The organism is Nocardia sp. NPDC087230 (assembly GCF_044744725.1).
GTDB classification, from domain to species: Bacteria; Actinomycetota; Actinomycetes; order Mycobacteriales; family Mycobacteriaceae; genus Nocardia; species Nocardia canadensis.
Genome location: NZ_JBIUYV010000007.1, coordinates 55,818 through 111,936, shown reverse-complemented (window position 1 = coordinate 111,936; position 56,119 = coordinate 55,818). Strand labels below are relative to the sequence as shown.

Sequence of the window (56,119 nt, the reverse complement as noted above, 5' to 3'; positions counted from 1 at the left end):
CCGTCGCACTCGGCGAGATGGGCGAGGAAACGCAGCTCGGTCTCGCTGTCGAGAGCGCCGTCGAGGAACCCGGTGACCAGCTCGACGAATTCGTCGCAGTCCATGCGTCCTGGCTCCTCTCGCTCGCTCGGCACAGCATAGTCATCGCCGCACCGGTTCAGAGCCCGGCGCGGGCCCGGCGTTACAGCGGGGGTGGCCGCCGTCACCGGCTCAGGCGAGCAGCCGCTTCTCCGTCGCCACCGCGACGGCCGCCGCCCTGGTGTCGACGCCGAGCTTGTCGTAGATGCGACCCAGGTGCGTCTTCACCGTCGCCTCGCTGATGTGCAGCGCGCGGGCGATCTCGCGATTGCCGAGGCCCCGCGCGAGCTGGCCGAGGATGTCGCGCTCGCGGGCGGTGAGGGTCGGGCCGGGATTGCGCATCTTGGCCATCACCTTCGCCGCGACCGGCGCGGACAGCGCGGTCTGCCCGCTCGCGGCGGCATGGATGGCGGCGAACAGTTCCTCGGGCCGTTCGGCCTTGAGCAGGTAGCCGGTGGCGCCCGCCTCGATCGCGCGGGTGATGTCGGCGTCGGTGTCGTAGGTGGTGAGGACCAGGACGTGCGGGGTCGGTGCGGCTTGCGCGGTGATCCGGCGGGTCGCTTCGACGCCGTCCATGTCGCTGCCGAGTTGCAGGTCCATCAGCACCACGTCGGGGTGCAGGCTCGCCGCCAGCGCGACCGCGGCCGGGCCGTCGGCGGCCTCGCCGATCACCTCGATATCGGGAGCGCTCGACAGCAGTGCGTGCAGTCCGGCGCGGACGACCGCGTGATCGTCGCAGATCAACAGGCGCACGGCGGGATTCACAAGTGCCGATGCTAGCGCGCGGCCCCGGCCGGAACAGCGTTCCCCGTTGCGCACACTGTTCGTCAGACGTACAGTGTTCGGCATGACGAACAACGTGCGTACGGCGCGGAGTGGGGACACCACACCCGGCCCGATCGCGGCGTTCGCACGCTTCGTGGCGTGCGGCGGCGGGCTGGGACTGGTCTCGAGCGCGGCGGTCGGGCAGCTGGCCTGCGTGCTGCCGTGGGCCGTCGCGAACGCGGTGGTCACGATCGTCTCGACGCTGCTCGGCACGGTGCTGCACGCGCTGATCACCTTCGGCGGGCGCGCGCTGCCGGGGTGGCGGGAGCACTGGCAATCGGCGGGCTCGGCCGCGGCGGCCTACGCGGTGACGAGCGCGGCGATGTTCGCACTGTTCGCCGTCCAGCCGTCGCCGGGCGTATCGACCGTGCAGGTCGTCTATCTGTCGGCGTCGGGGCTGGCCGGGATCGGACGGTTCCTGGTGCTGCGGATGGTCGTCTTCGCGGGCCCGGAGCCGGCCGCGCCGTCCATCGCCGCACGTGGGCCGGTCACGAATACCGGCGCACCGGTCGAGGTCGTCGGCGCCGGGCGGCCCGCGGCCGGGACCCAGGCCCCGGTCCGGATGCGACCGAGCACCACCCGACTGGTCCTACCGGCGCCCCGGTCGCACCGGCACTGGATGCCCGCGGCGGCGTAGCGAATTCAGCCCACGGCCAGCGGAATCGCGACCGAGAGCACCGTGCCGTCCCCCGGCGCCGACTCGATCGCGCAGGTCCCGCCCAGCTGACGCACCCGCGCCCGGATCGCGGGCAGGCCGTGCCCGCGATGCTCGTCCGGATCGGCCAGGTCGGTGGGATCGAAGCCGCGCCCGTCGTCGGCCACGTCGAGGACGATCTGGTCGTCGAGGCTGGTCAATGTGATGGTCGCGGTCGTGGCCGCCGCGTGCTCGCGCACATTGGCCAGCGCCCCCTGCGCGACCCGCAGCAGCGTCGCCTCCACCCGCTGGGGCAGCGGGCCCGGCGTCCCCTCCAGATGACACCGCACCGTGAGCGTGTCGGTGGACTCCCGCGCGGCGAGCGCGGTGAGCGCGGCGGCGAGCGACCCACCGGCGGCCAGGTCGGCGGGCGCGAGGTCGTGGACGAAGCGACGGGCCTCGGCGAGGTCGCGTTCGGCGATCTCGGCAGCCGAGCGCAGATGGTCGCGCGCCAGCCCGGGATCGCTGTCCCACACCAGATCCGCCGCCTGCAGCAGCATCCGCTGGCTCGACAACCCCTGCGCGAGAGTGTCGTGGATCTCCATGGCGAGCCGTTCGCGTTCGGCGAGGGTGCCCTCGCGGCGTTCGGTCTCGGCCAGCTCCCGCCGGGTGCGGACGAGGTCGTCGATGAGCGCCGCCTGCTGTTCGGTCTGGCGGCGCATACCGACGAACAGCACGGTGGTCACCGCCGCGACCGCGGGCGGCGCGAGCACCAGGTTCGGGTCAAGCCAGCCCGCGATCCGCACCTGACTGAACACCACCAGCGCGGTCAAGGCGCAGACGAGCGTCACCGCGACCCGTACCGACAGGATCCGTAAACCGGTGTACACCAACGGAACCGCGCACCAGGCGAAGCTCGGCGCCAGCACCACCAGCACCGCCCAGGTCGCGACCAGCAGCGCGAACCACATCACCCGATACGAATGCCGCAGCTCGCTCATCGCGTAGAGGACCGCGAGCAGCAGGGCGAGGGCGACGACCAGCGGGGTCGATCGCGTGTCGGAATGCCGGATCAACCAGCGCATGAGCGAGGCCGCCAGCAGCACGTAGAACGCGCTGTACACGATCACCGTGAGCAGTCGCGTATCGTCGTTCCGGTCGCCGAGTGTGCTCCGCATCGGTACCTCCCGTCCACATCAGCTGGGCAAACTCCCCCATTCTCTCCCGCCTGCCGCCGTGCCCGGGTCATCCGATCGGTTGACCCGGGTGTCGCCCGATCCGGCCGCGCAAGTGCAGCCACATCGCCGATCCGCGCGGGCCGCCGAGCGAACAGGATGGATATCACCAGGCCACGGCACCACCGCCGGACGGCCGAGAATCCGATCAGGAGCAGCCATGAGCACCCAGTTCAGCACCCGCAACCGTCTCATCGTCGCCGGCGCCTCGGCGGCCGTCGTCGCCGCGGGCGTGGTGGGCGCGGTGACGGTGCAGGCCCAGAACCCCGACCCGGCGACCCGCACCCCTGTCGTCGCCGATGCCGCCGACACCAACCTGACCCAGAGCACCCACCTCTCGATCGCCGCCGCCACCAAGGCCGCGCAGACCGCGCTCGACGCCGCGGCCAAGGAGAACCAGCGGGTCAGCGTGGCGGTCGTCGACCGCAACGGCAATGTCATCGTCACCCTGCGCGGCGACGGCGCGGGCCCGCAGTCCTACGACGCCGCCCAGCAGAAGGCTTTCACCGCCGTCTCCTGGAACGCCCCCACCACCGAGCTGAGCAAGCGCCTCGAGTCCGCCCCGCACCTGGCCGACATCGACGGCACCCTGTTCCTCGGCGGCGGCGCCCCGGTCAAGGCCAACGGCGCCCCGATCGCGGGCATCGGCGTGGCCGGCGCCCCCAGCGGCGACCTGGACGAGAAGTTCGCCCAGGCCGGGGTCGCCGCGATCGGCGAGTAGTCCCGAACACCGGCCGCGCTGTCTCAGTTCTCCCTGCGCGCCCTGGCCCGGCGTTTGCCCTCGTGCATGGCCTGCACCCTGGCGATCGGGATGGTGTGCCCCTCGGCGATCAGGTCGGCCGGAAGTTCCTGCGGTGCGGGCATTTCCGCGGTCCACGGGTCGGTGTCGCCGAGGAGGTTCGGCGCGCTGCGCAGGGTGAAGTCGGCCGGGACCACGTCGTCGATAGCGCTCCAGCGCAAGGGGAACGAGACCGGGACGCCGGGGCGGATGCGCGGACTGTAGGCCGCGATGACGGTGGCGCCGCCGGCCCGCGTCGAATCGAGGAAGACCTTGCCGTGGCGGTCTTCCCTGATGAACGCGGTGGTGCCGACGGTGGGGTCGATCCGTTCGGCGCGGGCGGCGATCGCGCGGGTCGCGGCGGCCGCGTCCTCGATCGCGATGCCCGGCACGACCGGAACGAACACGTGCAATCCCTTGGCCCCACTGGTTTTCACCGCGCCGTCGAGTCCGTCCGCGGTGAGGGCGGCCCGGATCAGCCGGGCGCCCGCCGCGGCATCACGAAAGGTCTGTCCCGGCGACGGATCGAGATCGAGCACCAGATGCGTGGGTCCGGCGCTGTGGTCGACCGGCAGCAGGGTCGGGTGATACTCCACCGCCCGCTGATTGCCGAACCACAGCAGCGTCCGCTCGTCGTTGCCGAGCGCGTAGGTGACTTCCCGATGCGAACTCTCCGCCCACACCGTCACCCGCGGCACCCACTCCGGCGTGTACTTCGGCAGGTTCTTCTGCATGAACGGTTCCTGCCCGGGCCGCACCCGCACCACCGACAGCGGGCGGTCGCGCAGCACGCGCACCAACCGCTCCCCGGCGAACTCCAGGTAGTCCACCAGGTCCCGCTTGGTCGCCTCGGCACCGTCGAACAGTGGTTGGTCGAGATTGGACATCTCGACCCCGCCCCGCACTTCCTTGCTGGCCATCGCCCCACCCTCCCCCGTCCGTCCCCCGAGGTCAACCAGCCGTTTTGGTCGATTGCCCGGTCGTCGGCTATCGTATGTTCCGCGCGGTTCACGCAGCTGAATCGTGGTTCTGGCCCCGTCGTCTAGCGGCCTAGGACGCCGCCCTCTCAAGGCGGTAGCGCGGGTTCAAATCCCGTCGGGGCTACAACGAACTCCCCGGTCATCGCGACCGGGGAGTTTTTTCATGCCCGGCCTCGTGCAACACATTGACAGACGTTGCACTGTCCATACACTGTGGGAGATGTTGCACCAGGAGGTGACGTGACCGAACAGACCGCACTGGGCAGGCGGCTCGACGACCTCGCCGCCCGGCCCGACGCCATCACCGCGTTCAAGGCGGCCCGATCCGGCTTCCTCGCCGGCCGCAGGCTCGAGATGAAGGAGCTCGCCGACGAGCTCGGCGTCAACCGGGCCACCCTGTTCCGCTGGGTCGGCGGCCGCGACGAGCTGCTGGCCGAGGTGATCTGGTCGGTGGCCGATCCGACCCTGCGCCGCGCCGCGGCCGCCAACACCGAGCGGGGTGCGCGCCGGATCGCCGGTGTACTGGGCGATTTCGCCGAGGCGGTCAACACCTCCGACGCCTTCCGCCAGTTCCTGCGCCGCGAACCCGAACGCGCGCTGCGCCTGCTCACCACCCGGGCCGGTTCCGTGCAGCGCCGCTTCGTCGACGTCATCGCCGGCCTGCTCACCGAGGCGATCTCGGCGGGCGAGCTCGATCCGCCGCTGCCGGTGCCGGAACTGGCCCTGCTGCTGGCGCGGATCACCGAGACCTTCATCTACGCCGACGTGATCAGCGGCGAGGAACCCGACGCGGCCAAGGTGGTCCAGGCGTCGCTGGTTCTGCTGGGCGAACGGCCCGAACAGTAGGAACCCGAAAGGAAAACCATGCAGCGCACCATCTACTCCGAGGACCACGAGGCGTTTCGCGCGTCCGTCGCCGAATTCGTCAAGCGGTCGATCGAGCCCAACGCCGAACGCTTCGCCGAGGAACGCGCGATCGACCGCGACACCTGGCTGGCCGCCGGTGAACTCGGCTACCTCGGACTCGGCGTGCCGGAGGAGTTCGGCGGCAGCGACGCAGGCGACTACCGGTTCGCCGCGGTGCTCGGCGAGGAACTGGCCAAAGCCGGTGCGGCGCTGTCGTCCTCGTTCGGCATCCACTACGACGTGTGCGCGCCCTACCTGGTGGAACTGACCACCGACGAGCAGAAGCGGCGCTGGCTGCCCAAGTTCTGCACCGGCGAGATCATCACCGCGATCGGCATGACCGAGCCCTCGGGCGGCTCGGACCTGGCCGCGCTCAAGACCACCGCCGTACGCGACGGCGACGACTGGATCATCAACGGCTCGAAGACGTTCATCACCAACGGTTTCAACGCCGACCTGGTCATCGTTGCCGCCCGCACCAGCCCGGAGAAGAAGGCCAAGGGCATCACGCTGTTCGTGGTGGAGAACGGTATGGCGGGCTTCACCCGGGGCCGCAAGCTCGACAAGGTGGGCCAGCCCGAATCCGACACCGCCGAGCTGTTCTTCGACAACGTGCGGGTGCCCGACGCCAACCGGCTCGGGGAGACCGACCGCGGCTTCATCTCGATGATGGAACGGCTGCCGCAGGAACGCATCGGCGCCGCGATCTCCAATATCGCCCACGCCGCGGCGATCCTGGACGAGACGCTGGCCTACGCCAAGGAGCGCAAGGCGTTCGGGCAGCAGATCGGCAGCTTCCAGTACAACAAGTTCCTCTTCGCCGAACTGGTCACCAAAGTCGAAGTGACGCAGGCGTTCGTCGACCAGGGCATCGCCGCGCACGCCGCGGGCGCGCTGTCCGCGGTCGACGCCGCGAAGGCGAAGTGGTGGTCGGCCCAGGTGCAGAACGAGGTGCTCGACGCCTGCGTGCAGCTGCACGGCGGCTACGGCTACATGCGCGAGTACCGGGTCGCGCGGGCATGGATGGACGCCAGGGTCACCAAGATCTGGGCGGGCTCCAACGAGATCATGAAGGAACTCATCGGCCGCGATCTCGGCCTGTAGGTCGGCGCCATGAGATAGTGCGTCGCGCCCGGCGCAAGTCCACCGGGCGCGACGCGACGCCGGTCAGTTCAGGATGATCGGCAACGCGGCCAGATCGTTCTGCGTGAGCACCGGCAGATTGCCGAGCTCGCTGTCGGGCACGGCCAGCCGCAGCTGCGGGAAGCGGGCGAACAACGCGGGCAGCGCGATCGCGGCCTCCAGCCGCGACAGCGCGGCGCCCGGGCAGATGTGCGGGCCGTAGCCGAAGGCCAGGTGGCGGTTGGCGGTCGGGCGGGTCACGTCGAACTCGTCGGCGGTCTCGCCGTGCACCGCGGTGTCGCGGCCGATGGCGCGGTAGGACATCACCACGCCCTCGCCCTTGGCGATCACGGTGTCGCCGACGGTGATGTCCTCGGTGGCGAAGCGCATCAGCAGGTGCGAGACCGGCCCGTCCCAGCGCAGCGACTCCTCGATGACCTGCTTCCACTCCACGTCGCCTGCCAGGACTTTCGCCAACTGCTCGGGCTCGTTGAGCAGCGCGCGCACGGTGTTGACGATCAGGCTGACGGTGGTCTCGTGCCCGGCGGCGACGAGCGCCTTGATGTTGCCGATCGCCTCCTCCTCGGTGAGCGGCTCGCCGCCCTCCTCGTCGGCGACGACGAACGCCGAGGTCAGATCGTCGCCCGGGTTCGCGATCTTCTGGCGCACCTGATCGGTGAAGTACACGTCGAGCTCGCCGATCACGCGCAGGCGCTCGTCCTGCGGGGTCATCACCGAGAAGAACTTCTTGTACCAGTCGAGCAGCTGCGCGTGGTCCTCGCGCGCGACGCCCATCAGGTCGCCGACCACGCGCATCGGCAGCGGGTAGGCGAAGACCGACTTGAGGTCCACCGGCGCGCCGTCGGCGCCCGCGGCCGCGAGGTCGTCGAGCAGTTCGAGGGTGAGCCGCTCGATCACCGGCCGCAGTTCCTCGAGCCGACGCGGCGCCAGCGCCTGCGCGGTCTTGAGCCGCAGCCTGCGGTGCTCGGCGCCGTCGACATTGAACATCGACCGGTCGACATCGACCATGCCGATCAGTGGCCACTGGTCGGTCACCACGCCGTCGGTCCACAGCTTCCACGCGTGGATGTCCTTGACCAGGCGGCTGTCGGTGGTCAGCTGACGGGCGACCGCGTGGTCGGTGACGGTCCAGGCGGGCACACCGAGCAGGTCGATCCGGGCGAGCGGACCTTCGGCGCGCAGTCGGGCGGTCTCGCCGTTGAGGTCACCGACCATGGGGTCGATGGCAAAGGGGCACTGGGAACTCACGACGAACCTCCGACGGGTCTAACTGGTGTGAAACGAACGGGCAGTGCGGTCATGCCCCGAAGGAAAGCCGAAGGTCGCCGGGTGAGTTGCTCGGCGGGAACCGCCAGGTCGACATCGGGGAGCCGGTCGAGCAGCACCTCGATCCCGGTCCTGGCGATGATCTCGGCGATCTGCTGCGCTGGGAAGGGGCAGCGGTATTCGCCGTAGCTGAACGCGAAGTGCGCGTTGTTGCCGGTCGGCACCGTGTCACCGTCGGTGAACGACTGGCGGATGTGCGGGTCGAGATTGGCCGCGGCCAGCCCGAGCAACAGCATGTCGCCCGCCCGGATGGTCTGGTCGGCCAGGCGGGTGTCGCGCGCGGCCCAGCGCCCGGCCAGGATCGAGGTGGGGCCCTCTTCCCAGAGCACCTCGTTCATGGCCTGGCCGACACTGCGCCTGCCGCCGCCGAGCGCCGCGGCGAACCGGTCGTCGACGAGCATCAGGCGCATGGAGCTGCCCAGCCAGTCGGCCGTGGTGAGGTGACCGGCGGCGGTGATCGCCATCAGGTCGTTGATGTACTCCTCGTCGGTGAACGGCTCCGGATCGGCCAGCATCAGCGACACCAGATCGCCGGCGGGCCGCGCGCGCTTGGCCGCGACCAGCCGGGCCATGTGCTCGCCGAAGCGGGCGTGCCCGGCCTGGGCGTCCGCGCCACCGTCGGCGAGCAGTTTCATCGTCAGGGCGAGGTCGGCGGCGTCGCTGTCGGGCAGGCCGAGGATGCGGCCCAGCGCCAGCACCGGCAGCGGCTCGGCGAACTCGGCCACCAGGTCCGCGCTGCCACGACCGCAGAACCCGTCGACCAGGCGATCGGCGAGTTCCTCACAGGCCCGGCGCAATTCGAAGTGGTCGACCGCGTCGAGCGCGGGCTCCACCATCGCCAGATGCCGGCGATGCTCGGCGCCCGCGGTGAAGTAGATCGAGGGCATCGGCCGACCGACCATCGGCAGCAGCGGCCAGTCCTCGGGCACCCGGCCCCACTGGTTCCACAGCGAGACATCGCGCGGGAACAGCAGCGGATCGCTGGTCACCTGGTGCAGTTCGCGATAGCCGATGACCAGCCAGGCCGGGAACCCGCCGGGCAGCTCGACCGAGACCACCGGACCGTGGTCGCGCCGCATCCGGCGGTAGACCTCGTGCGGTTCGATGTGGAATTCGGGGCCGCTCAACGGCACCGCGCCGGTGATCGGGCAGGCACCGGTGCCGGTGGGTGTGCTCATCAGACGGTCTCCCCCTGCGGGACAGCGGAATACAGGTGCTCGACCAGGGCGATCAGCACCTGTTTGCTCGATTCGCGCGAGCGCGCGTCACACATCAGCAGCGGCACCGCGGGATCGAGGTCGAGCGCGTCGCGCACCTCCTGCGGCTCGTGCGCGTCACCGAAGTCGTTGCAGGCCACCACGAACGGGGTGCCCTGATGCTCGAGCCGGTCGATCGCGTACCAGGAGTCGGCGATCCGGCGCTGATCGACCAGCACGATCGCGCCGAGCGCGCCGGTGAACAGCCGATCCCACAGGAACCAGAACCGCTGCTGGCCGGGCGCGCCGAACAGATACAGCACGTGCTCGTCGTCGAGGGTGATCCGGCCGAAGTCGAAGGCCACCGTGGTGGTCGACTTGCCGGGAACCCCGGTGGCGTCGTCGATTCCGACACCGACGTCGGTCATCGTCGCCTCGGTGTCGAGCGGCCTGATCTCGCTCACCGACCGCACCAGGGTCGTCTTACCGACGCCGAATCCGCCGATGACGACGATCTTCAACCCGTGTTTGGCCGTGCTGTGCAGCGGCGCCATGGCCCGCTCCGGCGCGGATTCAGAGCTTGCGAAGTCCAACGAGCACCTTCTCGAGGGTGGAAGCATCCAGCGACATCGCCACCGACAACGGTGGCCGAACGGTGATCTTCCCCGCGTGCAACAGGTCCCCCAGCAGCACCGTGGCGACGCCGACGGGCAGGCGCAGTTCCGCCGCGATCTCCACGACCGCGGTCGGCGCCCGGCACATGTCCAGGATCGCGACCTGCTCGGAGGTCATCCCCGCCGACGGCGCCGATTCGCTGACCACCAGGGTGACCAGGTCGAAGTCCTCGGTGGCCGGGGCCCGACCGCCGGTCAGGGTGTAGAACCGGTCCGGATCCTCGTCGCGGACCGACCTGCTCAATTCGGCGCTCCGCGTCTGGGCTGGGCGGCCATATGCTCGCCGAGCTGTTCGACCAGCTCGTGCATGGTGTGCCCGACCAGCCCCGCGTCGGCGTCCTCGGCGGCCACCACCGCTAAGTGCGCGCCGCGCCCCGCCTCGACCACGAACAGGATGCCGCCGTAGAACTCGGTCATCGACTGGCGAACACCGCCACGCCCGTCACCGAACTCGACGGAAGCCCCGTGCGACAGGCTCTGGAACCCGGCGGCGATCGCGGCCAGCTGATCGGCGCGGTCGACGTCGAGTTCCGGTGTGTGGCAGATCTTCAGGCCGTCCCCGGACAGCAGCAGCGCGTGCCGGGTGCGTGGGGTGCGGGCGAGCAGTTTCTCGAGCAGCCAGCCGAGATTCGTCGGGGCGGTGGTGGTCATCGGTCCTCCATGGGGTCGGGAGCAGTGGCGGCGCTGCCTGGGTGCTGGCCTGACTGATCCGCCCCGCGACCGGGCGCGGACCGCTGGAACGCGCCGAGCGCGGCCGGTTTGGCCGGTGCGGTGTCGGCGACCGGGGTCCCGGCCAGGCCGTCGGGATGGACTTTGGCCAGGGTGTCGCCCCTGCGTCGCTTGGGCAGGGCGGGTGAGGTGGACACCGTGGGCGTCGGCGCCTCGGCCGGGGCCTGGCGGGTCTGCTGGCCGACGGTCTCGGCCCAGCCCGATTCGTCGGTGGTCCTGGCGTGCTGGGCTCGCGGGGTGGGTGCGTCGAACTGGCCGAGGGTGGTGAGCTGGGGTTCGGTGCGACGCGGGGTCGGCGCGGCGAGCGGGGCGCGACCGCGGCGTTCGGCGCGGGCGGTGAGCTCACGCGGGACGACCACGACCACCGCGGTGCCGCCGATCGCCGACGGCCGATACGACACGGTGAGTTCGTGTTTGCGGGCCAGATGGCCGACCACGGCCAGACCGAGCCGGGTGCCCGACAGCGAGGCCAGGTCGGCACCCTTGCCCTTGTGGTCGCGCCCGCTGACCGCGGCCTCGGCCCGGCGCAGCGCCGAGTCGCTCATCACCAGGCCGCTGTCCTCGATCGTGATCACCACGCCCGCGGGCACTTCCGCGGCGTAGACGTGCACCTCGGTGGTCGGCGGGGAGAAGTTGCAGGCGTTGTCGAGCAGTTCGGCGAGGGTGTGCATCACGCCCTCGGCGGCGTGTCCGGCGATACCGACGTCGGCGACGGCGCGCAGCCGCACGCGCTGGTACCCGGCGACGCGACCCATCGCGCCACGCAGGATCGATTCCATCGCAATCGGTTTGGCCCACCGGCGACCGGTGCGAGCACCGCTGAGCACCGCGATGCTGTCGGCGAGGCGTCCGGTCTGCGCGGTGCGGTGGTCGATGTGGAGCAGATCGGTGAGCACGCGCGGGTCGGCGTGGCGGTGTTCCATCTCGCGCAGCTCGGCCAGCATCGAGGTGGTCATCGCCTGGATGCGGCCCGCGGCGCCGGCGAAGGCGGCCAGCGCGGCGGCGCCACGGCGACCGTTCTCCTGTGCCTCCCAGGCGTAGTGCGTCGCGTGGTCCTCGGCGGTGGTGATCCGCTGGGTCGCCTCGGCGACGGCCGCGGCCAGCTGCTGTTCGGCCCGGGCGGCGGCGGCCGTCGCGGCCCGGGCCCGCGCGCGCTGGCGCAGGGCGACGAACACCGCGGGGCAGGCGATCAGGGCGACGGCCAGGGTCGCGGCGAGAACCGGAATCCCGAGGGCGGGCGGTGTGAACACGGCGACCACCACGGCGATCGCGGCCAGCACCACCCCGGCCCCGAGGACGACGTAACCGGCGGCTCCCGCGGCCTCCCCGCGAGCGGTACGCTCCCCCGGCGACACAGCCGTCGACTGCGCCATCGGCCCGACTTCCGCAGTACTCACAGGCCCCCAACCACCAATCGGCACACCGAACACGCAGCACGACAGCCCGTTTCGATAACGCAGGCGAGCATATCGAGCCCTCGCCCCGCCTGCCACTCGAGCGGCGAGGGTTCATCACGAGTTCGACTGCGATTCGTTACCGAATCGGGATGTCCCCCACCCTCCGACCTGCGGTCATGCCGGGATCGCCGCACCGATCGTGGCGGCCGTCACGCCGTAACCGGAATCGTTGGGATGCAGGTGATCACCGCTGTCGAGCGCGTCGGCGAGCCGGGTCGGGTCGCCGGGCGCGGCCATCGCCCGGTCGAGATCGGCCACCGCGTCGAAGGCGCCGGGTGATCTGATCCAGCTGTTCACCTCGGACCGGAGACGGTCGCGGTCGGCCGAGTAGTACGGCGACCCGGCGAACGGCAGCAGCGTGGCGCCGACGACGCGCACCCCCGCCGCCCTGGCCGCGGCGACCAGTTCGCGATACCCCGCGACGAGCTGCTCGACCGAAACCTGTGGGGACACCTGACCGTCCGGACCCGTCGATCCGGCCAGGCCGATGTCGTTGATGCCGATCAGCACCACGACCGTGCCGACGCCCGGCTGGTCGAGCACGTCCCGGCGGAACCGGGTGAGCCCGCTGTCGCCCAGCACGGTCGAATCGGTGAGCAACCGGTTGCCGCTGATCCCCGCGTTCACGACGGGCCGCCGGCGGCCCTCGGCGGCGAGGTAGCGGGCGAGGTGGTCGGGATAGCGCTGATCGGCGTCGACACCGGAGCGGTAGCCGTCGGTGATCGAATCGCCGAAGGCCACCGTGACATCGCGAGGCCGGTCGCTCCGAACGGTGTCGACGCCGACCAGGAAGTACCAGGACTGGGACGTCTCGGTGAACGCCGCGGCGGTCGGGTCGGCGGTGTGCTCACCCGTCGCGCGGTAACTCGTCGCGGCCGCCTGGGCGTGTTGGGTGGCGGGGCCGGTGGGCGTGGCGAAGTACAGCGTCACCGCGAGCGCCTCGCCCGCCGCGACCGAGGTGGTCACGGCATCGCTGGAGACCTCGGCGCCCGGCGCGATCTCGAACGACCCCGCGCCGGTGACCGTCAGCGGTCGCACCGTCTCCGGGTGCACGGCGGCACCGCCCGCGCTGCGGGCGACCGTCGCGCCCGCGACAGCCAGCGGTGCCGTGCCGTATCTGTTCGACAGCCGGACCCGCACCCGCGGACCACCGTCGGTGAGCCGAACCACCTGGCGGACGGTCTGATCGGCGAAGCCCGCCGCCGACCAGTTCGGCGTCACCGCGGTGGCCGGATGCTGGGCGGCGGCCGCCCACGCGCCCGACCAGTCCGGCGGGGTCGCCTCGACACCGCACGCCACCAGGGTCAGCGTGGTCAGCGCGGTGACGAGCAGCCCGAGGCGGCGGGCGAGCCAGGTCATCCGAGGGTCCAGCTCATGCCGAAGGCCGACAGCGCGTCGAGGAATTCGGCCGGCTCGAACAGCTCGGCGGGCGCCAGCGCGCCCGGCGTGCCCGCGCCCGCGGCGAGCCGGGTGGCGACCTCGACCGCGAGCTGAGCGCTGTTGCGGTAGGCGTCGGGTCCGCTGCCGATGCCGCGCAGGGTGCGCCCGGCGTGGTGGACGTCGACGACCACCGAGTACGCGGCGGGCGCCGACGGCGTTTCCGGCGCGGCCGCCAGATCGTCCTCGGTGACGGTGCCGATGATCTCGAAGATCGACGTCGCCAGCACGCCCTCCACCGATCCCGCCGTCGTGTGCCGCGGGATCGTCACCACCGACGGCTGCGGGAACTTCCGCACCGCAATGGGTTCGGTGGCGCCGGGCAGCAGGAAGGTGGCGCGGCGCGCCTGGGAGCCGGTGCGGAACTCGCCGTCGGACCACGACAGCCCACCGCTGGTGAAGACGTCCAGATTCCGCAGCACCGTGCGCATGCTGCCGCGCGAGCCCTCCCCGCCCGGCAGCGCGACATGACTCAGCACGATCTCGTCGGCCCCGCCGAGCCGCTGCGCTCCGAGGTGGGCGAGCAGATCGCCGAAGATGCCGGCCTCGGTGGTCGCGGTGGCGAGGGTGACTCCGGCCGCGGCCGCGAGCGGGCCGTACTCGGTGAACACCCGCTCGACGAAGAGCTGTTCGCCCGCGACGTCGACGTAGTGGGCACCCGCCGAGATGGCGGCGCGCAGCACGCCGGCTCCGTTCCCGGTGTAGTCGGGCAGGGTACTGATCACGACGTCGATCCCGGTGAACGCCTCGACCAGGGCGGTGTGATCGTCGGCGGCGGCCACCCGGATCACCCCGCCGACCTCGGCGAGCCGCCCGGCGTCGCGACCGACCACCACCGGGTCGATGCCACGCCCGCGCAGCTCGTCCACCGCGAATCGGCCGACGTGTCCGGTGGCTCCGTAGACGGCGATCTTCATGTCGTTCTCCTTGTTCATCGGGATGATGAACTCAGACTATGCAGCGATGGTGAGACAGAAAATCATCCAGGATCTTCAGGAGATATCCAATCGTCTCGCAGCGTAGGGTTTACGACATGGATCTGCTCAGCGACGTCCTCGCCACCGCGCGGACCGGCACCCCCGCCTCCGGCATGTTCGTGCGGAACGCGCCATGGGGCCGTCGGTATCCGCACATCGACGGCGCCGGCTTCCACGTCGTCCTGCAGGGCTCGTGCTGGTTGACCCGGCCCGGCGTGGAACCGATCGCGCTCGGCACCGGCGACGCGGTGTTCCTGCCGCGCGGCATCGCCCACGATCTGCTCGACCAGCTCGACAGCCCGATCACCGAGACGGCCGGACCGGGCGATGTCCGGTTCGTCGACGGACCGGGCGCGCCCGCGACGCTGCTGTGCGGTTCATATCACCTCGCCGTCGACCGCACCCATCCGCTGCTGACCGAGCTGCCCGAGGTGGTGCACGCCCCGGCGCGGCTGGGCACGCACCCGGCGCTGCGGTCGGCCGTCGAACTGCTCGCCGCCGAACTCACCGACGCGGGCCCCGGCTCCGACGCGGCGATTCCCCCGCTGCTGGATCTGCTGCTGCTGTATCTGCTGCGTGCCCATCTCGCCGAGGCCGCGACGTCCTCGGGCTGGGCCGCGGCCGTCGCCGACGCCGACATCTCCCGATCCCTGCGCGCCATCCACGACGACCCGGCGCACGGCTGGACCGTCGAATCCCTCGGCGCCACCGCGGGTCTGAGCCGGGCCGCCTTCGCCCGCCGGTTCGCCGAGCTGGTCGGCGAGCCACCGCTGACCTACCTCACCCGCTGGCGGATGCTCACCGCCGCCCGGCTGCTGCGCGACACCGACCATCCACTGGCCACGGTGGCCCGGCGCAGCGGCTACGGCTCCGAGTACGCCTTCGGCAAGGCGTTCAAACGCGCGTTCGGCACCGCCCCCGGCCGCTATCGCGCGGCCGGGACACCGGTGCTCGTCGCGGGCGCGAGCTGAACCGTCAGGCGCGGACGGCAGGTGCCTCGACCTCGACGAGCAGGCCCGGTTCACTCGGCGCCGCGACGCCGAGCCGGCTCCCGGCATCGCGGCGCCATCGGCCGCGCTCGACACCGGAATCCCGGTACTCACCGCGCTGTTCGTGGCGGCCGGGGACGATCCCGAGCGGCGCGCGCGGCCGGTGGCGGCGGGCGGGCCGGTCAGTCGAGTTCCGCGACCGCCCTTTTCGCCGCCTCGGCAACCAGCGCGTTGGCCGGCTCGGCGTCCTGGTCCGGCTTGGTGGTGAGCACGGCGAGCACGAGCGGCGCGCGCCCCGGCGGCCACGCGACGGCGACGTCGAGGGCGGAGCCGTAGGCCGGGCTGCCGGTCTTGTCGCCGACGATCCAGTCCGCGGGCAGTCCCGCCTTGATGCGCTTGGCGCCGGTGGTACTGGCCTTCAGCCAGGCGGCGAGCTGCGCGCGCTCGGGCTCCGGCAGCGCGGTGCCGACGACGAGGGCGCGATAGTCGGCGGCCAGCGCGGCGGCCGTGGTGGTGTCACGTTCGTCGCCGGGGATGGCGGTATTGAGCTCGGGTTCCCAGCGATCCAGGCGCGACACCGTGTCACCGAGGGAGCGCAGGAACGCGGTGAAACCCTCGGGGCCGCCGAGCAGACGGAGCAGCAGGTTGCCCGCGGTGTTGTCGGACTGGGTGATCGCGGCGTCGCAGAGCGCGGCGACGGTCATGCCGGTGTCGATGTGGCGTTCGGTCTCCGGGGAGTTCACGACGATGTCGCCGGCGGTGTAGTGGATCACCTGGTCGAAGTAGCCGCTCGCGAGCGGATGGGCCTGCAGCAGCGCGCCGCAGGCCAGACCCTTGAAGGTCGAAGCCATCGGGAAACGCTCGTCCGCGCGGTAGGCGACGGTGCCGCCGGTGCCGGTGTCGATCACCGACAGGCCCAGGCGCGCACCGTATTCCGTCTCCAGCGCGGCGAACGAGAGCGCGGCCGCCGTGGTCGAGGAGACGGCGGGGGTGGTGGTCTCGGCGGCGCTCGAACAGGCCGGAACGGCGACGGCGGTCATCGCCAGCGCGACGGCGGCGAGGCGGCCGCGCAGGGTGGTGGTCACGAAGGAAGTCACCACCGCACCCCATCACCGCCGCCACCGCCCGGGCCAATACCCGACACGGCCGCCGGCGAGTCGGCATCGATATCGGCGCAGGTCGCCGCCGACCGGCGCGGACGAACGGTCGAGCGCCGACGCCGGATCCGGGGCGCCCGTGCCGCGCACGCTGGTTCAATGGCCGACATGGATCTGCTGCGTCACCTCCGGTTCTTCGTCGCGGTCGCCGACGAGGGCCACTTCGGGCGGGCGGCCGCCGCGCTGGAGATGACGCAACCGCCGCTGTCCCAGGGGCTGCGTCGGCTCGAACAGCATCTCGACCTCGAACTGATCCACCGCACCAGCCAGGGCGCGATGCTCACCGCCGCGGGCAGGCAGTTGCTGCCGCGGGCCCGGCTGCTCGTCGACGACGCCGACCGGCTGCTCGCGGAATCGGAGCGGATCGCCCAGCGCAGCGGCACCGTGCGGTTCGCCGCCACGACCGCGCTGCCGGACCGGCTGGTGGCCGCCTGCGTCACCGCGCTGCGGGTCCCGGGCGGCACCGTCTCGACCGCGCTCGGCACGACGGTCGATCTCACGGCCGAGGTGCGGGCCGGGATCTGCGATGTCGCCGTGATCGAACATCCGGCCCTGGTCGACGGTATCGACGCCGGTCCGGTCGTGAAACTGCCCCGATGGCTGGTGGTTCCGGCCGAGCACCGCACCACCACCGCCGAGCGGCCCACCTTCCCGATGCTCGCCGGACTCCAGTTCGCGCATCCCGCCCGCAGCGCCAATCCACCCGCCTTCGACACCGTGCTCGACCTGCTGCGCGAGCGCGGCCTCGACACCGGCACCCTCAGCGCGCCCGACGACCGCGCGGTGCTGGCCGCGGTCGCCGCGGGCACCTGTTTCGGCCTCACCGCCACCCCGCCCACGCCGACGCCGGGCGTGGCCTGGCTGACGCTCGCGCCGCAGTCGGTGGCTTTGCGGGTCAGGATCATTCGCCGCCCCGACGCCGCCGACCACGCCGACGCCCTGGACCGGGTGCTCTACCGCGAGCGCCTGCGATGAGCGTCACCGACCGGATCCGCGCCGTGTTCGCCGACGCGGGCTGCACCGGATGGCTGCATGCCCGCCGCTGCGACGACTCCCCCGCCGAGCTGTCGGTCGGCGGCCGTGAGCGGGTGGTCACCGCGTCGGTGTACAAACTGCTGCTGTTCGTCGCGTTCTGCCGGCAGGTCGACGACGGGCTGCTCGACCCCACCGCGCCGATCACCGTCGACCCCGCCGAATGCACCCCCGGCCCGACCGGCCTCGCGGCGCTGCACGACCCGGTCACCCTGAGCCGCCGCGACCTGGCCACGTCCATGATGACGGTGTCCGACAACGCCGCCGCCGACGTGCTGCTCGGCGAACTGGGCTTGGCCGCGGTGACCGATCTCGTCGACGCGCTCGGCCTCACCGAGACCCGCGTCCTCGGCGGCACCGCCGATCAGCACCGCAGTCTCGTGCGCGATACCGACACCCACACCACCGCCGAGGCTTTCGCCGCGCTCGCCGACAACGACGAGGCCTGGACGGTCTCGGCCTACGACCCCGCCTACGCCAGCGCCACCACGCCCGAGGAGATGACCCGCTTCCTGCGCCTGCTCTGGCGCGGCGACGTGTTGTCCACGGCGAGTACCGAATTCACTCGTACCGTGATGAGCAGGCAGATCTGGCCGCACCGGATCGCGGCCGCCTTCCCGCATCGCGGGGTCGTCGTCGCGGGCAAGACCGGCACCATCGGCATCATCCGCAACGAGGTCGCCGTCGTCGAGTTCCCCGGCGAAACCCCCGTCGCGGTAGCGGTTTTCACCCGCGCCGCCCGCGCCGACCCGACCCTGCCCGTCGTCGACGCCGCCATCGGCGAAGCCGCCCGCCTCGCCGTCACCGAACTCCGCCGCCCCCACTGACCGACCCCCGCGCGGCCGGATATGGCTAGCATCGTCGGTCGTGGGTGGAGATTCTTCCGGTGTCGGCCGGGTGCGGATGGTCGGGATCGTGGCGGGGGTCGTCGGGGTGGCGCTGGCGGTGGCGGCCCCGCTGCTGCCGGTGCGACAGGAGCGGGCGAGCCTGGACTGGCCGCAGCCGCAGTCGATGCAGCTGAGCGCGCCGCTGGTGGACTATGTGCCGTTGTCGCTGGAGCTCAGCGTGCCGTGCACGGCACTGCGGGACCTGACCGGGGCGACGGTGCTGGCGACGGTTCCGCCGCAGGCCCCGCGCGCGGGGTCGAAGGGACTGGTGGCGCGGATCGAGGACCGCCCGGAAACCGGCCGCACCCTCGCGGTCGTCCTGCGCGATCGACTGCTGCTGAGCGCGTCGCTGGCGGAGATCGCCGGTGGTGCGCCGCTCAGCGGTGGACCGGGCTCGTCCGAGAGCCGACCGTCGGGTACCGACCCCTCCGGCAGCACTCCCCCTTCCGGCACCGCCCCACCACCCGGCACCACGCCTCCCCCCGGCGCGACACCGCCACCCCCCGGGGCAGCACGGTCGGATGCTCCGGCCGGACCCGCAGCCGGTTCGCAGAACGACGCGCCTGCCGGATCGACACCGACCGGCCAGGGCACACCCACCGGGCCTGCTGCACCCGTGCCCAACGCTCCGCAGTCCGGCGCTCCCTCCGGGTCCGGCCCCGGCGCACCGACTGGCTCGGCACCCGCCGGGCCCGGCGCAACGAACGGACCGACCGGGTCGACACCTCCACCGGCCGGGGCGCCGGGTGGTGGAAACCCGAGCGGCGCACCGCAGAACAGGCAGACGGCCGGGTGCGGTGCATTGACGGTCGTGTCGACGGCGACGAGGACGACCGCCGAACTCACCGGGCTGACCAAGCCCGACGGGTCGCCGCTGCGGACCACCATCGTTGCCGATGTGCGCCCGCAGCTGGTCGGGGTCTATACCGAGCTGGACCGGGCGCGGGCGGGCGATGCGCGCCTGCACGCCGAGATCGATGCGCGGTTCTCGTCGAGTCCGAGCGGCTGGAAGCTGGCGGCGATCCTCGGTGCGGTGTTGTGCACGCTGATCGCGCTGATCTGCCTGCATCGCGGTGACATCCGCGACCGGCGGCGCGCACGACGCGTCCTGCCCGCGCGCTGGTGGCGCGTCACCGGCCTGGACGCGACGGTCGCGGGCACGCTGATGGTCTGGCATGTGATCGGCGCGAACAGCTCCGACGACGGCTACATCCTGACCATGGCGCGCGCCTCCAGGGAAGCCGGCTACACCGCCAACTACTACCGATGGTTCCAGGTCGCCGAGGCGCCGTTCGGCTGGCCCTACGAGGTCCTCGCCCAGCTCACCCGGATCAGCGACGCCGGACTGTGGATGCGCGTGCCCGCGCTGCTGGCCGCCCTGGTGTGCTGGCTGGTGCTGAGCCGGGAAGTGCTGCCACGCCTGGGTTCCCGCGTCGCCGCGAGCGCACCCGCCCGCTGGAGCGCCGCCCTGCTGTTCCTGGCCCTGTGGCTGCCCTACAACAACGGCCTGCGCCCGGAACCGCTGATCGCGGTCGGCGCGCTGCTCACCTGGTGCTCGATGGAGCGGGCGATCGCCACCCGCCGGCTGCTGCCCGCCGCCGTCGCGGTGCTGATCGCGGCGTTCTCCCTCGCCGCCGGTCCCACCGGTCTCATCTGCCTGGCCGCCCTGCTGGCCGGATCACGGCCGGTGCTGCGCACGATCATCGCCCGCGCGAGGACGGGCTCGGGACCGGCGCTGCCGCGCTACGCCGCGGTGCTGGCGCCGATCGCCGCCGCGGGCACACTCGTGCTCGTCGTCGTCTTCGCCGACCAGACCTTCGCGACGGTGCTGGAGGCCACCCGGGTCCGCCAGCTGGTCGGCCCCGACATGTCCTGGTTCGAGGAACGCACCCGCTGGGATTCGCTGCTCTCGGTGAATCCCGACGGCTCGCTGGCCCGGCGCTTCGGCGTGCTGGCCATGCTGCTGTGCCTGGCCGTCGGTGTCCTGGTGACCCTGCGTCGCGGCGGGCGCATCCCGTCCACCGCCCCTGGCCCGGTCACCCGCATGCTCGCGGTGACCTTCCTGGCCCTGCTGCTGATGATGTTCACCCCCACCAAGTGGACCCACCACTTCGGTGTCTACGCGGGTCTGGCGGGCGCGCTGGCCGCGGTGACCGCTGTCGCGCTGAGCCGCAGCGTCCTGCGGGCGGCCTACCTGCGCACCGTGTTCGCGGCGGCGGTGCTGTTCCTGCTCGCCGTCTGCTGCACCGGCTCCAACGGATACTGGTACGTCTCCGGCTACGGCGTCCCGTGGCCGGACCGGGCCCCGACCGTCGGCGGCATCGAGGTCTCCACCCTCTTCCTCGTGGCCACCGCCCTCACCCTGCTGGTCGCCCTGTGGCAGTACTACCGTGCCGCGCCCGAAGGAACCGAAACGAGCTCGCGCAGCGCCACACCCAGCGTTGCCGGCTCGCCGCACCCAACGGCCGACGACGCGGCCACCGCCACCGCATCCACGGGCGAGCCCGCGACGCTGCCCGGAACCGATGCCGGGGCCGCGAGCACGCCCAGGGCCGCCGGGCGATTCCGACTGCCGGTGATCGCGCCGCTCACCGTCGCCGCGGCGGCGATCGTGCTGTTCGACGTGGGATCGCTGGCTACCGCGGCCCTCGCGCAGTACCCCGCCTATTCGGTCGGTCTGTCGAATCTGCGGACGATGACCGGCGACTCCTGCGCGCTGGCCGACGCCGTACTGGTGGAAACCGATACGGCCGACTCGCTGCTGACTCCCTACACCGGCACCGTCGCCGACGGACTGTCCGCCGAGAACATCGGCTTCACCCCGAACGGCCTCGGCAGTCTCGCCCCCGACCCGGGCCCCGGCCAATCCTCCGCGCCCCCTTCGGGTTCGGGTCCGACCCCCGGCGGCCCTGGCGGCGCAGGACCGGGCAGCGCGGGTCCGGGCGGCAGCTCGGGGCCGGGTGGCGCAGCTCCCGGCGGAGCTGGGCCCGGCGGCTCAGGCGCGGACCCAGGCGGCGCGGCACCCGGCGGTCCCGGTGGGCCCGCGGGCGGTCCCGGCGCCACCCCCGGCGTGAACGGCAGCACCGTCGCCCTCCCGTTCGGCCTCGTCCCCGAACGCACCCCGGTCCTGGGCAGCTACTCCACCGGCGCGCCCCAACGCACTCAGCTGACCACCCAGTGGTATCGCTTGGACCTCGCTGCCGCCCAACAGGATTCGGCGTACCGGGTGGTGATCCTCACCGTGGCGGGCCGCATCGAATCCGTGGCCCCCGACGGCAGCCCCCTGCCGGGACAGCGCTTGCGGGTCGAGTTCGCACGCCGCGCGGACGACGGAAACGTCACGCCCACCGGCGAACTCACCCCGCCCACGGTCGGCGGCGCGCCCGGCTGGCGGAACCTGCCGATCGACCTGGACGCGATTCCCGCCGACACCACGGCGGTCCGGCTCGTCGCCGCGGCGGGCGAACCCGATCCGATGCAGTGGCTGGCGGTCACGCCCCCGCGCCTGCCGAAACTCTCGTCGCTGAACACCGTGGTCGGCACCACGGCTCCGGTGCTCGGGGATTTCCAGGTGGGACTGGCCTTCCCGTGCCAGCGGCCGTTCGATCACCGCAACGGTGTCGCGGAGATGCCGATCTGGCGGATCCTGCCGGACAAGCTCAACGCGCAGGTCTCCGAGACCTGGCAGGGCGACACCGGCGGCGGCCCGCTGGGCTGGACGGGGCTGCTCATGCAGTCGCGCACCCTCCCGGCTTACCTCGCCGAGGACTGGACCAGGGACTGGGGCGAACTCCAGCGCCTCACCCGCCTGATCGCCGCACCGACGGCGGAGATCACGGTCCGCGCCGACGACCGGTGGGGCTGGACGAACGAAAGCCCCATCAGGACAAGCTGATTCGGTGAAAAAGAAACCGCCGTTGCCTCCATGGAGACAACGGCGGTTTCGCGCAGGAAAGACTACTTCGGCGGCTCACCCGCGGGCGGCTGGCCACCGGCGGGCGGCTGCCCCGGCGCACCGGCCGGCGGCTCCCCACCGGCGGGCGGCGCACCGGCGGGCAGCGGCTTGCCGATATTGCGCGCCATGTCCGGCATCAACCGGATGGCGACCTGCTCCCAGGTGCCCCAGTTGTGGATGCCGATGTCGGGGAAGTCGTAGCTGACGTTGGTGTATCCCAGTGCGGTGAGCCGCTTCTCGAACGAGCGGGTGTTGGCCAGCGCGATCGCCTCGAGCGGCATGCCCTGGGTGATCGCGTCGATCGAGGACAGGTCCTGATCGGCCGGCTTGGCGCTGCCCGCGGAGATGTAGAGGCGGGTGTTGTTGGCGATCAGTTTCTCGGCGAACCCGTAGGGGTCCATCCGCTTCCACTTCTCGCTGCCCGCGGGCGCCATCGCCTCGATGTTGTAGCCACCACTGGCGATCATCGCGCCGGCCAGCGCCTCACGCATGCCCGGCATGGACATGTGCAGGTAGCCCGACAGCGAGCCGGCGTAGGTGAACTGCTCGGGGTGGTAGGCCGCCATCAACAGTGCCGCGCTGCCACCGCTGGACAGCCCGACCACGCCGTTGCGGCTGTTGCTGAAGCCCAGCCGGGACTTCAGCGCGTCCGGCAGGGTCTTGGTGATGAAGGTTTCCCACTGATAGGTGTTGGTCTTGCCCTGGGTGTCCTCCCAGCCGCCGATGGCCGAACCGGAGTCGGCGCTGGGCAGCAGGGACCCGTCGGGGTTGACGCCGTTGAAGCTGCTCGGCTGGTCCCAGTCGGCGTAGAAGCTGGACTGACCGCCGACCGGCATCACCACGTTGATGTTGAACTTGGCGATCTGGGCGGGGATGGAGGTGTGCTTCTCCCAGCCGTTCAGGTCGTCCTCGGCGCGTTCACCGTCGAGCAGGTAGACCACCCGGTCGGTGTTGCCGTCGGCCGCCCGCAGGATGCGGGTGTTGATGGTGCCCATCGAGGAGTCGACCGGGAAGTCGATCGCCGCCGGGTCGGCGTCGGCTGCCGCCGGAGCGACCGTGGCCACCGACGCGCCGAACGGCAGCAACGCGGCCACCGCGGCACTCGCCAGGAGTCTGCTCGTGCGGTGTCGGCGCTCCTGCGCCCCTCCCACAGTTACGCCACGCATGATCGTGTTCGGACCTTTCCGTTGTGCGGCCGAGCCGCTCCCCACTCCATCCGGCCGCGGCGAGACAGCCTGCGGACGGATCCTGCCGGGCAGCATAGCGCGCCCCCGATCCGAGGGGCATATCGAAAACCGATGTGACGCAGTTCTCTTCGGCGCGCGCGCTCACCCGGTCGCGTCGACGCGGGAGACACAGAATCCGTCGGTGCCGTGGTCGAGGGTGAGATACACCTGCTTCGAGGCGCCATCGGCGCTGGTCACCGGCGCGCTGACGGTGACGGCCGAACCGGTCGAGCCACGCACCGTGAGCGCCTTGTCGTCGAAGCGCTTCGCCCCCGACAACGCGGTGCCCAGCTGGGCGCCGGTGCACAGCAGCGGATAGTCGGGTTCCACGTCGGCCGGATTCACCGGATACCCGACCACCCGGCTCAGATACCGCTCGGCGGTGTAGCGGGCCTGTTCGTCGGTGAGCCGCGTCGCCGACCGGTCGCTGACGATCGGGCAGCCGTAGCCGGACCGCAACTCGCTGGGGCGCAGGCTCACCTTCAGCACGTCGTTCTGCCAGTACGGACCGAACTGGCCGAGGACGCCGGGGCGGCGCACCGCGTCGGTGATCTGTTCCACGTCGCCGTACATCCGGGGGATCTCGACCGGCGACTGGGTCCAGCACTTGCGGATCAACGCGGCGATGTCACCGGCGCGGACGTCGTCGAGCCAGGGCCGCAGCACCGTCGCCGCGGTCGGGCTGTCGGGAACCGCGCCGATCTGCGCCGCCTGTGCCGGTCCCGGTGCGTTCGAATTACCGGGCGAGACAAAATCTTTGGCGGTGAGCACGGCGATCGCGGTAAGTCCGGCGACGGCGGCGGCCGCGCCGACGCCGACCAGGATCGACCGTGTCCGCGACCGCGGCCTGTCCGCGGGTCCCGGCAGCTCGGCCGACCGGGACACCAGCGTCTGGGCCGACAGCGCGGTGTCCGGCATGGTGCCCGCCAGCGCCGCGACCGCCGCGTCGGCGAGCTCGCCGCACGAGGCGAACCGGTCGCGCGGATTCTTCGCCATGGCCCGCGCGATCACCGCGTCCATGGCGGGCGGCAGCGCCGGGTTGCCCGCCGACGGACGTGGCGGCGCTTCGATCAGGTGCGCGCTGATCATCGCGGCCGGGCTGTCGCGCTGGAACGGCACGAAGCCGGTGAGCAGCTCGTAGAGGGTGCCGCCGAGCGCGTACACATCGGTGCGGACGTCGAGCGGTTCGCCTTCGAGCTGCTCGGGCGCCGCGTAGGCCAGGGTGCCGAGCACCGAGCCTGCCGAGGTGAGGCTGGTCGTCTCGCCCATGCTGCGGGCGATCCCGAAATCGGTGACCAGCACCTCGTCGGCGCCGTCGTCGGTGCGCGCGATCAGCAGGTTCGCCGGCTTGATGTCGCGATGCAGCAGCCCCTGCCGGTGCGCGTAGTCCAGACCCTTGGCCGCCTCGGCGACGATCCGCACCGCCCGCTCGGGGGTGAGGATCGCCAGGCCGTGGCGCAGCAACTGAGCCGCGTCGAGGCCGTCCACGAACTGCATGGCGATCCACAACCGGTCGCCGTCGACGCCACGGTCGAAGATCTGCACCACGTTCGGATGCCGCAGCCGCGCGGCCAGATCCGCCTCCCGCTCGAAGCGGGCGCGGAAGGTCGGTTCCACCGCGAGCCGCGCGTCGAGCACCTTCAGCGCGTCCCGGCGCGGCAGCCGGGGATGTCGCGCCAGATACACCGCGCCCATGCCCCCGCCGCCGAGCCTGCGTTCGATGCGGTATCCCGCAAGGCTCGCCCCTGGCCCGAACTCCATCACCCGGTCAGGCTAACGGCTGTCTTCCGGCGCCGCCGCCGGCTGGATCGGACTGCGCCGGTTCATCGGTGGTGGGCGGCGAAGAAGTCCCAGATCAGCCTGGTCGCGTCGAGGGGGCCGCGCTGGTCGGCGCCGGGCCATTCGTGTCCCGCACCGGCCACCGTGACGAGGTCGACCGCACGGCCGTCCCGGCAGGTCGCGCGCAGGGTCGTCACCCGATCGCCGGCCGTGGCGACCGGTGCCGCGCAGGCGTCGACCATCCGCCAGAACGCGTTCAGCTCCGGCACCGCCGGCCCGTCGATTCGCGCTGCGCCGCTGCCGGGCGCACCGTCGTAGCGAATGTTCTCGTCGTCGGTGCCGTGCACATGGATCACCGAAGCGGGCGCCGGATGCTCGCAGTCGCCGAGCTGGATACCCGCGACCGCACCGACGGCGGCGGCGAGCGCGGTGCGGCACGCCATCGCGTAGGCCATCATGGCGCCGTTGCTCATGCCGGTGAAGTAGATCCGCTCGTGGTCGATCGGCAGGGCGCGGGCGATCTCCGCGAGCATTCCGGTCAGGAAGCCGACGTCGTCCACGCCGGTCCGGCCGGGAGTACCGCAGCAGTCACCGCCGGCGTTCCAGGCCCGGCCGATTCCGTCGGGATAGGCGACGACGAAACCGGCGTCGTCGGCGGCGGCGTCCCAGCCGTAGGCGCGCTGCGCCTGCGCACCGGAGCCGAGGCCGCCGTGCAGCACGACCACCAGCGGCGCACGCGCCGGCAGCACTGCGGGCCGGTAGACGCGGTAGCTCCTGGTGTAGCCGTCGTGCGCGAGCTCGTGCGGCGAGGTCACGGCGCCGACCGGCGTCGCGCTCCCCGGATCCTCCCGGAGTACGACGACGCCCGCGACGAGCAGCACCGCAGCGACAGCCGCCGCGGCGAGCGTAGCGATCCGCATGGCACCAGTGAACCGGCCCACGCGCCGCCGGGCAACAGGGCGGCAGATCCGGCGGCGCTAGGCTGGATGATCTATTCGTGGCCGCGACCTCACCCGGCGGCCCTGCGCAGGACGGGACCCCGTGAGACTCGCTGTACGCCTGATGTTGATGCTGTTGATTCCGGCGGTGCTGTTCGCGCTGCCCTGGTGGACGCTGGTCGCGGCACCGTCCGGCGGCACCGGCACGCTGTTCTGGGTCGGGACCGCTGTGTGCGTCCTCGGGTATCTGTGCCTGCCCGCCACGATGTTCCTCGGCCACGGTCCGGCCCAGTCCGATCCGGCGGTGATCGTCGGCGACACCCTGCTCGGGGTGCTGTGGGTGGTGTTCTCGTGGTCGGTGCTCGGCGTATTCGTGCGCGGTGGGCTGGCCGTCGCCGGGGTACAGGGCCTGCTCGCCGCGCGGATCGTGGCGCTCGGGGTACTGATCGTCTCGGTCGCGCTGATCGCCTGGGGTGTCTACGAGGCGCGCCGGGTGCCGCGGGTCCGCACCGTCGACGTCGCCCTCCGCGGCCTGGCCGCGGGCCTGGACGGACTGCGCGTCGTGGTCGTCACCGACACCCACTTCGCCGCGCTCGACCGGCAGCGCTGGTCGGAGCGCGTGGTCGACGTGGTCAATGCCCAGCGCCCCGATATCGCCTGCCACGCCGGTGATCTCGCGGACGGCTCGGTGGTGAAGCGGCGCGCCCAGGTCGACCCGCTGGCCCGTGTCGAAGCCCCGCTGGGCCGGTTCTACATCACCGGCAACCACGAGTACTTCGGTGACGCGCAGGGCTGGATCGACCACATGGCCTCGATCGGCTGGCAGCCGCTGCACAACGCGCACCGGACCGTCGACCGGGACGGCGACCGCCTGGTCGTCGCGGGGATCGACGATCCCACCGGCGCGGGCCTGCCCGGCCACGGCCCCGACCTGCCCGCCGCGCTCGCCGGCGCCGACCCCGCGCTGCCGGTGATGCTGCTGGCCCATCAGCCCAAGCAGATCACCGACAGCGTCGCGGCCGGGGTGGCGCTGCAGATCTCCGGACACACCCACGGCGGGCAGATCTGGCCCTTCCACTACCTGGTGCGCCTGGACCAGCCGGTGGTCGCCGGCCTGAGCAGGCACGCGAACCACACTCAGCTCTACACCAGCCGCGGCACCGGCTTCTGGGGTCCGCAACTGCGGGTGTTCGCGCCCAGCGAGATCACCGTGCTGGTGCTGCACCCGGAGCCGGTCTAGCGGTGCGGCTGGGTCACTTCCGCCGGAAGCGGCCCGCTCATCACGACCTTCGAGCCGTTCCAGGTGTAATGGATCGCCACCGGGCCGCCCTGCGGGGCGGCGAACGGCTCGTCGCCGGCCAGCCACTTGTACTCGACGGTCACGGTGGTGTCGGTGTAGCCCACCACCGAGGTGAAGGCGTAGGCCTCGGACGTGGCTGTGCCCAACCAGTTCCCGTCGTGGAAGAACAGCACATGGATCGGCGCGCCGGCGGAGTTGCCGCCGACCGCGCGCACCCACAGCAGCTGGGCGCACTGGCCCGGTAGGTCCGCCGAGGCCTGCTGGGCGACCCAGTTGCCGTCGAGGCGAGCCAGCGCGTTGCGCACACCGGCCGAGCCGGGGTCGATGCAGCGTCCCGGACCGCTGATGTCGTTGGCCGGCTGCGGTTTCGTGGTCGCCTGCGTCGTGCCGGGCGCCACGGTCACGGCGGGTGCCTCGGTGACGGCGGGGACCTCGGTGCCCGCGGGCGCCCCGGTGCCGCCGGGAGCCTCGGTCGCCTGCGGCTGTTCCCCCGGCGTCCGCGGCGCGCTCGCCGTGACCGTGGTCGTCGCCCGGCTCGTCGACGGCGAGGTGGCCGAACCGTTTTCCGCGTCGCACCCCGCCACCGCCGCCGCGGCGACGGCGATCAGCGCACTCATCCGAACTGCGTTCTTCATGATCCCTCGACTCCTGTCCGCCGCGCCGGTAGCGCGTTCTGCTGACTCCATCGGGACCCTGAACAGCCCTGTTAGGCGTACATCGGCGATCATCACCCTAGGGTGCGAAATCATCACCCTTGCTGAGGAAATCCCCTGCGGGGTAGAGCGATCCGCGACACGGACACCCGAAGAGCCTGCCGCACACACAGATCCGGCCGAGGGCGCACCCTCGGCCGGATCGTGGGCGATCAGACGATGTCGGTGGTCCCCGAGCAGGTCACGACCGGCACCGGCACGGGGCCGGTGTTGACGACCGACAGGTCGATCCGCACCGGCCCGGTCCCGGTCGGCACATCGGTGAAGTACACCGTGCCGCCGGTGCCGAAGAACGAGGAGATGTTCGTGTGCCCGGTGAGCGAGCCCGATGCCCCGGTGGCCAGATTGGTCCAGGTAAGCGTGGGGTGGGTCTGGTAGCCCCAGATGCTGGCCCCGGAATGCACGGTGAACGACGGCAATCCCGACTGGTCGTACAGGTAGGAGACGATCACCTGGTTGCTGTAGGGCACATCGACGATATTGGGGCTCAGCCCCAGGCAGTTGATGCCGACCAGGCTGCTCGGCAGCGCGTTCGCCGCCCCCGCTCCCGCGACCATCGTCCCCGCCACCACCGCTGCGCCCGCCGCGAGACCGGCGATCGTGGACCTCACTCGCATAGTCATACAGATCCTTCCACTCGTGTCGTGTCACCCCGCGTATCCCACCGGGACGCCACATTGTTACCGACCGAAAGCATCCTTCGAGGTCCGACACACCCATACCTAGGTCTGCTAGGTTATGACCTAGCGGTTCTAGGTATAGGAGTGCGATGCGGATAGACAAAGACCTGGTGGCGGCCTCGGCGACCCCGCTGGTGCTCGGCATTCTCGCCGAGGGCGAGTCGTACGGTTACGCGATCCTGGAGCAGGTCAACGCCCTGTCGCGGGGCCGGATGCAGTGGACCGACGGCATGCTCTACCCCCTGCTGCACCGCCTGGAACGGCAGGGCCACGTGACCTCGACCTGGCGCACCGCCGACAGCGGACGACGGCGCAAGCACTACCTGATCACCGACTCCGGCCGGGCGGCCCTCGCCGAGCGCCGCGCGCAGTGGGCCGTCGTCGCCGAGGCGCTCGACCAGGTCTGGCGCGACGCCACGACACCACCCATCGTGACGAAAGGATGGGCGTGATGGACGCCGAGACGCAGTTGCAGACCAACATCGAGCAGTGGCGCGGATACGTCCAGCGCCACCGCGCGATCTCGGTCGCCGACGTCGACGAGATGGAAGACCATCTGCGCGAACAGGTCTCGTCCCTCCAAGACGCGGGACTGTCGGCCGACGAGGCGTTCCTGGTCGCGGTGAAGCGGATGGGTAGCCTGGACGCGCTGTCGCGCGAGTTCGCGATCGAGCACTCCGAACGGCTCTGGAAGCAGCTGGTTCTGCTGCCCGCCGAGTCCGACGAGACCGGGCGGCAGAGCAATCGGGAACTGGTGGTCGTCCTGTCGCTGGCAATCGGCGCCGCCCTGTCGCTGAAGGCCGGCTTCGCCTGGCTGCGCGGTTCGGCCGTGGGCGTGAACGCGGCCCTGCTCGTCCTTCCGTTCCTCGCCGCCTATTTCGCCTGGAAACGACAGGTGACCGCGAAGGTCGCCGCCACGCTGATCGTGCCGTTCGTGCTCGTGGCACTGGTGCTGAATCTCTTTCCCTTCGAGCCCGACGGCGCGACCGAGGTGATCGCCGCGATCCACGCGCCGATCGCGCTGTGGTTCGTGATCGGCCTGGCCTATGTCGGCGGCGACTGGCGATCGGACCGGCGCCGGATGGACTTCATCCGGTTCACCGGCGAGTGGTTCGTCTATCTCACCCTGCTGGCGCTGGGCGGCGGCGTCCTGATCGGGTTGACGGTCGGCGCGTTCGGCACGCTCGATCTGAACATCGAGCCGTTCATCGAGGACTGGGTGCTGCCGTTCGGCGTCGCGGGCGCGGTGATCATCGCCGCCTGGCTCGTCGAGGCCAAGCAGAACGTCGTGGAGAACATCGCGCCCGTGCTCACCCGGGTGTTCACGCCGCTGACCATCCTCATGCTGCTGGCCCTGCTCGCCGCGTTCGCCACGACTCCCAGCGTGATCGACGTCGACCGCACCCTGCTCATCCAGATGGACCTGATCCTGGTGCTGGTCCTGGGCCTGCTGCTGTATTCGATCTCCGCGCGCGACCCGCTGGCCCCGCCCGGCTTCTTCGACCGGGTCCAGCTGGTCCTGGTGCTCAGTGCCCTCGCGGTCGATGTGGTGATGCTGACCGCCATGCTCACCCGCATCGCGGAGTTCGGATGGTCGCCGAACAAGATCGTCGCCCTCGGCCTGAACGTCGTGCTGCTGGTGAACCTGGTGTGGTCGGTCCGGCTGGGCATCGGATTCCTGCGCGGCCGTCAGGGATTCGCCGAGCTGGAACGGTGGCAGACCCACTATCTGCCCGTGTACGGGATCTGGGCCGCCGCCGTCGTGATCGCCGTTCCGCCCGCGTTCGACTTCGTCTGAGCCCGAACCAGCGCGAGTAGACTCGGGGGATGCACGCGGCGTCGGCGTGCCCGGCGCCGCGGTCCACGGGAGTGGCGGATGAGCGCTGGTGACGGGTCGGAGCGGATACCCCGGACGTGGCGACTGCTACTGACGGCAGTCGTGGTGCTCTTCCTGTCCCTGCTCGTCGTACCGCGGCTGATCGGCCTGTACGTCAACTGGTTGTGGTTCGGCGAGGTCGGCTACCGCGGCGTCTGGTCGACGGTGCTGCTCACCCGGCTGACGCTGTTCGCGGTGATCGCGACGATTCTCGGCGCCGCCCTGTTCACGGCCATGTGGCTGGCCTACCGATCGCGCCCGGCCTTCTTCCCCGGCGGACGCGACGACGACCCGATCACCCCCTATCGCACGGCGGTGAGCCGGTGGCCGTTGCGGTTCGGGCTCGGCATCGCCGCGGCCTTGGGTCTGCTCTGCGGCCTGGCCGGGCAGTCGCGCTGGCAGACGGTACAGCTGTTCCTGCGGGGCGGCTCCTTCGGCGAACGTGACCCCCAGTTCGATCTCGACGTGGGCTTCTACGTCTTCGACCTGCCGTTCTACCGGCTCGTGCTCAGCTGGCTGTTCGTCGTCGTGTTCGTCGCCTTCCTGGCCTGCCTGGCGACCCACTATCTGTTCGGCGGAGTGCGGCTGTCCGGGAAGTCGATCGGCATCACCGCGGCGGCGCGCTGTCACCTCGCGGTGCTGGTCGGCGTGTTCTTCGTGCTGAAGGCGGGCGCGTACTGGCTGGACCGCTACGCGCTGCTGTCGAGCGGGCGGCGCGAGCCCACCTTCGCCGGCGCGGGCTACACCGACATCAACGCCGTGCTGCCCGCCCGCTTCATCATGTTCGCCATCGCGCTGATCTGCGCCGCCGCGGTGTTCTCGGCGGTCGTGGTGCGTGATCTGCGGGTGCCCGCCATGGCCGCGGCTCTGCTGTTGCTGTCGTCGATCGTGGCGGGCGGGGTGTGGCCGCTGGTCGTCGAGCAGTTCTCGGTGCGCCCGAACGCCGCCGACCTGGAGAGCCCCTACATCGAGCGCAATATCGCCGCGACCAGGCAGGCCTATGGGATCGGCGCGGATCGGGTCCACTACCAGCCCTATCCCGGTGTCGGCACCGCGCCGCCACCGGAAGTCCCCGCGGACGCGACCACGATCGCCAACCTGCGCCTGCTCGACCCGCACGTGCTCTCGCGCACCTTCACCCAGCAGCAACAGCTCAAGAACTTCTACAGCTTCCCCGACAACCTGGACCTGGATCGCTACCGGGTCGACGGGCAGCTGCGCGACTACGTCGTCACCGCCAGGGAACTGACCCCCGCCGCGCTCAGCGGCAACCAGGGGCACTGGGTCAACCGGCACACCGTCTACACCCACGGCGACGGGTTCGTCGCCGCCCCCGCGAACCGGGTCAACGCAGCCGTCGTCGACGCGGCGAGCGACAGCGCCGCGGGCAACAGCGGATACCCGATCTACGCGGTCAGCGATATCGCCACCCAGCACACCGGGCACCAGGTGATCCCGGTCGACCAGCCCCGCGTCTACTACGGCGAGGTGATCGCCAGGGGCGAGCCCGACTACGCCATCGTCGGCGGCGGCACCGAACCCCGCGAATACGACACCGACAGCACCAAATACACCTACGCGGGCAAAGGCGGTGTGCCGATCGGGAACTGGCTGAACCGGCTCGCCTTCGCCACCGTCTACACCGAGCGCAACATCGTGTTCTCGACCGCGATCGGCGCCGATTCCAAGATCATTTTCCACCGCGCTCCCGGTGAGCGGGTCGAACTGGTCGCGCCGTGGCTGACCACCGACGGCAATCCCTATCCCGCCGTCGTGGGCGGGCGCATCGTCTGGATCGTGGACGCCTACACCACGATCGACGGCTACCCCTACGCCGCGCGCAGCTCGCTCGCGCCGCTCGGCACGGTCGAGGACCAGGGGTTGCGCGAACCCGGGGAGATCTCCTACATCCGCAACTCGGTCAAGGCCACCGTCGACGCCTACGACGGCACGGTAACGCTGTATCAGGTCGACGAGCAGGACCCGATCCTGGCCGCCTGGATGCGCGTGTTCCCCGGCACCGTCGAACCGCCGTCGGCGATCAGCGACGAGCTGCGCGCCCACTTCCGCTATCCCGAAGATCTTTTCGTCATCCAGCGCGACATGCTCGCCCGCTACCACGTCGACGAACCACGAGAGTTCTTCACCAACAACGCGTTCTGGTCGGTGCCCAGCGACCCGACCGTCGAGACCAACCCGCATCAGGCCCCGTTCTACGTGCTGGTCGGCGATCCCCGGACCGCCGAGGCCTCGTTCCGGCTGGCCGGCGCGATGGTCGGCTTCCGCCGGGAATTCCTGTCGGCCTACATCTCCGTGCATTCCGACCCCGAGAACTACGGCGAGTTCAGCATTCTCCAGCTGCCCACCGACACCCTCACCCAGGGACCACAGCAGATCCAGAATTCGATGATCTCCGACACCAGGGTGGCCTCCGAACGCACGCTGCTGGAACGCTCCAACCGCATCCAGTACGGCAACCTGCTCACCCTGCCGATCGCCGACGGCGGCGTGCTGTACGTGGAACCGCTGTTCACCGAACGGATTTCGACCGCTCCCAACGGGTCGACCTTCCCGCAGCTGGCCCGCGTGCTGGTCAGCTACCGCGAACCCGGTACCGGCGGTGTCCGGGTCGGGTACGCGCCGACGCTGGCCGAGGCTCTCGACCAGGTGTACGGCCCGGCCACCGGCGATCTCGCCACCGCCCCCGGCGGCAGCCCCGGCGCCCCGCCACCCCCGGGCCGACGTCCACCGGCGCAGGCCCCGCCGCCGCCGGCGACTCAGGCACCGCTGGACGAGGACGCGATCGCCCGCATCGAAGCCGAACTCGACGCGGCCAGGGCCGCCCTGGAGCGGCTCGAACAACAGCTGGGCATTCTGCGCGGCCCGGACAAGTGAGCCTCACCGATCACACGCGACTCAGAGCTGGGCGAGCACCAGCGCGACACCACCGATCAGCGGCGGAACCAGCTGGATCGATGCCGCCCGCGCCTTGTCCGGCGAGGACACCAGCAGCACCACCCCCGCCGCCACCATCGACCCGGCACCCGCCAGCACCAGCGCCGCCCCGATCCCGGTGTCGCCGAACACGGTGAACCCCATGCCGACCGCGGCGACGACGGCGAGGAACAGGTTGTAGAACCCCTGATTGAACGCCATCTCCCGGGTCGCCTCGGCCTGCTCCGCCGAGATCCCGAACGTCGCCCTCGTTCGCGGACGCGTCCATTGCAGCGACTCCAGCACGAAGATGTACCCGTGCAACAGCACGGCGATCCCGACGAACACCAACGCCACGACCGTCATCGCGCCACCTCCAGAAGGGCAGGGCCCGCACCGGGCTTGCCGCGATTATCACCCACCACCCCGCCGCGCACGCCCTCGCCGGGCCGGGTTCTCGCCCCGGAAAACCGCTGGCCCGCCATCGACGGCCGCCGAATCGCTCCCTTCGCTGTCGGCGGCGGGGAGCACGAGTTGCGCGGGCGTGGCGTGGCCGCCCGCGCCGATCGAGGTGCGGGTGGCTAGCCGACGGGTGCGGGTGCGCGGACCTGGCGGCCGACCTCGTCGAGATGGCCCAGGGCCTGGGCGTAGGACTCGAGCAACGACGTCTCGCAGTAGGGGACCCCGATTTCGGCGCAGAAGTCCGCGACGATGGGCTGGGCCCGACGCAGGTTGGGGCGGGGCATGGACGGGAACAGGTGGTGCTCGATCTGGTAGTTCAGGCCGCCCAGGGCCGTGTCGACGAGGAAGCTGCCGCGGACATTGCGGGAGGTGAGCACCTGACGGCGGAGGAAGTCGGTGTTGTCGCCCTCGGGCAGCACCTCCATCCCCTTGTGATTGGGGGCGAAGGTCGATCCCATGTAGAGGCCGAACAAGCCCTGCTGAACAGCGATGAACACCAACGCTTTCCCCGGCGACAGCACCAGGAACACCGTGCCCAGATAGGCGCAGGCGTGCGCGGCGAGCGTCAGGCCCTCGACGAGCCGGTTCGGGATCGGCCAGCGCAGCACCGCTCGCACGCTGGCGAAGTGCAGGCTGCCGCCCTCGAGCAGCAGCATCGGGAAGAACAGCCAGGCCTGGTAGCGGAAAATGAAGCGCCGCCGGCCTTTTCCGGCCCGGGCCCGCTCCGCCGAGAACGCCAGGACACCCATGGCATCGGGATCGGCGCCCTCGGTGTTGGGGTGGGCGTGGTGGCGATTGTGATTGCTGGTCCACCAGCCGATACTCAGCCCGATCGCGAGATTGCCCGCGATCAGCCCGTAGAGGTAGTTGGCGCGCCGGGACACGAAGATCTGCTTGTGTCCCGCGTCGTGCCCGAGGAACGCGATCTGCGAGAACACCGCGGCCAGGAACACCCCGAGCCCCACCGCCCACCACGAATCCCCGAGAGCGATCAACGCGCCCCACCCGCCGAGGAACGCCGTCGCGGTGAGCGCGCTCTTCCACCCGTAGTACGGCAGGTCACGGTCCAACAGGCCCGCCGCCCTGATCCGGCGCAACAAGATCGAATACTCGCTGCCGCGCACCGGGGCGACATCAGACACGACTACCACCGCACCAGCATGACGGATGCAGGCCACCACCAGGTGAACTCGGCGCATCTGCGCGAGATCGCCCTACGGCGCGTCGCTTCGAGAGCGCTCCGTGTCCAATGCCGTGAAGGCCGCGGCGGCGAGAATCAGCACCGCCGACACCACCAGAGCCACGTCGAGCCCGTGATGGAACGCCACTTTGCCCTCGTCGAGCACCTCCGACACCTTCGACAGGTACTTCAGATAGGGCCCGATGTCGACGCCCTCGGGGATGCGGCCACGTTCCACCGCTTGAATCGCGTCGGGCTGCAACGTGGTGGGCAGCCCCAATTCGTCCATCTTCTGCTTCAGGTCGGCCGAGAGGAACGAGCTCACCAGGACACCGAGCACGGCGACACCGAACGCCGAACCGACCTGGCGCATCGTATTGGTCACCGCGGCCGCCATGCCCGAATGCTCGGCCGGGACGCCCGACATCACCGCCGAGGTCAACGGCACCACCGCGATGCCGAAGCCGAGCCCGGCCACGCCCATCGCGGCGGCGATCCACGGATCGTGCAACGTCCCCGACAGCGCCTGGCGGGTCAGCAGGATGCCACCCGCGCCGAGCACGCACCCGAGGATCATCGGCACCCGCGCGCCGCGACGCGACACCCAGTAGCCCGCCACCAGGGAGCCGATCACGATCGCGACGGCCATCGGGACGAAGACCGCGGCCGTGCGCGCGGCCGAATACGACTGCATCACTTGCAGATACAGCGCCGTGAAGAAGAAGATCGAGAAGATGCCGAAGTAGACCGCGAAGGCGACCACCAGCGCACCGCGCACGGCCCGCAGGCGCAAATAGCGGAAGTCGAGCATCGGTGCGCGCGCCCGCTTCTCGACGACGACGAACGCGGCGAACGCGATCGCCCCCAGCGCGAACAGCCCCAGCACCGACGGTGCCGTGTAACCCCGATCCTGGCCGACGGTCGCGGCGTAGATCACCGCCCCGAACGCCGTGGCGCCGAGCACCGCGCCGACCCAGTCGACCGGCGCCTGCTGCGGGTCCGCGCTCTCCGGCACCGACCACCACGCGACGACCATCGCCACCGCGCCGATCACCAGGTTGAACCAGAAGATCGAACGCCACCCGTACAGATCGACCAGCACACCGCCGAGCACCGGCCCCGCCGCCAGCGCCAGCCCCGACACCGCCGCCCACACACCGAGCGCCTTGGCTCGCGCGCGCTCACCCGGGAAGATGTGGCGCAGCACCGACAGGGTGCCCGGCTCCGACGCCGCGGCACCGAGTCCCATGATCGCGCGGCCCGCGATGAGCAGCGCGACGCTGCTCGCGAGCGCGGAGACCACCGATCCGGCGCAGAAGATCACCAACCCGACGATCATGACCTTCTTGCGTCCCCACCGGTCACCGAGCGATCCGCCCGCCAACATCAGCCCGGCGAAGACCACCGTGTAGGCGTTGACCACCCACTGCAGCAGGGTCACATCGGTACTCAACTCACGTCGGATATCGCCGAGCGCAACGCTGACCACGGTGGTGTCCAAGAAGGTCACGAATACCACTGCCACGACTGCTGCCAGAGCGACACCCGGCCGCGCCGGTGTGCCCGGCGCTGTGTCCATCGGTCTCACGGGCACAGGTTACTGGCGAGTTCCCCCGGACGCCGTCCCAACCTCACCGCCTGGGCGAACACACCGGAGTTCGACGGTTCCCGTTGGGCGAGCCGACGTCTCGCCGTCACCAGTCGTAAGACGACCGGACCGACGGCTGCCCCGTGTATCCCGGCCCGGCGGTGTCGTCGGCCCCCAGGTAGGTCGCGGGGAACCGGGGCGAGCGTGGACCCTCGCCGCGCACGCGACGCGTGCGCCGGTCGAAGCTCATCCCGCTCGCCCGCAGGGCCGCGAGGACGGCGGCGCTCGCGGCGGACCCGTCGGCGCGGCGGATCTCGTCGGGATCGAAGTCCGCGGTGAATCGGCCGCCCGGCGCGACCCAACCGGCCATGGCGGTGATCGCGGCGAGTTTGTCGCCGAGATAGTGCAGCCCGTGGACGCAGGTGACCAGGTCGGATTCCGTGGTCACCCCACCATTCTGGTCCGCCTACGACGCGTTCAGCTCGACAGCCGCCCGCACCAGCCTCTTGAATCCCTCTTCATCGAGCGCGTCCCCCTCGCGCAGATCGATCACCCGCCGGGTATTGCCCTCCAGCCCGGAGTTGAAAACCCCACGCGGATCGGGCAATCGAGCCCCTTTGGCAAAGGTGACCTTCACGATCTCCTGGTACGTCTCCCCCGTACACACCATCCCGTCGTGGTACCACACCGGGACCCCGCGCCATTTCCACTCTTCGACGATCCCCGGATCCGCCTCGTGCACGAGCTCCCGAATCCGCGCCAGCAACTCCCCGCGCCAATCCCCCAACTCCGCGATCCGCTCATCGATCCGCCGTGCAGCCGAACCCTGATCACCCGTCACAGTCATCACCGGTCGCTCTCGTCGTCGCGCGCCTGAACCCCGAGTATCCCCCGCGCCCCGGGCAAACTCCGTCAGGCTTGCTCGAGCATGTCGAACGGTACCGTCACCACGATCGGCGAAAGACGATCCTGCCGACTCGGGTGGGGATGACGATGGGCCCGCAGGAGTTGGCTCGCACGGCGCACCCGATCGCGGTGAACAGGGACCGAACGAGCGCGGCGAAGCCGGTACCCAACGAACCGCTGCCCGAACCCGCAGTGGCCTCCGCGGCGGCGGGACCAGCGGCGACGGCGAGTCCGGCGGTCACCGCGAGGGCTACGGCACCGGTGCGCGATACCCGACGGGCCCTCCTCACGCAGGGCGGGCGAAGCGGCGCCGACCACGTGCGCCGATCACCCGCATGATCGCGTACACCGCGCGAAAGCTGGTTTTCGAATAGGGGAACCAGATCAGGGGCGGCATGGGCAGTCGCGGCTCGGTGATCGCTTGTGCCCGGCAGTATTTGCGCAACCCCGCGGCACCACCGAAGCGGGTACCGACGCCGGATTGTTTCCAGCCGCCCATCGGCAGCGCGAAGCTGAACAGGTTCGCGATGGCGTCGTTGATGTTCACCGCGCCTGCCTCCAGTCGCGCGGCGATTCGCCTGCCACGCGCGAGATCACCGGTCCACACCGTGGCGGAAAGGCCGTAGACGCTGTCGTTGGCCAGCGCGACGGCCTCGTTCTCATCGCGCACCTTGATCACCGGCAGCACGGGTCCGAAGGTCTCCTCGGTGACCACCGCCATGGTGTGGTCCACGTCCACGAGCACGGTGGGTTCGAAGAAGGTTCCGGTTCCGGTGGGCTTGCCGCCGGTGAGTGCCCGCGCGCCCGCGCCGACGGCGGCCTCGACATGCCGGGCGACCAGATCGCGTTGCGCGGCGGTGGCCATCGCCCCGATGTCGAACCGGTAGTCCCGATCGTCGTGCCCCTGCCGAAGCTCGCGCACGTGGGCGACGAGCTTGCTCACGAACTCGTCGTAGACGGACTCCTCGACATACACCCGCTCGATGGCCACGCAGGTCTGCCCGGAGTTGAACAGCCCGCCCCACGCGATGCCGCGCGCGGCGTGGTCCAGGTCGGCGTCGGCCAGCACGATCGCCGGGTCCTTGCCGCCGAGTTCCAGGCTGTAGGGCTTCCACGTCCGAACACACTGGGCGGCGACGGCCGAACCGGTCCGCGTGGACCCGGTGAACTGCACGTAGTCGGCGGCCTCGACCACCGCGCTGCCGACCGCGCCGGCCCCGGTGGCCACCGCGAACACCGGCGGCGCGCCGATCTCGGCCCACCCGCGCGCCAGGGCGAGCGCCGAGAGCGGCGTCACCTCGGAAGGTTTGTGCAGCACGGCGGCTCCCGCCAGCAGCGCGGCGGGAATGTCGAGCGCGCCCATGGCCAGCGGATAGTTCCACGGGGTGATCACGCCGACCAGCGGGTACGGCCGGTAGGTCACGCTCAGCCGCTTCACCGCACCGAGTGGGCTGTGCGGCGCGGGGTGCTGCTCGGCGAGGAACTTCGCCGCGTTGCCGGCGTAGTAGTTGATGACATCGATCCAGGCGGCAGGCTCCAGCTCCGCCTCGGGCCGGGCCTTTCCGCTCTCGGACTGCACGATGTCGGCCAGCTCGGCACGGTGATCGACGACCCAATCCTGCAGGGCGAACAGCCATTCGGCGCGCTCGCCGGGCCCCGCGGCGGCCCACGCCGGTTGCGCGGCCCGCAGCGATGTGGCCAGCGCGGCCACATCGGCGGCGGATTGCTCGGCCGCCATGCCGACCGATCGGCCGTCCGCGGGGTTGCGTACCTCGAAATACCCTGCGGGTAGGGAGGTTTCGTCGATCATCGCGTGTCCTCATCCTGGTCGGCTCCGGCCGGGACGAAGGCAGTGCCCGCCGTCGCCACGCCGTCGACGTGGTCGGCCACGCCGCCCTCGACTGTAGGCAGCCGAATTCGCTTCCCGCCGTGACCGAATCTCTCGGCTCGTTGACCGAAACGCTCAGCCGTCGATGAGGCGGACGAGCTCGGCGCGCGTGCTCGGCCAGCGATCGCGGGCACGGTCGGCCCGGTGTGGCTCGAACCGCGCGGCCAGGGCCAAGCCGCGCATCGTATCGATGGCCACACCCAGTCTGCGCGACCACGTTCGGTCGCCGGCCAGGTGTGGTGTGAGGTCGGCGACCACGGCGGCGATCGCGGTGGACAGCTGTTCCTCGTTCGGGGCCAGGGTGGCGTAGAGCTCGGGATCGTCCGCGGCGGCCGACCACACTTTGACCCACACCTGGAAGAGGTTTCCGTCGAAGAGCTGCCACAGCAGGTCGAGCAGCTGGGCGGTCCGCGGCGGCCCGTCGTCGCCGAGGGCGGCCGCGCGCCGGGCCAGCTCGGTCACCGCTCGCCGGCCGACCTCGTCGAGGGCGGCGGCGATCAGCTCGTTCCGGCCGGCGAACTGATGCGACATCGCGCCGAGCGAGGCGCCCGCGCGGTCCACGATGGCGCGATTGGTGGCCGCGTGGAAACCCGAGTGCTCGATCGTCGCGATGGTCGCCTCGATCAACGCGGAGCGCGTCTGTTCCCGGCGCTGGCTCTGGGTTCGCCGGACGGGCCGGTCGGTGGCTGTCACGGAGTTCACCCTACACATACAGATCACTTGTTCTGTATGCTGAATTTACAGATCACTTGATCTGCAAATAGGAAGGTTTCTCCATGTCGACATCTCCGCCCGCGCTCGCCGAACTGACCGAGCAGCAGCTGATCGAGGTGATCAACGCGGGTATCGAGCACACGATCCCGCCGATGCACGGCCTCGGCATCCATGTCGTCGAGCTGACCGCGCGCCGGGCGGTCGCCGCCGCGCCGCTGGCAGGCAACGCCAACCACCTCGGCACCATGTACGCGGCGACGATCTTCGGCACGGCCGAAATGCTGGGCGGGGCATTGTTCTTCCCGACCTTCGACCCGCAGCGGTACTACCCGACGGTCAAGTCTCTCCAGATCGACTACCACCGCCCGGCCACCTCCGACATCCGCGCGACCGCCGAGTTCGACGACGCCACCTGGGCGCGGCTGCCGGTGGAACTCGCCGCCGCGGGCAAGGTGGAATTCGTGCTGGCCGCGAAGGTCACCGACGACACCGGCACCGTCGTGGCGACGACCAGCGGGATCTACCAGATCCGGTCGCGCTGACGCCTCGGCCGTGACGGCCTGGCGTGATCCGACGATCGGCGGGGTGCCCGACACCGGGCGGCCCGCCGATCCGGCCGGGACCGACGGGCGGTCCGCAGCGGACCGGCGGCCGGACTACTTGATCGGCAGCGCGCCGTTCATGCCGCCGACGTCGGTGATCTTCCAATCCGCGCCGCGATCCACCGACACGGTGTAGGTGACGGTGCTCTGGCCGCCCTCCGGCGCCTGGGCGCTGGTGGAGGTGACATTGACGAAGACGTTCACCTGATAGAGGCCGTTCGCCTCCGACATCACCTTGGCGGTGATGGGAGTGGAGTTGGAGGTCCACTTCAGCGGGACCAGGATCTCCCGCAACGCCGGGGCCGTGGCGTCGAATTTGTTCGCCAGCGCGGGGGCGGTATTCGACTTCAGCTCGGCGAACCAGGGATTGAGATCCTGATAGTTGATGGTGGAGGCGCCGACCGCGTAATCAGCGGCGATCTGTTCGGCCCGCCGCTGATCGTCGGCCGTCGCCCGCTGGGCCGCGAGCTCGGCCCGAGCCGACCACAGCAGCCCGCCGAGCGTCACCATGATCGCCACGGCGGCCACCGCGGCGGCCACGCCGATCACGGCGTTGAGCGAGAAGGACACGCTGCGTGGTCTACGCCTCGGTTCGGTGGCGGACCTGGTGGGCGCGTCGGCGGCGGTCGTGGTCTGCTCGGGGGTTTCGACGGACATGGTGACTCCTGCAAGCTCGAGGGTGAAGGGCGTTACTTGACGTGGATCTGCACGCGCAGCCTCCCGTCCTCGCCGACAGCCTCCAGCGCCTGCGAGATCAAACTGCCCAGGTCGATCCGGCGCAGCGCCGACGTCGAGTTCTGGGCCAGCGGAGCGAGCACGGGAACCAGCGCCGACAATTCGGGGCCGACGCGGTCGACCCAGTCCCGTAGCTGGTCGAGGAACGGCACCAGTCCGGTCCCGGTGGTGTAGTCGGCGGGAACGTCGCCGATGTTCGCCCAGGCCGCGACAGCCTCGGCCGCATCGTCGAAAGTGCCGCCGAGCGCGCCCCATTCGGGCCCGGCGTCGGCCAGCGCGGCTCCGGTCCAGTCCATCTCGCCGCCGAGGGTCTGCAGGTCGGTGAGCAGGGCGCGGATCTTGTCGGTGCGGCTGAGCAAGGTGGCGGCGAGCAAACTGGTCGACCGCGCCAACTGGGGCATGATCGCTTCGGTGCCCGCCAAGCCCTGGCTGAACGTGTCGATGAGGGAGCGAATCGTGCTGGGGTCGAGCTGGTTCAGCAGTTCGGTCACCCGGCGGGCGACCTCGGGAAGAGAGGTCGGGGTGCGCACCGCGCGGGTCTCGATGGTCTGGCCGTCGGCCAGGTAGGGCGCGCCCGCCCGGGTCGGGACGAACTGGACGTAGGGCTCGCCGAGCGCCGACAGGTTCTCGATGACGGCGGTGCTGGCCACCGGAATCCGGTACTCGTCGTCGACGCGCAGGGCCACTTCCACGCCCGTGGCGACGGTACGTACGCCGGTGACCTCACCGACCCGGATGCCCGACAGCAGCACCGGCGACCGCGGGCCGAGGCTGCCGGAATCGGCGAGCACCATGGTCAGCCGGGTGTACCGGGTGAACCAGTCCACCCCGACCACGCTGAAGGTCAGGTAGCTGATGCCGATCAGCAGCACGCCGGCGAGGGCGGCCAGGGAGGCGGTGACGCCGCGGGTCATCGTAGAAGTCCGATCATGCGCAGGGTGTCGACGATGCGGGCGGTCTGCTCGGCGCGGTCGCCGGTGGCACCGAGCACGGGCACCACGTCGACCTTCGCCCCGCGTTCGAGGAACGGCAGCAACCGATCGCGGATCAGCGACACCAGGGTGTTCAGGTTGGACGGCGCGTTCGGGTCCAGCGGCCGGTCGGTGAACAGCATCGGCAGCAGCGCCTTGGCCGCGGCGTCGCCCGCGACGACGGTCGGGCCCAGCCATTCCAGGCTGTGCGCGACGGTGCCGAGCGCCCCGAAAGCACCGAGGACCAGAATGATCGAGCGCACCGCCTCGGTGACGTGGGTCGCGCCGGTCTCGGAGAGCAGTTCGCTCAACGCGCGGCGATTGTCTACCAGCACTTGCGTATTGGCGTGCACGCCGTCGAGCAGCGCGCCGACACCGTCGACGTGCGCGGCGACGTCGGTGAGATCTCGGCCGAGAACCTCGGCGATGCGGGCGCTGTCGGCCGGTTCGGCGGGCAGCACCGTGTTCATCCGGTTGACGATGTCCTGGAACTGATGCACGGCACCGCCCTGCACGAACGTCGCCAGCCCGGCCAGCGCGTCCTCGACCTGCAGCGCCGGTTCACTGCGCGCCAGCGGGATGGTGCCGTTGTCGGGGAGCGACACCGCCTGGCCCGTCGGCGCGGACAGCGCGATGAACACGTCGCCGAGCAGCGTGTTCTGGCGCAGCTGCGCGCGGGTGTCCACCGGCAGGCGGACCGCGCGGCTGATCTCGACATCGGCGATCACGTAGCCCGCGCTGCTCGGCGTCGGATCGACGACCGTGACGGCGCGCAGGTCGCCGACCTGGACGCCATTGGCCACCACCTGCGCTCGGGCAGGCAGGTTCAGCGCGTCGGCGAATTCGATGTGCAGCCGGTAGGTCGGCCCGTCGACCCCGGCTCCGGGCGGGGTGAGCGCGGAGGGATCGAACGCGCAACCGGCCAGCGCCGCGGTCACCGTCAGCGCGGACAAGCTCTTGGCGACAGCGTGTTTCATCGCGCACCCCCGGCACCGAGAATCAGACGGGTCAGGTCGATATCGGCCATCGCGGCGCCGGTGTTCGCGCAGCCGCCGGGCGTGAGCGCGTTGATCGCGGCGCAGACCTGGTCGGCCTCGGGCTGCGCGACGGTGAGTTTCGGTGGCGCGTAGTCGATTGCGGTCAATCCTGTCTCGGGATCGGCGGACTTGCGAAAGGCCGCGGTGATCGGCGGGATCATGTCGACGAGCTCGTGCAGTGAGCCCACGTTCGCGCTGAGCAGACGCACCAGCGGAACCGTGGCGTCGAGGCCGTCGAGCAGGGCGCCACCGAAGGTGCGGGTGAGGTCGTTGAACCAGATCAGGATCACCTTCAGGCGGTTGATGGCATCGACCACCACGGGGAGCAGCTCGCCGTTGACGTAGCGCAGGGTCTCGCCCAGCCGGGTCAGCGTCTGTTCCACCGCGCCCCAGTGGGTTCCGAGTTTCGCGGCCAGTTCGGACATCGCGTCGATCAGCGCGCCGATGTTGCCGATGGCGGCGTCGGGCGAATCCAGGGCCGAGCCGAGTGCGCGGATCAGCGTGTTCAAGGAGGGGCCGGTGCCCGCGGTGGCCCGGTCGAAGGCGGCCAGGCCGCGGCCGAGTAGTTGGCGCTCGGCCGGATCCTCGCCCGCGGTGAGCGCGCCGGACAGTTTCTCCAGTGCCGCCATGGTCTGCGTCATGCTCTTGGGGGTGAGGGTGTCGGTGACGCAGGCGCGCTGGTCCCACTCGGACGCGCCGGCGCCCTCGGTGAGCACGGCCAGATCGCGGTCGGCAACCAGGGTGTCCGACACGGTGACGGCGGAAACCGCCCCGCGCAGCGGATGATCCGCGTCTACCCGGAAGTCCACCCGCACTCCCGTGCCCTCGGGGCGCAGTGCCGACACCGCGCCCACCCGCACACCGCGCAGCGTCACGTGACTGCCCGGATACAACCCGATGGCGTCGGGCATCAGGGCACAGTAGGCGCGTGTCGGCCGTCCCGCATCGGTGGCGACGGCATACCCGCCCACGACAGCTGTGGTGACGAGTACGACACCGGAGACCGACAGGAATCCCCGGGAAGCGAAGAGTCGCCGCAACATCAGCAGGTCCTTCCCGGTACCGGAACGCACACTCCGCCGGTGCGTACGGCCGCGGTCGAATGGTCGATCGCGAGCCCGTCCGGCCCGCTGAGTTCGCCCAGCCGCGCGATCGTGTCGCGCAACGACCCGATCAGACCGTCGAACCGATCGCCCAGCGACCGCAGTTCCGGTAGCGCGCGGGCGAGTTCGGCGGCCATCGGCTTCAGGGTGTTCGCGTAGGCCGGCTCCAGCGCGGCGATGCGGGAGAAGACGTTGTCGAGCAACTGGATCGACACCGCGATCTCCGACTTCTTGTCCAGCAGCAGCGTTTCCACCAGGCTCAACTCCGCGTTGAGCCGCCCGTAGAGCTGCGAGGTGGCGTTGATCGAGGTGAGATATTCGCCGGCGATCGACAGCGCCTGGGAGACGTCCTGGTTCTGTCGATCGAGGATGTCGACGACCGCGTCGATGCTGGTACCCAGCTGCCGCAGACCGTCCGGGCTGCGATCCAGCGACTGTTGCAGGGCGGCGAAATTCTTGCGCACGGTGTCGCCGTCGACCTGGGCGATCGGTCGAGCCGCGTCCTGGAACGCCTGCCCGAGGCTGTAGGGCAATCGCACCCGATCCGCCGGAATCGGTGTGCTGCCCAGGGGTTCGGTGCCCGCCGGGGACACGGCCAGATAGTGGCCGCCCGCTACCGTGAGCATCCGAACGGCCAAGGTCGTCTTGTCGCCGAGCCGCACCGCGTCGTCGACGGTGAAGGTCATTCGCACCCGGTCATCGCGCAGTACGAGCGAGGTCACGCTGCCCACCGGGATGCCCGCGATTCGCACATCGTCGCCGGGACGGATGGCGCCGGACTCGGTCAGCTCCGCGGTGTATTCGGCGCGCCCGACCGGGGCGACGTAGAGGATCGTGCCCGCAGCGAGCAGTGTCACCACCGCCAGGGCGCCGCCGAGTCCCCAGCGCAGTTCCCGGCGCGCGAGCGTCGCCTCGTCGGGTTGTCCCGGGGCACGCCTGCGCCACTTGTCCTTCATCGGTTGCAAATCGAGATCCTCCGGCCATCGATCAGGACGGCGACGACGCCGGGAACCTCGGCTCGGCCGCGCGAGCAGGTGAGGTCGACGCCGGGGCCGGTCGCCGGGATGAGGGTGCTGAGCGACTGCAACAACCCGGGCAGCCGCCCGAGCGCCTGAACCGCCGTGTCCGGATCCGGAATGGCGGTCCGGATCAGCGCGTCGGCGTCGGCGTTGTAGCCCACGTTCAGGCCGAGCGTGGCCGCCAGACTGTCGATCGGGCCGAGTACACCGGGGGCGGTGACCGCGAAGTCGACCAACCCGTACACCTTCTGCTCCAGCACCGTGAACAAGTCGGTGAGTCCGGCGATCAACGTCTCGAGATGGGGTGATCGCCCGCCCAGCTGTCCGGCGATGTCGCCGAGATTGCGCACCAGCGCCGAGATCACGGTCTGCCGATCGGTGACGTAGCGACTGAGCCGCTCGATGGCGTCGAGCGCGGGCCCGATGCCGGTGCCGTTGCCCTCGACCACGGCCAGCACGCTCTGCGCCAGCTGATTCAGCGCGGCGGGCGAGAAGTCGGCCAGCACCGGCTGCAGTCCGTTGAACAGCGTGGTGATGTCGAAGGACGGGACCGTGTGCTCGGTGCCGATCGTGGTCCCGGTGGTCAGCCGGTGCCCGGCGACGGCGGGCTGGCGGATGTCGAGGTAGCGCTGGCCCGTCAGTGACTGGTACCGGATGACCAGGGTGCTGGTGTCGTACACCGGATGCGAGCGCTGCACGCTCATCCGCACCTCGGCCTGCCCGCCGCTGAGCCCGATCTCGCCGACCTTGCCCACCTGCACGCCGAACATGCGCACGTCGTCGCCGGTTTTCAGGCCGTTGGCGTCGGTGAACATCGCGGTGAGGGTGTCGGTGTCGCCGGGCACCGGACGGGTGATGGCGCTGATCACCCCGACCAGCAGCACCACCATGCCGACGGCGAAGAGCCCCAGCCGGACGCTCACTCCCGCAATGGATGTCATCGCTGACCACCACCCAGCACCGGCGCGAGCACCGGAATCGCGCTTACGACGACCTCGAGTCGCAGCACCGGCCCCTCGGGGGTGTCGACGAAGGAGCGATCGACACCCGCCAGCAGCGCGCGTACCTCCGCACTCGATCGTCGCGGGTCGGCGACGGTCGCGGCGGCGGCCGTGAGCAGGGGTGTCAGGATCTCGGCGTAGCCGCCCAGGTGCTGTCGCAGGCTCAGCGCGAGCTCGGAGACACCGGGCACGAAGAGCTGCTCGACGATCATCTGGATGCCGCCGTCGAAGGCCCGTCGGTCACCGCGCAGCGCCTCGATGTTGTTGATCCGGTCGAGCAGTTCGATGGTGCCCGCGCTGAATCGCGCCGCGCCGGCGAGGGTGTCGGCGTACCGGCCGATCAGGTACGAGGGGTCCAGCTGCTGGGTGTCGGCCACCGAACGCCCGAGCACGACCACCGCCTCCAGGATCGGCGTGAAGGCTTTCAGATCGCCGGCCAGGCGGGTGAGCAGATCGGTCAGCCGTGGTGTGAGCACCTGGTCGGTGGTCGACGCGAGCGAGCGCATCAGCGCGCCCATGGTGGCGTCGGAGACCCGGTGCGCCTCGGCGCCGGCGAGGTCGACCACCGCGCCGTCGCGCAGCGGCGCTCCGCCGGGCCCGCGCCGCAGCTCGACCTCGCTGATGCCGAACATGTTCGACGGCGCGTAGTCCACGAGCAGGCTGTCGGTCAGACCGGCGAGCTGGGTATCGTCCAATCGGAGCGTGAGGCGCGGCGAACCGCGCTCGTCGACAGCGATGTCGGCGATCCGGCCGACCGTGACCCCGTCGAGGCGGACGTCGGCTCCGGTGACCACGCCGTCCCCGACCAGCGGAGTGCGCAGCACCACCTCGATGCCCGCCTCCGCGCGCAGGGACTGGATGCCCAGCCCCGCCGCCGTGACCACCGCCGCGACCACGAGGGCCGCGAATCCCGCTCTGCGCGAGACCCGTTCATCGACGGCGACGCCGGGCATTCCGTATTTCGGCATCTGTCTACCCCGTGAAAGTGATCGACGAGTGGAAGCCCCACAGCATGATGCTCAGCACCATGTCGAGGGCGATGATGGCGACGAAACTGGCGCGGACGGCCCGCCCGGAGGCGATACCGACGCCCTCGGGCCCGCCGGTGGCGAAGAACCCCTGATAGCTGTGGATCAGGATCACCGCCAGCCCGAACACCAGCACCTTGCCCACCGCCGCCAGGACGTCGCCGCCGCTGACGAACTGGTCGAAGTAGTGCGCGTAGACCCCCGCCGCCTGCCCGTGCACGCTGACCACCACGGCGGCACACGACAGATACGCCAGGATCAGCGTCACCACGAAGCACGGCACCAGCACCAGCACCCCGGCGATGACCCGGGTCGTCACGACGAACGGCACCGACCGCAAGCCCAGGCATTCGATGGCATCGATCTCCTCGGAGATGCGCATGGAACCGATCTCGGCGGTCATCCTGCACCCCGCCTGCGCGGCGAAGCCGATGGCGGCGATGATGGGCGCGAGTTCGCGGGTGCTGGCGAAGGCGGACACGATGCCGGTGAGCGGTCCGAGCCCGATCATGTTCAGCGTCGCGAACGCTTCGATCCCCATGCCGGCACCGAGCACGATGCCCAACACCACCAGCATGGGCAGAGTGCCACCGCCGACGATGAGTGAGCCACGGCCCCAAGTCAATTCGGCGGTGGTGCGCAGGGTCTGCGCGCGATAGTGCCGCAGGGTCAGGGGAATCGAGGACAGCACCTGCCAGACGAAACCGAGGACGAACCCGGCCGAGTCGATCGGCGCGAGGGCCCGCTCGCGATGGCGCACGATCCGGTAGACGTGCCGTAACCCTCTGGGCGCGTAAGGAGTCGCCGTCATCACGCCAGCCTCGTCGGCGCGAACATGGTGACCAGCTGCGTGATCACCAGGTTCACCACCAGGATCGCCACCACCGACAACACGACCGAGGCGTTGACCGCGTCGGACACCCCGCGCGGCCCGCCCCGCGCCTCCAATCCGCGCTGGCAGGCGATCATCACGACGATGAACCCGAACAACACCGCCTTGAACAGCGAGATCGCGATATCGGTCACCGTGGTGAAGGAACCGAAAGTGGCCCAGTAGCTGCCGGATACCGCACCCTGGGTGCCGACCGCGACCGTGAAGCCCGCGACCACACCGGTGACGATGATCAAGATGTTGAGCAGCGGCGCGATCAGCACCATGGCCGCCATGCGCGGAATCACCAGCCGATGTACCGGACTGATGCCCATCACCCGCAGCGCGTCGACTTCCTCGCGGATGGTGCGCGCGCCGAGATCGGCCGCGATGGCCGCCGCACCCGCGCCGCCCAGCAGCAGCCCGGTGGCGATGGGCGCCCCCTGCTTGATCACCCCGAGCCCGCTGGCCGCGCCGAGCAGCGAGTCGGCGCCGAGTTGATGGATCAGGTTTCCGATCTGAACGGACACGATGACGCCGAACGGCACGGCCATGAGGACCGCGGGCAAGGTCGTAACGGTGATCAGGTACCAGGCCTGCCGCAACATCTCCTGCCAGGGGAATCGACGGCGGACGATATCGCTCGCGGCCCCACTCACCGATTCGCTCGACAGCCGGACCAGGCGGCCCGTGGTGCGCAATCCCGACACCACGGTATCGGTGAAGTTCTTGCGCAAGACGGCCGACAGCGGCGCTTGCTCGGTGGTCGCTCCGGCCGGCGACCTTCCTACTGCTGATCGGGCCCTCATCGTGTCCTCGCCCCGATCGAGCAAGCGGACGACAGGCGTTGAGCGAGTCCGAACATGCCGACGAACATCGAATTCCCCTATCAGCAGGCAGTGCGCATAAACGTAGATTCGTGAGTGCGGGCCGACCATGATCGCGCCGCTCACACCCTTGACCCGAACGCTCGCGACATCCCTCACATGTCGTCGCGCAGCGGGATCCCGGCCAGTCCGCCCCAGCACAGCTCGGCGGTGAGCCGCACCGCGACCGCCTTGGGGATCTCGCGGTTCGATTCGACCCAGTGCGCGGCACCGGAGCGGCTGGCCCCGACCATGCCGACGGCGAGCATGCGGGCGCGGAAAGGATCGAGGTCGCCATCGTGGGCGATGAGATCGGCGGCCGCGGTCACGCAGGCGTCGATGGCGTTGCCGACGCGCCACTGGACGGAGGGTTCGATCGTGGCGTCCGATTCGAAGATCAGGTGGTAGCCCACGGAGTTGTGGTCGACGAAGTCGAAATAGGCGGCGACCACCGCGTGCACCCGCGCGCGATTGCCCGTGGTCGAACGCAGGGCGGTGCGCACCACCTCGATCAGGTCGTCGATGTGGTGCTGCAGAACCTCGAGATAGAGCGCGAGCTTGCTCGGGAATTGCACGTAGACCGTCGGTTTGCTGAAGCCGGCGCGGTGGGCGATCTCGTCCATGGTCGCCGCGTGGTAGCCCTGCCGGGCGAACACCTCGCCCGCGGCCGCGAGCAGATACCTGCGGCGGCGGGCGCGCAGGACCGCGCGCGGTGGATCGGCGGCGAGACTATCGATAGAGGTCATCGATGGTGGCGCGATAGTCGGTGGCGATGGGTTTGCGCTTGAGCTTGCCGGTGGGGGTCAGGTACGCGCTGCCCGGCTCCCACGTCTCGGTCAAGACGGTGAACTTCTTGATCTGTTCCACCCGGGCGAGTTTCGTATTCGCGGTGTCCACGCCGGCCTGCAAGGCCTTGCGGACGACGGGGTGGCCCGCCAGCGTGGCGACCGCGGTGTCCGCGAGATCGTGTTTGGCGGCGAAGGCCGCGGCGGCGTCGGGATCCAGGCAGATCAGCGCCACGTTGTAGGGGCGTTGATCGCCGATCACGACGGCGGCGCCCACCAGCGGGCTGTTGGCGGCGAGCGTGTTCTCGATATTGGTCGGCGACATGTTCTTGCCTGCCGCGTTGATGATGAGTTCCTTCTTGCGGTCGACGATCCGCAGATAGCCGTCGGCGTCGATCTCGCCGATGTCGCCGGTGCGCAGCCAGCCGTCGGCGTCGATCGTCTCCGCCGTCTTCTCGGGATCGGCGCGGTAGCCGCGCATGACCATGGGGCCGCGGGCGAGCACCTCACCGTCCTCGGCGATGCGGATCTCGGCCCCCGGCACCGGGGTTCCCACGGTGCCGAGCTTGATGCGCTCGAGCCGGTTGACCGTGATGGCGGCCGTGCATTCACTCATTCCCCAGCCCTCACTGAGCGGAACTCCGAGTGCCAGCACGAATTCGTGCACCTCGGGCGGGATCGGCGCGGCCCCGGTGACACCGATCCGCAGTCGGTCCATGCCCAGCTTCGCCCGCACGCGCGACAGCACCACCCGATCGGCGATCGCGTACCGCACCGCGTCCAGCGCGCTCGGCGAGCGGCCCGCCGACGCCAGCCGGGCGCGGTGGCGGCCGACCTCGATCGCCCACCACGCCAACCGCCGCCGGAGCGCGCTCGGCTCCTCGTCGAGCCCGGCCTCGATCGCCGCCTTGAGCTTCACCCAGACGCGCGGAACGCCGAGGAACAGGGTGGGCCGCACCTCGGTCAGCGCGGCGAGAATCGTCTTCATGTCCGCGACCGTGGTGACCTGAGCACCGGACAGGATGCCGCCGTAGTGGGCGAACCAGCGGTTGGCGGCATGCGCGTCCGGCAGATACGAGATGGCCCGATCGGCCGCCCCGACGCCACCGAATTCCGCCATGACGCGCGCGTTCTCGATGAAGTTGCGATGGGTCAGCTCGACGCCCTTCGGCGGGCCGGTGGTGCCGGAGGTGTACACGATGGTGAGCAGGTCCTCCGGACCCACCGCCCGCCAGGCCGCGTCGAAGTCGAAACCGTCGGCCGGGGCCGCGACGAGGTCGTCGAGGGTGAGCACGCCAGCGACGGCATCACCGGCCGGGAACTCCTCGTCGGCGTCGTCGACGCACACCACGCGCTCGACCGCGCCGCCGAGCTCGCGGGCGGCCAGCACCGTCGGCAGGAACTGCCGCTCGCAGACCACCACCCGGTTGCCCGCGTTCTCGAACAGATACGCCAGCATGTCGGCCGGGTTGGTGTTGTACATCGAGAACGGGGTCGCGCCGAGGTGCAGGACCGCGGTATCACACACGTGGAACTCGGGTCGGTTGGTGAGCATGAGCGCCACGGTGTCGCCCGGGGCGACGCCCAGCCCCGCCAGGCCCGCCGCGACCCTGCGCACCCGATCCGCGTACTGCCGCCAGGTGAGGGTGACCGCGCCACCCACCGTGCGCAGCGCGACCTCGTCCGGGTAGCGGCGCACCGTCTCTTGAAACGCCTCGCACATGGTGGCGGGCTGGGGGTCTGTGGACCGATTCGTCATTGCTGGCGTCCTCGTGTGATCGAACGATGGTGTCGTACGGGCTGATCAGTCGCCCTGCGCGCGGGCACGCTCTTCGTAGGCCCGGCGCTGCACCGGATCGACGTCATCGGTGAAGACATGCTCACCGCCCAGCAATCGGGTCAGCGCCTCGCCGACCCGGCGCGGCAGGAACTTCTGTGCCACGACCGCCGCGCCGAACACCCGGCTGACACGCAGCTTGGGGCGCGGACGCGCGATGAGCGAGAGGATGCCCGCGGCGATGTCCTCGGGTTCGGCGTTACGGAAACCCCTGATGCCCTTGGTGCCCGCGGTCAGCTCGGTGTTCACGAACGACGGCAGCATGAGCGAGAAGTCGAGTCCGCTCCCGCGATGCTCCACGCGCACCGACTCGGTGAAACCGATCACGGCGTACTTGCTGGCGCAGTAGGTGGACAGGCCCGCCGTGTACGTCTCGCCCGCCATCGACGACACATTGATCACATGGCCGCGGCCGCGCGGAAGCATCCGCCGCACAGCCGCTTTCGTTCCGACGATGACGCCGTAGGTGTTGATGTCGAGAATGCGCCGGGTCACCGCGTCCGGCTCGTCGGCGATCAGGCCGACGGGCATGATGCCCGCGTTGTTCACCAGCACGTCGACCGGTCCGAGCCGGGTCTGCACCTCGTCGAGGAAGGCCTCGAACGAATCCGGGTCGGTCACATCGAGTGTCGCGTACACGTCGAGTCCGAGCGACTTCCCGGACGCCCGTACCGCCTGCTCGTCGATGTCGCCGATCGCGACGTGCGCGCCCAGCCGGTGCAGGGCGGTGGCGGTCGCCAGCCCGATGCCGCGGGCGCCGCCGGTGATCGCGACAACCTTGCCGCGTACCGCGGCCGCTGTATCCGTCATGGTTGTTCCTCACTGATCGCAGATCGAAGTCACGCGGTGCCGGCGTGTGCGGTGTGCATCGGTCCCGCGAGTTCGGTCGCCAGCGCGACGATGTCGTCGGGGGCGTCCAGATGCGGGCAGTGGCCGATGCCGTCGAGCAGGACGAGACGGCTGCCCGGTGTCGCAGCGTGCAGATTGCGGCTGGCGGCCGGGGCGACCACCAGATCGCGCCGACCGTGCACCACGATGGTGGGACAGGCGATGTCGCCGGTCCGGGCGGCCGCCGACACCTCCGCCTTCAAGCGGGTGGCGAGACGGGCCAGCTCGCGTCGCCGAGTGCGGGTGGAGAACTGGTCGGCCAGCATCCGCACCATCGCCGGGTCGGCCGCGCGGGGATCGCCGTACAGCAGCCGGGCCACCACCCGCCTGGACGCGGAGCCTTGCAGCAGCCGGGGCAGCGGCAGTCCGGCCGCCGCCGTGAAGGCCCGGCCGTCGGCGACCAGCAGCGTCTTCACCAGCGGAGTCCACTGGTCGGTGGCGATATCGAGGGCCACCAGTCCGCGGACCGGCAGTCCCGGCACGGTGTCGAGCATGCGCACCGCCGTGGCGGCACCGAGCGAATTGCCCACCAGCACCACGGGCGCGCTCGCCCCCTGGGCGGTGACGACGGCCTCGAGAAAGCGAACCAGCTGGGGCAGCGCCGGTCCGGGCGCCAGCGGGTCCGCCAGCCCGAAGCCGGGCAGATCGATCGCGACGGCCGGCCGGTGGGCACGGGCGCAGCGCTCCAGGACCGGCCGCCAACAGGGTGCGGGGTGGCCGAAGCCGTGCACCAGCACCAGCTTCGGCCCCGCGCCTTCGACAAACAGCTCACGGGTGCGATATCCGGCGTAACCCGCACGCCGTTCGCCGATCACTACTCGGCCTTGGACCAGTGGTTCAGCTGCGCGGGCAGCTTGTCCAGCAGCCAGGGCCCGTCGGTCTCCACCGTCTCCTTGGTGGTCCAGCCCTGCAGCAGCGAGATGGCGCCACCCTGCACCGCCAGCACCTTGCCGGTGAGCGGGCAGTCGGTGCCGGCCAGGTAGGCGACGACCGGCGCGATGTTGGCCGGGCTGAACGCGTCGAACTCGCCCTCGTCCACTTCCTCGGCGAAGATCGCGCCCATGCCGGGGGTGGCCAGGGTGAGCCGGGTACGCGCGACCGGCGCGATGGCGTTCACCCGCACGCCGTAGCGCTCCAGCTCCACCGCGGCGACCTCGGTGAGCGCGGCGATGCCCGCCTTGGCGGCGCCGTAGTTCGCCTGTCCCGGGTTGGGCATGAAGGTGCCCGACGCGGAGGCGGTGTTGATCACCGCGGCGTTGACCGGCGTGCCCGCCTTGCTCTGGTCCTTCCAGTAGGCGGCGGCGTGGTGGAGCACCGCGAAGTGTCCCTTGAGATGGACCGCGATGACCGAATCCCATTGCGCCTCATTCATGCCCGCGACGAAGCCGTCGCGCAGGATGCCCGCGTTGTTCACCACGATGTCGAGGCCGCCGAATTCCGAGATCGCCTGCTGCACCAGGTTCTGCGCGCCGGCCCAGGTCGCGATGTTGTCGGTGTTGGCGACGGCCGACCCACCCGCGGCGCGGATCTCGGCCACCACCTCCTGGGCCGGACCGGTGTCGGTACCGCTGCCGTCGTTTCCGCCGCCGAGATCGTTGACGACCACGCTCGCGCCCTCGCGGGCGAACAGCAGGGCGTGCTCACGGCCGATGCCGCGTCCCGCGCCGGTGACCACGGCGACACGGTTCTCCATTGAACCCATGGGTTTCTCCGTCTGTGTAGAAGGTGCGGGGACTCAGCCGACGAGCGCGGCGAGCTTGTCCAGCGAGGCGGTCAGTTCCTTGGTGGTGGCGCGCTCGATCGCGCCGCCGATCGCGCCGACCATCATCTGGCTGATGAACTCGGCGTCGATGGTGGCGGTGGACGCGTCGGCGCCATCGGCCGCCACGGACAGGGTGAAGCTGATCTTCGCGCCCGCCATCCCGGTGCCGGAGAACTTCGTGGTGTGGGGAGCGTCGTAGGTCTCGACCGTGAAATCGATGGTGTTGGCCATCCCCATGATGGTCAGCACCTCGGCCATGGTCGCGCCCTGCGAGAGCTGGGCCGGCGGCTCGGACTTCCACTTGGTGTGCACCGTCAGCCATTCCTCGAACCGGCGCGGGTCGGAGATCGCCGCCCACAGCTTGTCCTGTGCGACGGGGAATTCCTTGGAAACGTTGGCCTTGGCCATGATCTTTTCTCCTGATGCGTTGTGATGGAACGGATCTGTGGTGCCGCGACCGCGCGTCAGCGGTTCGCGGGGCGGTAGGCGGTGACGAAGGACGCGCCACCGAGTCCGATGTTGTGCGCCAGCGCGACACCGGAGGCGGCGGCGGCCGAGACCACCTGCCGCTGTTCGGCCTCACCGCGCAACTGCCAGGTCATCTCGGCGCACTGCGCCAGGCCGGTCGCGCCGAGCGGGTGGCCCTTCGAGATCAGGCCGCCGGAGGGGTTGACCACCCAGCGACCGCCGTAGGTGGTGTCGCCGTTGTCGATGAGCTTGTGGCCCTCGCCCTCGGCCGCCAGCCCCAGCGCCTCGTAGGTGAGCAGTTCGTTGGGCGCGAAGCAGTCGTGCAGTTCGATGACGTCGACGTCCTCGGGCCCGATTCCGGCCTGCTCGTACACCTGGCGCGCGGCGGCCGCGGTCATGTCGATGCCGACCAGCGCGCGGGCGGTCTTGGCGGTGAAACTGGATTCCAGGTCGGTGACCACGGCCTGGCCGACGATCTCGACCGCCCGATCGCCGAGCCCGTGCTCGTCGACGAAACGCTCACTGGCGAGCACGGCGGCGGCGGAGCCGTCGGAGGTCGGTGAGCAC

54 protein-coding genes and 1 tRNA gene (2 of these 55 only partly in view) are annotated in these 56,119 nt (G+C 70.6%); 14 read left to right on the top strand and 41 right to left on the bottom strand.

The window, feature by feature from the left end:
• Positions 1–104, bottom strand: partial view of an anti-sigma factor gene (locus ACIO52_RS23505; protein ID WP_218717005.1) — the 5' end (the start) only. The gene continues 130 nt to the left of window position 1, outside the view; the window shows 104 of its 234 coding nt (coding positions 1–104); it begins with the start codon at positions 102–104; its stop codon lies off the left edge, out of view.
• Positions 105–210: 106 nt separating this feature from the next.
• The gene (locus ACIO52_RS23500) at positions 211–843 is read right to left on the bottom strand and encodes a response regulator transcription factor (protein ID WP_218717004.1); all 633 of its coding nucleotides are present in this window, start codon (positions 841–843) and stop codon (positions 211–213) included.
• An 82-nt stretch (positions 844–925) separates the two neighbouring features.
• Here ACIO52_RS23500 and ACIO52_RS23495 point away from each other — a divergent pair, with 82 nt between their 5' ends.
• Positions 926–1,540 carry a hypothetical protein gene (locus ACIO52_RS23495; RefSeq protein WP_342801505.1) on the top strand — a complete coding sequence of 205 codons (615 nt, stop codon included), beginning with the start codon at positions 926–928 and terminating at the stop codon, positions 1,538–1,540.
• 5 nt (positions 1,541–1,545) lie between these two features.
• Here the strand turns inward: ACIO52_RS23495 and ACIO52_RS23490 are convergent, their stop codons facing one another.
• Complete coding sequence (locus tag ACIO52_RS23490; protein ID WP_316575738.1) at positions 1,546–2,715, bottom strand: histidine kinase; 1,170 nt, start codon at positions 2,713–2,715, stop codon at positions 1,546–1,548.
• A 217-nt stretch (positions 2,716–2,932) separates the two neighbouring features.
• On the opposite strand from ACIO52_RS23490, the gene ACIO52_RS23485 reads away from it, so the two are divergent.
• The gene (locus ACIO52_RS23485) at positions 2,933–3,493 is read left to right on the top strand and encodes a heme-binding protein (protein ID WP_218717001.1); all 561 of its coding nucleotides are present in this window, start codon (positions 2,933–2,935) and stop codon (positions 3,491–3,493) included.
• A gap of 23 nt (positions 3,494–3,516) precedes the next feature.
• Here ACIO52_RS23485 and ACIO52_RS23480 read toward each other — a convergent pair whose 3' ends face one another.
• Positions 3,517–4,470 (bottom strand): DNA polymerase domain-containing protein, encoded by a 954-nt coding sequence (locus ACIO52_RS23480; RefSeq protein WP_402646779.1) that lies wholly within the window; start codon positions 4,468–4,470, stop codon positions 3,517–3,519.
• A gap of 111 nt (positions 4,471–4,581) precedes the next feature.
• Between ACIO52_RS23480 and ACIO52_RS23475 the strand changes: the two genes are divergently transcribed.
• The 3 genes from ACIO52_RS23475 to ACIO52_RS23465 all read left to right on the top strand — a co-directional run bounded on the left by ACIO52_RS23475 (position 4,582) and on the right by ACIO52_RS23465 (position 6,540).
• Positions 4,582–4,654: transfer RNA gene (locus ACIO52_RS23475), tRNA-Glu, on the top strand.
• 116 nt (positions 4,655–4,770) lie between these two features.
• On the top strand, positions 4,771–5,376 hold the full coding sequence (locus ACIO52_RS23470; RefSeq protein ID WP_402646777.1) for a QsdR family transcriptional regulator: 606 nt from the start codon (positions 4,771–4,773) through the stop codon (positions 5,374–5,376).
• An 18-nt stretch (positions 5,377–5,394) separates the two neighbouring features.
• Entirely contained in the window at positions 5,395–6,540 is a 1,146-nt protein-coding gene (locus tag ACIO52_RS23465; RefSeq protein WP_316575739.1) for an acyl-CoA dehydrogenase family protein, read from the top strand.
• A 63-nt stretch (positions 6,541–6,603) separates the two neighbouring features.
• Here the strand turns inward: ACIO52_RS23465 and ACIO52_RS23460 are convergent, their stop codons facing one another.
• From ACIO52_RS23460 to ACIO52_RS23425, 8 genes are all read right to left on the bottom strand, one after another.
• Entirely contained in the window at positions 6,604–7,827 is a 1,224-nt protein-coding gene (locus ACIO52_RS23460; RefSeq protein WP_402646773.1) for a cytochrome P450, read from the bottom strand.
• On the bottom strand, positions 7,824–9,083 hold the full coding sequence (locus ACIO52_RS23455) for a cytochrome P450 (RefSeq protein WP_316575740.1): 1,260 nt from the start codon (positions 9,081–9,083) through the stop codon (positions 7,824–7,826). Before ACIO52_RS23455 ends, ACIO52_RS23460 begins: the two co-directional genes overlap by 4 nt.
• Positions 9,083–9,655 (bottom strand): ATP/GTP-binding protein, encoded by a 573-nt coding sequence (locus ACIO52_RS23450; protein WP_316575741.1) that lies wholly within the window; start codon positions 9,653–9,655, stop codon positions 9,083–9,085. Before ACIO52_RS23450 ends, ACIO52_RS23455 begins: the two co-directional genes overlap by 1 nt.
• Before the next feature lie 19 nt (positions 9,656–9,674).
• Positions 9,675–10,019, bottom strand: a complete 345-nt coding sequence (locus ACIO52_RS23445; protein WP_218716995.1) for a DUF742 domain-containing protein — start codon at positions 10,017–10,019, stop codon at positions 9,675–9,677.
• Positions 10,016–10,426 (bottom strand): roadblock/LC7 domain-containing protein, encoded by a 411-nt coding sequence (locus ACIO52_RS23440; RefSeq protein ID WP_218716994.1) that lies wholly within the window; start codon positions 10,424–10,426, stop codon positions 10,016–10,018. The genes ACIO52_RS23445 and ACIO52_RS23440 overlap by 4 nt, the downstream gene beginning before the upstream one ends.
• Positions 10,423–11,901, bottom strand: a complete 1,479-nt coding sequence (locus tag ACIO52_RS23435; protein ID WP_308248391.1) for an ATP-binding protein — start codon at positions 11,899–11,901, stop codon at positions 10,423–10,425. The genes ACIO52_RS23440 and ACIO52_RS23435 overlap by 4 nt, the downstream gene beginning before the upstream one ends.
• A gap of 174 nt (positions 11,902–12,075) precedes the next feature.
• On the bottom strand, positions 12,076–13,320 hold the full coding sequence (locus ACIO52_RS23430; RefSeq protein WP_316575742.1) for a GDSL-type esterase/lipase family protein: 1,245 nt from the start codon (positions 13,318–13,320) through the stop codon (positions 12,076–12,078).
• Positions 13,317–14,315 (bottom strand): saccharopine dehydrogenase NADP-binding domain-containing protein, encoded by a 999-nt coding sequence (locus ACIO52_RS23425; protein ID WP_402646768.1) that lies wholly within the window; start codon positions 14,313–14,315, stop codon positions 13,317–13,319. Before ACIO52_RS23425 ends, ACIO52_RS23430 begins: the two co-directional genes overlap by 4 nt.
• A 116-nt stretch (positions 14,316–14,431) precedes the next feature.
• Between ACIO52_RS23425 and ACIO52_RS23420 the strand changes: the two genes are divergently transcribed.
• On the top strand, positions 14,432–15,346 hold the full coding sequence (locus tag ACIO52_RS23420; protein ID WP_218716991.1) for an AraC family transcriptional regulator: 915 nt from the start codon (positions 14,432–14,434) through the stop codon (positions 15,344–15,346).
• 200 nt (positions 15,347–15,546) lie between these two features.
• On the opposite strand, the gene bla is transcribed toward ACIO52_RS23420, so the two are convergent.
• Positions 15,547–16,404 carry a class A beta-lactamase gene (gene bla / locus ACIO52_RS23415; protein ID WP_402646992.1) on the bottom strand — a complete coding sequence of 286 codons (858 nt, stop codon included), beginning with the start codon at positions 16,402–16,404 and terminating at the stop codon, positions 15,547–15,549.
• A 216-nt stretch (positions 16,405–16,620) separates the two neighbouring features.
• Between bla and ACIO52_RS23410 the strand changes: the two genes are divergently transcribed.
• The 3 genes from ACIO52_RS23410 to ACIO52_RS23400 are packed head-to-tail and all read left to right on the top strand — an operon-like array spanning position 16,621 to position 22,335.
• Positions 16,621–17,496 (top strand): LysR family transcriptional regulator, encoded by an 876-nt coding sequence (locus ACIO52_RS23410; protein WP_218716990.1) that lies wholly within the window; start codon positions 16,621–16,623, stop codon positions 17,494–17,496.
• On the top strand, positions 17,493–18,380 hold the full coding sequence (locus tag ACIO52_RS23405) for a serine hydrolase (RefSeq protein WP_218716989.1): 888 nt from the start codon (positions 17,493–17,495) through the stop codon (positions 18,378–18,380). Before ACIO52_RS23410 ends, ACIO52_RS23405 begins: the two co-directional genes overlap by 4 nt.
• Positions 18,381–18,420: 40 nt before the next feature.
• A complete protein-coding gene (locus tag ACIO52_RS23400) occupies positions 18,421–22,335 on the top strand; it encodes an arabinosyltransferase domain-containing protein (RefSeq protein WP_402646763.1) in 3,915 nt (1,304 codons plus the stop codon).
• A gap of 62 nt (positions 22,336–22,397) precedes the next feature.
• Here ACIO52_RS23400 and ACIO52_RS23395 read toward each other — a convergent pair whose 3' ends face one another.
• The 3 genes from ACIO52_RS23395 to ACIO52_RS23385 form a co-directional block, all read right to left on the bottom strand.
• Complete coding sequence (locus ACIO52_RS23395) at positions 22,398–23,561, bottom strand: alpha/beta hydrolase family protein (RefSeq protein WP_255587472.1); 1,164 nt, start codon at positions 23,559–23,561, stop codon at positions 22,398–22,400.
• A 162-nt stretch (positions 23,562–23,723) separates the two neighbouring features.
• A complete protein-coding gene (locus tag ACIO52_RS23390) occupies positions 23,724–25,382 on the bottom strand; it encodes a serine/threonine-protein kinase (RefSeq protein WP_402646989.1) in 1,659 nt (552 codons plus the stop codon).
• Between the two features lie 62 nt (positions 25,383–25,444).
• Complete coding sequence (locus tag ACIO52_RS23385) at positions 25,445–26,320, bottom strand: alpha/beta hydrolase family esterase (protein WP_402646760.1); 876 nt, start codon at positions 26,318–26,320, stop codon at positions 25,445–25,447.
• A 142-nt stretch (positions 26,321–26,462) separates the two neighbouring features.
• On the opposite strand from ACIO52_RS23385, the gene ACIO52_RS23380 reads away from it, so the two are divergent.
• A complete protein-coding gene (locus ACIO52_RS23380; RefSeq protein ID WP_394358757.1) occupies positions 26,463–27,578 on the top strand; it encodes a metallophosphoesterase in 1,116 nt (371 codons plus the stop codon).
• Here the strand turns inward: ACIO52_RS23380 and ACIO52_RS23375 are convergent.
• Both ACIO52_RS23375 and ACIO52_RS23370 read right to left on the bottom strand, forming a co-directional pair.
• Positions 27,575–28,273 carry an LppP/LprE family lipoprotein gene (locus tag ACIO52_RS23375; RefSeq protein WP_402646757.1) on the bottom strand — a complete coding sequence of 233 codons (699 nt, stop codon included), beginning with the start codon at positions 28,271–28,273 and terminating at the stop codon, positions 27,575–27,577. The genes ACIO52_RS23380 and ACIO52_RS23375 overlap by 4 nt on opposite strands.
• A gap of 230 nt (positions 28,274–28,503) precedes the next feature.
• The gene (locus ACIO52_RS23370) at positions 28,504–28,974 is read right to left on the bottom strand and encodes a hypothetical protein (RefSeq protein ID WP_218717589.1); all 471 of its coding nucleotides are present in this window, start codon (positions 28,972–28,974) and stop codon (positions 28,504–28,506) included.
• 146 nt (positions 28,975–29,120) lie between these two features.
• Between ACIO52_RS23370 and ACIO52_RS23365 the strand changes: the two genes are divergently transcribed.
• The 3 genes from ACIO52_RS23365 to ACIO52_RS23355 all read left to right on the top strand — a co-directional run bounded on the left by ACIO52_RS23365 (position 29,121) and on the right by ACIO52_RS23355 (position 33,802).
• Positions 29,121–29,483 carry a PadR family transcriptional regulator gene (locus ACIO52_RS23365; protein WP_316575749.1) on the top strand — a complete coding sequence of 121 codons (363 nt, stop codon included), beginning with the start codon at positions 29,121–29,123 and terminating at the stop codon, positions 29,481–29,483.
• Positions 29,474–30,829, top strand: a complete 1,356-nt coding sequence (locus ACIO52_RS23360) for a permease prefix domain 1-containing protein (RefSeq protein ID WP_402646752.1) — start codon at positions 29,474–29,476, stop codon at positions 30,827–30,829. The genes ACIO52_RS23365 and ACIO52_RS23360 overlap by 10 nt, the downstream gene beginning before the upstream one ends.
• Positions 30,830–30,907: 78 nt before the next feature.
• Positions 30,908–33,802, top strand: coding sequence for a UPF0182 family protein (locus ACIO52_RS23355; protein WP_402646749.1), 2,895 nt, complete (start codon positions 30,908–30,910; stop codon positions 33,800–33,802).
• A gap of 21 nt (positions 33,803–33,823) precedes the next feature.
• Here ACIO52_RS23355 and ACIO52_RS23350 read toward each other — a convergent pair whose 3' ends face one another.
• From ACIO52_RS23350 to ACIO52_RS23320, 7 genes are all read right to left on the bottom strand, one after another.
• A complete protein-coding gene (locus ACIO52_RS23350; RefSeq protein WP_402646746.1) occupies positions 33,824–34,207 on the bottom strand; it encodes a DUF1304 domain-containing protein in 384 nt (127 codons plus the stop codon).
• Between the two features lie 215 nt (positions 34,208–34,422).
• A complete protein-coding gene (locus tag ACIO52_RS23345; RefSeq protein ID WP_402646744.1) occupies positions 34,423–35,454 on the bottom strand; it encodes a fatty acid desaturase family protein in 1,032 nt (343 codons plus the stop codon).
• 63 nt (positions 35,455–35,517) lie between these two features.
• Positions 35,518–37,062 carry an MFS transporter gene (locus ACIO52_RS23340; protein WP_402646986.1) on the bottom strand — a complete coding sequence of 515 codons (1,545 nt, stop codon included), beginning with the start codon at positions 37,060–37,062 and terminating at the stop codon, positions 35,518–35,520.
• Between the two features lie 115 nt (positions 37,063–37,177).
• Complete coding sequence (locus tag ACIO52_RS23335; RefSeq protein WP_402646741.1) at positions 37,178–37,519, bottom strand: hypothetical protein; 342 nt, start codon at positions 37,517–37,519, stop codon at positions 37,178–37,180.
• A gap of 18 nt (positions 37,520–37,537) precedes the next feature.
• Positions 37,538–37,918, bottom strand: coding sequence for a DUF1801 domain-containing protein (locus ACIO52_RS23330; protein WP_316576350.1), 381 nt, complete (start codon positions 37,916–37,918; stop codon positions 37,538–37,540).
• A gap of 345 nt (positions 37,919–38,263) precedes the next feature.
• Positions 38,264–39,787, bottom strand: a complete 1,524-nt coding sequence (locus tag ACIO52_RS23325; protein WP_402646739.1) for an aldehyde dehydrogenase family protein — start codon at positions 39,785–39,787, stop codon at positions 38,264–38,266.
• 153 nt (positions 39,788–39,940) lie between these two features.
• Positions 39,941–40,558, bottom strand: a complete 618-nt coding sequence (locus tag ACIO52_RS23320) for a TetR/AcrR family transcriptional regulator (protein ID WP_402646736.1) — start codon at positions 40,556–40,558, stop codon at positions 39,941–39,943.
• Positions 40,559–40,641: 83 nt separating this feature from the next.
• On the opposite strand from ACIO52_RS23320, the gene ACIO52_RS23315 reads away from it, so the two are divergent.
• Positions 40,642–41,121, top strand: coding sequence for a YiiD C-terminal domain-containing protein (locus ACIO52_RS23315; RefSeq protein WP_316575757.1), 480 nt, complete (start codon positions 40,642–40,644; stop codon positions 41,119–41,121).
• Between the two features lie 114 nt (positions 41,122–41,235).
• On the opposite strand, the gene ACIO52_RS23310 is transcribed toward ACIO52_RS23315, so the two are convergent.
• The 16 genes from ACIO52_RS23310 to ACIO52_RS23235 all read right to left on the bottom strand — a co-directional run.
• The gene (locus ACIO52_RS23310) at positions 41,236–41,838 is read right to left on the bottom strand and encodes a hypothetical protein (RefSeq protein WP_402646732.1); all 603 of its coding nucleotides are present in this window, start codon (positions 41,836–41,838) and stop codon (positions 41,236–41,238) included.
• A 32-nt stretch (positions 41,839–41,870) separates the two neighbouring features.
• Positions 41,871–42,830, bottom strand: a complete 960-nt coding sequence (locus ACIO52_RS23305; RefSeq protein ID WP_402646729.1) for an MlaD family protein — start codon at positions 42,828–42,830, stop codon at positions 41,871–41,873.
• Positions 42,827–43,864, bottom strand: a complete 1,038-nt coding sequence (locus tag ACIO52_RS23300; RefSeq protein WP_402646726.1) for an MlaD family protein — start codon at positions 43,862–43,864, stop codon at positions 42,827–42,829. The genes ACIO52_RS23305 and ACIO52_RS23300 overlap by 4 nt, the downstream gene beginning before the upstream one ends.
• Positions 43,861–44,967 (bottom strand): MlaD family protein, encoded by a 1,107-nt coding sequence (locus ACIO52_RS23295; protein ID WP_402646723.1) that lies wholly within the window; start codon positions 44,965–44,967, stop codon positions 43,861–43,863. The genes ACIO52_RS23300 and ACIO52_RS23295 overlap by 4 nt, the downstream gene beginning before the upstream one ends.
• Positions 44,967–45,983 carry an MlaD family protein gene (locus ACIO52_RS23290; protein ID WP_316576351.1) on the bottom strand — a complete coding sequence of 339 codons (1,017 nt, stop codon included), beginning with the start codon at positions 45,981–45,983 and terminating at the stop codon, positions 44,967–44,969. The genes ACIO52_RS23295 and ACIO52_RS23290 overlap by 1 nt, the downstream gene beginning before the upstream one ends.
• Entirely contained in the window at positions 45,980–46,987 is a 1,008-nt protein-coding gene (locus ACIO52_RS23285; RefSeq protein ID WP_402646721.1) for an MlaD family protein, read from the bottom strand. The genes ACIO52_RS23290 and ACIO52_RS23285 overlap by 4 nt, the downstream gene beginning before the upstream one ends.
• Positions 46,984–48,015, bottom strand: a complete 1,032-nt coding sequence (locus ACIO52_RS23280; RefSeq protein WP_402646718.1) for an MlaD family protein — start codon at positions 48,013–48,015, stop codon at positions 46,984–46,986. The genes ACIO52_RS23285 and ACIO52_RS23280 overlap by 4 nt, the downstream gene beginning before the upstream one ends.
• Positions 48,016–48,019: 4 nt before the next feature.
• Positions 48,020–48,886, bottom strand: coding sequence for an ABC transporter permease (locus ACIO52_RS23275; RefSeq protein WP_280347155.1), 867 nt, complete (start codon positions 48,884–48,886; stop codon positions 48,020–48,022).
• A complete protein-coding gene (locus ACIO52_RS23270; protein ID WP_402646715.1) occupies positions 48,886–49,755 on the bottom strand; it encodes an MlaE family ABC transporter permease in 870 nt (289 codons plus the stop codon). The genes ACIO52_RS23275 and ACIO52_RS23270 overlap by 1 nt, the downstream gene beginning before the upstream one ends.
• Before the next feature lie 173 nt (positions 49,756–49,928).
• The gene (locus tag ACIO52_RS23265) at positions 49,929–50,558 is read right to left on the bottom strand and encodes a TetR/AcrR family transcriptional regulator (RefSeq protein WP_402646713.1); all 630 of its coding nucleotides are present in this window, start codon (positions 50,556–50,558) and stop codon (positions 49,929–49,931) included.
• Entirely contained in the window at positions 50,542–52,356 is a 1,815-nt protein-coding gene (locus ACIO52_RS23260; protein ID WP_402646710.1) for an AMP-dependent synthetase/ligase, read from the bottom strand. Before ACIO52_RS23260 ends, ACIO52_RS23265 begins: the two co-directional genes overlap by 17 nt.
• Before the next feature lie 45 nt (positions 52,357–52,401).
• Positions 52,402–53,244 carry an SDR family oxidoreductase gene (locus tag ACIO52_RS23255; protein ID WP_402646707.1) on the bottom strand — a complete coding sequence of 281 codons (843 nt, stop codon included), beginning with the start codon at positions 53,242–53,244 and terminating at the stop codon, positions 52,402–52,404.
• Between the two features lie 29 nt (positions 53,245–53,273).
• Positions 53,274–54,137, bottom strand: a complete 864-nt coding sequence (locus ACIO52_RS23250) for an alpha/beta fold hydrolase (protein ID WP_402646704.1) — start codon at positions 54,135–54,137, stop codon at positions 53,274–53,276.
• Positions 54,137–55,024, bottom strand: a complete 888-nt coding sequence (locus ACIO52_RS23245; protein WP_402646701.1) for an SDR family oxidoreductase — start codon at positions 55,022–55,024, stop codon at positions 54,137–54,139. Before ACIO52_RS23245 ends, ACIO52_RS23250 begins: the two co-directional genes overlap by 1 nt.
• 33 nt (positions 55,025–55,057) lie before the next feature.
• Complete coding sequence (locus ACIO52_RS23240) at positions 55,058–55,492, bottom strand: SRPBCC family protein (RefSeq protein WP_280347141.1); 435 nt, start codon at positions 55,490–55,492, stop codon at positions 55,058–55,060.
• Between the two features lie 56 nt (positions 55,493–55,548).
• On the bottom strand, positions 55,549–56,119 hold the final stretch of the coding sequence (locus tag ACIO52_RS23235) for a lipid-transfer protein (protein WP_316575771.1). Its footprint extends 641 nt past the window's final position; the window shows 571 of its 1,212 coding nt (coding positions 642–1,212); the start codon falls outside the window, past its right edge; the stop codon is at positions 55,549–55,551.

Excerpts from the sequence above, each read along its gene's own strand:
- ACIO52_RS23290 (WP_316576351.1), bottom strand. The coding sequence starts at position 45,983 with ATGAAGGACAAGTGGCGCAGGCGTGCCCCGGGACAACCCGACGAGGCG.
- ACIO52_RS23455 (WP_316575740.1), bottom strand. The coding sequence starts at position 9,083 with ATGAGCACACCCACCGGCACCGGTGCCTGCCCGATCACCGGCGCGGTG.
- ACIO52_RS23420 (WP_218716991.1), top strand. The coding sequence starts at position 14,432 with ATGGATCTGCTCAGCGACGTCCTCGCCACCGCGCGGACCGGCACCCCC.
- ACIO52_RS23270 (WP_402646715.1), bottom strand. The coding sequence starts at position 49,755 with ATGAGGGCCCGATCAGCAGTAGGAAGGTCGCCGGCCGGAGCGACCACC.
- ACIO52_RS23405 (WP_218716989.1), top strand. The coding sequence starts at position 17,493 with ATGAGCGTCACCGACCGGATCCGCGCCGTGTTCGCCGACGCGGGCTGC.
- ACIO52_RS23385 (WP_402646760.1), bottom strand. The coding sequence starts at position 26,320 with ATGCGGATCGCTACGCTCGCCGCGGCGGCTGTCGCTGCGGTGCTGCTC.
- ACIO52_RS23350 (WP_402646746.1), bottom strand. The coding sequence starts at position 34,207 with ATGACGGTCGTGGCGTTGGTGTTCGTCGGGATCGCCGTGCTGTTGCAC.
- ACIO52_RS23245 (WP_402646701.1), bottom strand. The coding sequence starts at position 55,024 with ATGGGTTCAATGGAGAACCGTGTCGCCGTGGTCACCGGCGCGGGACGC.
- ACIO52_RS23275 (WP_280347155.1), bottom strand. The coding sequence starts at position 48,886 with ATGACGGCGACTCCTTACGCGCCCAGAGGGTTACGGCACGTCTACCGG.
- ACIO52_RS23485 (WP_218717001.1), top strand. The coding sequence starts at position 2,933 with ATGAGCACCCAGTTCAGCACCCGCAACCGTCTCATCGTCGCCGGCGCC.
- ACIO52_RS23360 (WP_402646752.1), top strand. The coding sequence starts at position 29,474 with ATGGGCGTGATGGACGCCGAGACGCAGTTGCAGACCAACATCGAGCAG.
- ACIO52_RS23310 (WP_402646732.1), bottom strand. The coding sequence starts at position 41,838 with ATGTCCGTCGAAACCCCCGAGCAGACCACGACCGCCGCCGACGCGCCC.
- ACIO52_RS23300 (WP_402646726.1), bottom strand. The coding sequence starts at position 43,864 with ATGAAACACGCTGTCGCCAAGAGCTTGTCCGCGCTGACGGTGACCGCG.
- ACIO52_RS23260 (WP_402646710.1), bottom strand. The coding sequence starts at position 52,356 with ATGACGAATCGGTCCACAGACCCCCAGCCCGCCACCATGTGCGAGGCG.
- ACIO52_RS23370 (WP_218717589.1), bottom strand. The coding sequence starts at position 28,974 with ATGACTATGCGAGTGAGGTCCACGATCGCCGGTCTCGCGGCGGGCGCA.
- ACIO52_RS23255 (WP_402646707.1), bottom strand. The coding sequence starts at position 53,244 with ATGACGGATACAGCGGCCGCGGTACGCGGCAAGGTTGTCGCGATCACC.
- ACIO52_RS23465 (WP_316575739.1), top strand. The coding sequence starts at position 5,395 with ATGCAGCGCACCATCTACTCCGAGGACCACGAGGCGTTTCGCGCGTCC.
- ACIO52_RS23450 (WP_316575741.1), bottom strand. The coding sequence starts at position 9,655 with ATGGCGCCGCTGCACAGCACGGCCAAACACGGGTTGAAGATCGTCGTC.
- ACIO52_RS23495 (WP_342801505.1), top strand. The coding sequence starts at position 926 with ATGACGAACAACGTGCGTACGGCGCGGAGTGGGGACACCACACCCGGC.
- ACIO52_RS23355 (WP_402646749.1), top strand. The coding sequence starts at position 30,908 with ATGAGCGCTGGTGACGGGTCGGAGCGGATACCCCGGACGTGGCGACTG.
- ACIO52_RS23325 (WP_402646739.1), bottom strand. The coding sequence starts at position 39,787 with ATGATCGACGAAACCTCCCTACCCGCAGGGTATTTCGAGGTACGCAAC.
- ACIO52_RS23380 (WP_394358757.1), top strand. The coding sequence starts at position 26,463 with ATGTTGATGCTGTTGATTCCGGCGGTGCTGTTCGCGCTGCCCTGGTGG.
- ACIO52_RS23390 (WP_402646989.1), bottom strand. The coding sequence starts at position 25,382 with ATGGAGTTCGGGCCAGGGGCGAGCCTTGCGGGATACCGCATCGAACGC.
- ACIO52_RS23265 (WP_402646713.1), bottom strand. The coding sequence starts at position 50,558 with ATGACCTCTATCGATAGTCTCGCCGCCGATCCACCGCGCGCGGTCCTG.
- ACIO52_RS23340 (WP_402646986.1), bottom strand. The coding sequence starts at position 37,062 with ATGGACACAGCGCCGGGCACACCGGCGCGGCCGGGTGTCGCTCTGGCA.
- ACIO52_RS23315 (WP_316575757.1), top strand. The coding sequence starts at position 40,642 with ATGTCGACATCTCCGCCCGCGCTCGCCGAACTGACCGAGCAGCAGCTG.
- ACIO52_RS23240 (WP_280347141.1), bottom strand. The coding sequence starts at position 55,492 with ATGGCCAAGGCCAACGTTTCCAAGGAATTCCCCGTCGCACAGGACAAG.
- ACIO52_RS23440 (WP_218716994.1), bottom strand. The coding sequence starts at position 10,426 with ATGACCACCACCGCCCCGACGAATCTCGGCTGGCTGCTCGAGAAACTG.
- ACIO52_RS23295 (WP_402646723.1), bottom strand. The coding sequence starts at position 44,967 with ATGTTGCGGCGACTCTTCGCTTCCCGGGGATTCCTGTCGGTCTCCGGT.
- ACIO52_RS23480 (WP_402646779.1), bottom strand. The coding sequence starts at position 4,470 with ATGGCCAGCAAGGAAGTGCGGGGCGGGGTCGAGATGTCCAATCTCGAC.
- ACIO52_RS23430 (WP_316575742.1), bottom strand. The coding sequence starts at position 13,320 with ATGACCTGGCTCGCCCGCCGCCTCGGGCTGCTCGTCACCGCGCTGACC.
- bla (WP_402646992.1), bottom strand. The coding sequence starts at position 16,404 with ATGACCGCCGTCGCCGTTCCGGCCTGTTCGAGCGCCGCCGAGACCACC.
- ACIO52_RS23425 (WP_402646768.1), bottom strand. The coding sequence starts at position 14,315 with ATGAAGATCGCCGTCTACGGAGCCACCGGACACGTCGGCCGATTCGCG.
- ACIO52_RS23395 (WP_255587472.1), bottom strand. The coding sequence starts at position 23,561 with ATGCGTGGCGTAACTGTGGGAGGGGCGCAGGAGCGCCGACACCGCACG.
- ACIO52_RS23305 (WP_402646729.1), bottom strand. The coding sequence starts at position 42,830 with ATGACCCGCGGCGTCACCGCCTCCCTGGCCGCCCTCGCCGGCGTGCTG.
- ACIO52_RS23490 (WP_316575738.1), bottom strand. The coding sequence starts at position 2,715 with ATGCGGAGCACACTCGGCGACCGGAACGACGATACGCGACTGCTCACG.
- ACIO52_RS23375 (WP_402646757.1), bottom strand. The coding sequence starts at position 28,273 with ATGAAGAACGCAGTTCGGATGAGTGCGCTGATCGCCGTCGCCGCGGCG.
- ACIO52_RS23285 (WP_402646721.1), bottom strand. The coding sequence starts at position 46,987 with ATGACATCCATTGCGGGAGTGAGCGTCCGGCTGGGGCTCTTCGCCGTC.
- ACIO52_RS23365 (WP_316575749.1), top strand. The coding sequence starts at position 29,121 with ATGCGGATAGACAAAGACCTGGTGGCGGCCTCGGCGACCCCGCTGGTG.
- ACIO52_RS23330 (WP_316576350.1), bottom strand. The coding sequence starts at position 37,918 with ATGACTGTGACGGGTGATCAGGGTTCGGCTGCACGGCGGATCGATGAG.
- ACIO52_RS23280 (WP_402646718.1), bottom strand. The coding sequence starts at position 48,015 with ATGCCGAAATACGGAATGCCCGGCGTCGCCGTCGATGAACGGGTCTCG.
- ACIO52_RS23410 (WP_218716990.1), top strand. The coding sequence starts at position 16,621 with ATGGCCGACATGGATCTGCTGCGTCACCTCCGGTTCTTCGTCGCGGTC.